This is a genomic window from Polaromonas sp. AER18D-145 (genome assembly GCF_002379095.1).
Classification (GTDB): Bacteria; Pseudomonadota; Gammaproteobacteria; order Burkholderiales; family Burkholderiaceae_C; genus Polaromonas.
Window position 1 is genome coordinate 1 of record NZ_NBZV01000037.1, and the last position, 46,670, is coordinate 46,670.

At 65.2% G+C, this 46,670-nt stretch carries 46 protein-coding genes and 1 pseudogene; 25 read left to right on the forward strand and 22 right to left on the reverse strand.

The window, feature by feature from the left end; genetic code table 11:
• Window positions 1-214: 214 nt before the first annotated feature.
• Window positions 215-1,999: an ABC transporter transmembrane domain-containing protein gene (locus tag B7G52_RS16820; RefSeq protein WP_096698700.1), complete on the reverse strand. Its 1,785-nt coding sequence runs from the start codon at window positions 1,997-1,999 to the stop codon at window positions 215-217.
• A gap of 194 nt (window positions 2,000-2,193) precedes the next feature.
• On the opposite strand from B7G52_RS16820, the gene B7G52_RS16825 reads away from it, so the two are divergent.
• Window positions 2,194-2,943 (forward strand): SDR family NAD(P)-dependent oxidoreductase, encoded by a 750-nt coding sequence (locus B7G52_RS16825; protein ID WP_096698701.1) that lies wholly within the window; start codon window positions 2,194-2,196, stop codon window positions 2,941-2,943.
• Between the two features lie 125 nt (window positions 2,944-3,068).
• Here the strand turns inward: B7G52_RS16825 and B7G52_RS16830 are convergent, their stop codons facing one another.
• Window positions 3,069-3,914, reverse strand: coding sequence for a YhjD/YihY/BrkB family envelope integrity protein (locus tag B7G52_RS16830; protein ID WP_240523501.1), 846 nt, complete (start codon window positions 3,912-3,914; stop codon window positions 3,069-3,071).
• A gap of 194 nt (window positions 3,915-4,108) precedes the next feature.
• On the opposite strand from B7G52_RS16830, the gene B7G52_RS16835 reads away from it, so the two are divergent.
• From B7G52_RS16835 to B7G52_RS16870, 8 genes are all read left to right on the forward strand, one after another.
• Window positions 4,109-4,768 carry a metalloregulator ArsR/SmtB family transcription factor gene (locus B7G52_RS16835; protein WP_096698703.1) on the forward strand — a complete coding sequence of 220 codons (660 nt, stop codon included), beginning with the start codon at window positions 4,109-4,111 and terminating at the stop codon, window positions 4,766-4,768.
• Between the two features lie 9 nt (window positions 4,769-4,777).
• The gene (locus B7G52_RS16840; RefSeq protein ID WP_096698704.1) at window positions 4,778-5,128 is read left to right on the forward strand and encodes a DsrE/DsrF/TusD sulfur relay family protein; all 351 of its coding nucleotides are present in this window, start codon (window positions 4,778-4,780) and stop codon (window positions 5,126-5,128) included.
• Window positions 5,129-5,142: 14 nt separating this feature from the next.
• Window positions 5,143-5,898, forward strand: coding sequence for an MBL fold metallo-hydrolase (locus B7G52_RS16845; protein WP_096698705.1), 756 nt, complete (start codon window positions 5,143-5,145; stop codon window positions 5,896-5,898).
• An 11-nt stretch (window positions 5,899-5,909) separates the two neighbouring features.
• Window positions 5,910-7,190: an MFS transporter gene (locus tag B7G52_RS16850; RefSeq protein ID WP_096698736.1), complete on the forward strand. Its 1,281-nt coding sequence runs from the start codon at window positions 5,910-5,912 to the stop codon at window positions 7,188-7,190.
• Window positions 7,191-7,240: 50 nt separating this feature from the next.
• Window positions 7,241-7,723, forward strand: coding sequence for a rhodanese-like domain-containing protein (locus tag B7G52_RS16855; protein ID WP_096698706.1), 483 nt, complete (start codon window positions 7,241-7,243; stop codon window positions 7,721-7,723).
• 481 nt (window positions 7,724-8,204) lie between these two features.
• Window positions 8,205-9,593, forward strand: coding sequence for an ethanolamine ammonia-lyase subunit EutB (locus tag B7G52_RS16860; RefSeq protein ID WP_096698707.1), 1,389 nt, complete (start codon window positions 8,205-8,207; stop codon window positions 9,591-9,593).
• On the forward strand, window positions 9,590-10,390 hold the full coding sequence (gene eutC, locus B7G52_RS16865; RefSeq protein WP_096698708.1) for an ethanolamine ammonia-lyase subunit EutC: 801 nt from the start codon (window positions 9,590-9,592) through the stop codon (window positions 10,388-10,390). The genes B7G52_RS16860 and eutC overlap by 4 nt, the downstream gene beginning before the upstream one ends.
• Before the next feature lie 67 nt (window positions 10,391-10,457).
• A complete protein-coding gene (locus tag B7G52_RS16870) occupies window positions 10,458-11,000 on the forward strand; it encodes a flavin reductase family protein (protein ID WP_096698709.1) in 543 nt (180 codons plus the stop codon).
• A 227-nt stretch (window positions 11,001-11,227) separates the two neighbouring features.
• Here the strand turns inward: B7G52_RS16870 and B7G52_RS16875 are convergent, their stop codons facing one another.
• Window positions 11,228-14,995, reverse strand: coding sequence for a hypothetical protein (locus B7G52_RS16875; protein ID WP_096698710.1), 3,768 nt, complete (start codon window positions 14,993-14,995; stop codon window positions 11,228-11,230).
• Between the two features lie 170 nt (window positions 14,996-15,165).
• The gene (locus B7G52_RS16880) at window positions 15,166-16,275 is read right to left on the reverse strand and encodes a lipocalin-like domain-containing protein (RefSeq protein WP_096698711.1); all 1,110 of its coding nucleotides are present in this window, start codon (window positions 16,273-16,275) and stop codon (window positions 15,166-15,168) included.
• A 139-nt stretch (window positions 16,276-16,414) separates the two neighbouring features.
• Here B7G52_RS16880 and B7G52_RS16885 point away from each other — a divergent pair, with 139 nt between their 5' ends.
• The gene (locus B7G52_RS16885) at window positions 16,415-16,852 is read left to right on the forward strand and encodes a universal stress protein (protein ID WP_096698712.1); all 438 of its coding nucleotides are present in this window, start codon (window positions 16,415-16,417) and stop codon (window positions 16,850-16,852) included.
• Between the two features lie 40 nt (window positions 16,853-16,892).
• Here B7G52_RS16885 and B7G52_RS16890 read toward each other — a convergent pair whose 3' ends face one another.
• Genes B7G52_RS16890 through merT form a run of 3 tightly spaced genes read right to left on the reverse strand, consistent with a single transcriptional unit; the run spans window position 16,893 to window position 17,774 of the window.
• Window positions 16,893-17,105: a GDCCVxC domain-containing (seleno)protein gene (locus tag B7G52_RS16890; protein ID WP_096698713.1), complete on the reverse strand. Its 213-nt coding sequence runs from the start codon at window positions 17,103-17,105 to the stop codon at window positions 16,893-16,895.
• On the reverse strand, window positions 17,102-17,398 hold the full coding sequence (gene merP, locus B7G52_RS16895; RefSeq protein ID WP_096698714.1) for a mercury resistance system periplasmic binding protein MerP: 297 nt from the start codon (window positions 17,396-17,398) through the stop codon (window positions 17,102-17,104). Before merP ends, B7G52_RS16890 begins: the two co-directional genes overlap by 4 nt.
• A 25-nt stretch (window positions 17,399-17,423) precedes the next feature.
• Window positions 17,424-17,774, reverse strand: a complete 351-nt coding sequence (gene merT / locus B7G52_RS16900; RefSeq protein WP_096698715.1) for a mercuric ion transporter MerT — start codon at window positions 17,772-17,774, stop codon at window positions 17,424-17,426.
• 45 nt (window positions 17,775-17,819) lie between these two features.
• Between merT and merR the strand changes: the two genes are divergently transcribed.
• Window positions 17,820-18,236, forward strand: coding sequence for an Hg(II)-responsive transcriptional regulator (gene merR, locus B7G52_RS16905; RefSeq protein ID WP_096698716.1), 417 nt, complete (start codon window positions 17,820-17,822; stop codon window positions 18,234-18,236).
• A gap of 212 nt (window positions 18,237-18,448) precedes the next feature.
• On the opposite strand, the gene B7G52_RS24345 is transcribed toward merR, so the two are convergent.
• Together B7G52_RS24345 and B7G52_RS16910 are read right to left on the reverse strand one after the other, a co-directional pair.
• Window positions 18,449-18,574 carry a hypothetical protein gene (locus B7G52_RS24345; protein WP_256387732.1) on the reverse strand — a complete coding sequence of 42 codons (126 nt, stop codon included), beginning with the start codon at window positions 18,572-18,574 and terminating at the stop codon, window positions 18,449-18,451.
• Between the two features lie 94 nt (window positions 18,575-18,668).
• Entirely contained in the window at window positions 18,669-18,893 is a 225-nt protein-coding gene (locus tag B7G52_RS16910; RefSeq protein WP_096698717.1) for a DUF1127 domain-containing protein, read from the reverse strand.
• A gap of 92 nt (window positions 18,894-18,985) precedes the next feature.
• On the opposite strand from B7G52_RS16910, the gene B7G52_RS16915 reads away from it, so the two are divergent.
• Complete coding sequence (locus tag B7G52_RS16915) at window positions 18,986-19,873, forward strand: LysR family transcriptional regulator (protein WP_096698718.1); 888 nt, start codon at window positions 18,986-18,988, stop codon at window positions 19,871-19,873.
• Window positions 19,874-19,879: 6 nt separating this feature from the next.
• Here the strand turns inward: B7G52_RS16915 and B7G52_RS16920 are convergent, their stop codons facing one another.
• Both B7G52_RS16920 and B7G52_RS16930 read right to left on the reverse strand, forming a co-directional pair.
• Entirely contained in the window at window positions 19,880-20,086 is a 207-nt protein-coding gene (locus tag B7G52_RS16920; protein ID WP_096698719.1) for a hypothetical protein, read from the reverse strand.
• Between the two features lie 331 nt (window positions 20,087-20,417).
• Window positions 20,418-23,129 (reverse strand): ABC transporter permease, encoded by a 2,712-nt coding sequence (locus tag B7G52_RS16930; RefSeq protein WP_240523503.1) that lies wholly within the window; start codon window positions 23,127-23,129, stop codon window positions 20,418-20,420.
• A 212-nt stretch (window positions 23,130-23,341) separates the two neighbouring features.
• Between B7G52_RS16930 and B7G52_RS16935 the strand changes: the two genes are divergently transcribed.
• Window positions 23,342-24,304, forward strand: coding sequence for a threo-3-hydroxy-L-aspartate ammonia-lyase (locus B7G52_RS16935; RefSeq protein ID WP_096698720.1), 963 nt, complete (start codon window positions 23,342-23,344; stop codon window positions 24,302-24,304).
• A gap of 48 nt (window positions 24,305-24,352) precedes the next feature.
• Here the strand turns inward: B7G52_RS16935 and B7G52_RS16940 are convergent, their stop codons facing one another.
• Together B7G52_RS16940 and B7G52_RS16945 are read right to left on the reverse strand one after the other, a co-directional pair.
• Entirely contained in the window at window positions 24,353-25,234 is an 882-nt protein-coding gene (locus B7G52_RS16940; protein WP_096698721.1) for a universal stress protein, read from the reverse strand.
• A 208-nt stretch (window positions 25,235-25,442) separates the two neighbouring features.
• Window positions 25,443-26,852 carry a sodium-dependent transporter gene (locus B7G52_RS16945; protein ID WP_256387733.1) on the reverse strand — a complete coding sequence of 470 codons (1,410 nt, stop codon included), beginning with the start codon at window positions 26,850-26,852 and terminating at the stop codon, window positions 25,443-25,445.
• Between the two features lie 212 nt (window positions 26,853-27,064).
• On the opposite strand from B7G52_RS16945, the gene B7G52_RS16950 reads away from it, so the two are divergent.
• The gene (locus B7G52_RS16950; protein ID WP_096698723.1) at window positions 27,065-27,610 is read left to right on the forward strand and encodes an HPF/RaiA family ribosome-associated protein; all 546 of its coding nucleotides are present in this window, start codon (window positions 27,065-27,067) and stop codon (window positions 27,608-27,610) included.
• 85 nt (window positions 27,611-27,695) lie between these two features.
• Window positions 27,696-28,157, forward strand: a complete 462-nt coding sequence (locus B7G52_RS16955) for a CBS domain-containing protein (RefSeq protein WP_096698724.1) — start codon at window positions 27,696-27,698, stop codon at window positions 28,155-28,157.
• 5 nt (window positions 28,158-28,162) lie between these two features.
• On the opposite strand, the gene B7G52_RS16960 is transcribed toward B7G52_RS16955, so the two are convergent.
• A complete protein-coding gene (locus B7G52_RS16960) occupies window positions 28,163-29,359 on the reverse strand; it encodes a CapA family protein (protein ID WP_240523504.1) in 1,197 nt (398 codons plus the stop codon).
• A 265-nt stretch (window positions 29,360-29,624) separates the two neighbouring features.
• On the opposite strand from B7G52_RS16960, the gene B7G52_RS16965 reads away from it, so the two are divergent.
• On the forward strand, window positions 29,625-30,584 hold the full coding sequence (locus tag B7G52_RS16965) for a ribose-phosphate pyrophosphokinase (RefSeq protein WP_096698738.1): 960 nt from the start codon (window positions 29,625-29,627) through the stop codon (window positions 30,582-30,584).
• Here the strand turns inward: B7G52_RS16965 and B7G52_RS16970 are convergent.
• The 6 genes and pseudogenes from B7G52_RS16970 to B7G52_RS16995 all read right to left on the reverse strand — a co-directional run bounded on the left by B7G52_RS16970 (window position 30,553) and on the right by B7G52_RS16995 (window position 36,504).
• Complete coding sequence (locus B7G52_RS16970) at window positions 30,553-31,635, reverse strand: hypothetical protein (RefSeq protein ID WP_205853077.1); 1,083 nt, start codon at window positions 31,633-31,635, stop codon at window positions 30,553-30,555. The two genes, B7G52_RS16965 and B7G52_RS16970, sit on opposite strands and share 32 nt — an antisense overlap.
• 314 nt (window positions 31,636-31,949) lie before the next feature.
• Window positions 31,950-32,567: pseudogene (gene ypfH, locus B7G52_RS16975) on the reverse strand (esterase).
• 80 nt (window positions 32,568-32,647) lie between these two features.
• A complete protein-coding gene (locus B7G52_RS16980) occupies window positions 32,648-33,295 on the reverse strand; it encodes an ABC transporter ATP-binding protein (RefSeq protein WP_096698725.1) in 648 nt (215 codons plus the stop codon).
• On the reverse strand, window positions 33,292-34,317 hold the full coding sequence (gene miaA / locus B7G52_RS16985) for a tRNA (adenosine(37)-N6)-dimethylallyltransferase MiaA (RefSeq protein ID WP_096698726.1): 1,026 nt from the start codon (window positions 34,315-34,317) through the stop codon (window positions 33,292-33,294). Before miaA ends, B7G52_RS16980 begins: the two co-directional genes overlap by 4 nt.
• Before the next feature lie 4 nt (window positions 34,318-34,321).
• Complete coding sequence (locus B7G52_RS16990) at window positions 34,322-35,590, reverse strand: multidrug effflux MFS transporter (protein ID WP_096698727.1); 1,269 nt, start codon at window positions 35,588-35,590, stop codon at window positions 34,322-34,324.
• 68 nt (window positions 35,591-35,658) lie between these two features.
• On the reverse strand, window positions 35,659-36,504 hold the full coding sequence (locus B7G52_RS16995; RefSeq protein WP_096698740.1) for an alpha/beta hydrolase: 846 nt from the start codon (window positions 36,502-36,504) through the stop codon (window positions 35,659-35,661).
• 198 nt (window positions 36,505-36,702) lie between these two features.
• Here B7G52_RS16995 and B7G52_RS17000 point away from each other — a divergent pair, with 198 nt between their 5' ends.
• Window positions 36,703-37,881 (forward strand): glycerophosphodiester phosphodiesterase, encoded by a 1,179-nt coding sequence (locus tag B7G52_RS17000; protein WP_096698728.1) that lies wholly within the window; start codon window positions 36,703-36,705, stop codon window positions 37,879-37,881.
• A gap of 34 nt (window positions 37,882-37,915) precedes the next feature.
• Here the strand turns inward: B7G52_RS17000 and B7G52_RS17005 are convergent, their stop codons facing one another.
• Entirely contained in the window at window positions 37,916-38,689 is a 774-nt protein-coding gene (locus B7G52_RS17005) for a Crp/Fnr family transcriptional regulator (RefSeq protein ID WP_141397482.1), read from the reverse strand.
• A 435-nt stretch (window positions 38,690-39,124) separates the two neighbouring features.
• On the opposite strand from B7G52_RS17005, the gene B7G52_RS17010 reads away from it, so the two are divergent.
• The 8 genes from B7G52_RS17010 to B7G52_RS17045 all read left to right on the forward strand — a co-directional run bounded on the left by B7G52_RS17010 (window position 39,125) and on the right by B7G52_RS17045 (window position 44,817).
• Window positions 39,125-39,760, forward strand: coding sequence for a hypothetical protein (locus B7G52_RS17010; protein WP_096698730.1), 636 nt, complete (start codon window positions 39,125-39,127; stop codon window positions 39,758-39,760).
• Between the two features lie 11 nt (window positions 39,761-39,771).
• Window positions 39,772-40,362 (forward strand): ATP/GTP-binding protein, encoded by a 591-nt coding sequence (locus tag B7G52_RS17015; protein ID WP_141397483.1) that lies wholly within the window; start codon window positions 39,772-39,774, stop codon window positions 40,360-40,362.
• Window positions 40,355-41,731, forward strand: coding sequence for an ATP-binding cassette domain-containing protein (locus tag B7G52_RS17020; RefSeq protein WP_170954794.1), 1,377 nt, complete (start codon window positions 40,355-40,357; stop codon window positions 41,729-41,731). The genes B7G52_RS17015 and B7G52_RS17020 overlap by 8 nt, the downstream gene beginning before the upstream one ends.
• Before the next feature lie 30 nt (window positions 41,732-41,761).
• Window positions 41,762-42,163, forward strand: a complete 402-nt coding sequence (locus B7G52_RS17025) for a hypothetical protein (RefSeq protein WP_096698732.1) — start codon at window positions 41,762-41,764, stop codon at window positions 42,161-42,163.
• Between the two features lie 75 nt (window positions 42,164-42,238).
• Window positions 42,239-42,652 carry a roadblock/LC7 domain-containing protein gene (locus B7G52_RS17030; RefSeq protein WP_240523505.1) on the forward strand — a complete coding sequence of 138 codons (414 nt, stop codon included), beginning with the start codon at window positions 42,239-42,241 and terminating at the stop codon, window positions 42,650-42,652.
• Window positions 42,649-43,845, forward strand: a complete 1,197-nt coding sequence (locus B7G52_RS17035) for a 2Fe-2S iron-sulfur cluster-binding protein (protein ID WP_096698733.1) — start codon at window positions 42,649-42,651, stop codon at window positions 43,843-43,845. Before B7G52_RS17030 ends, B7G52_RS17035 begins: the two co-directional genes overlap by 4 nt.
• Window positions 43,832-44,413 (forward strand): hypothetical protein, encoded by a 582-nt coding sequence (locus B7G52_RS17040; protein WP_096698734.1) that lies wholly within the window; start codon window positions 43,832-43,834, stop codon window positions 44,411-44,413. The genes B7G52_RS17035 and B7G52_RS17040 overlap by 14 nt, the downstream gene beginning before the upstream one ends.
• Window positions 44,413-44,817, forward strand: a complete 405-nt coding sequence (locus B7G52_RS17045) for a hypothetical protein (RefSeq protein WP_096698735.1) — start codon at window positions 44,413-44,415, stop codon at window positions 44,815-44,817. Before B7G52_RS17040 ends, B7G52_RS17045 begins: the two co-directional genes overlap by 1 nt.
• On the opposite strand, the gene mutL is transcribed toward B7G52_RS17045, so the two are convergent.
• The coding region (gene mutL / locus B7G52_RS17050; protein WP_371329032.1) for a DNA mismatch repair endonuclease MutL at window positions 44,780-46,670 on the reverse strand (1,891 nt) is incomplete at its 5' end. The two genes, B7G52_RS17045 and mutL, sit on opposite strands and share 38 nt — an antisense overlap.

A 46,670-nucleotide genomic window follows, 5' to 3' on the forward strand; every position in this document is an offset into this window, starting at 1 on the left:
ACAGTACGGGGGTGGCGGCGGGGCTGGAAGCTTGCGACATCAAAAACTCCTGGTGGAAGATGAATGCGCAGAGCTTAGGCTGGCCGTGTCCAACTGTCCAAGGCCGGGTTTATGGGTTGTTATGCATAAAACGCATAACCATGGTTTGAGGTTGAAAAGCCATGCTCCCGCAGCATGGTCCGCCGGCGCCATGCCCCGGGGAAGCGCATGGTTCTCAGGCGTTGAACTGCAGCGCGGCCAGCCGCGCATAAATGCCGCCGCGGCTCACCAGTTCGGCATGGGTGCCTTGCTCCACCAGGCGGCCGTGGTCCAGCACCAGGATGCGGTCGGCCTTCTGCACGGTGGCCAGGCGGTGCGCCACCACCAGCGTGGTGCGGCCCTGCATGGCCGACTCCAGCGCCGCCTGCACCATGCGTTCGCTTTCGGCATCAAGGGCACTGGTGGCTTCGTCCAGCAGCAGCAGCGGCGGGTTCTTGAGCATGGCGCGTGCAATCGCAATACGCTGGCGCTGCCCGCCCGACAGGCGCACGCCGCGTTCGCCCAGAAAGGTGTCATACGCTTCCGGCAGCGCCATGATGAACTCATGCGCAAAGGCCGCCTGCGCCGCCGCCCGGACTTCGTCGTCACTCGCGCCGGGCTTGCCGTAGCGGATGTTTTCCAGCGCGCTGGTCGAGAAAATCACCGCGTCCTGCGGCACGATGCCGATGCGCTGGCGCAGGTCGTGCAGCGCCATGTCGGCGGTGCGCACGCCGTCAAGTTCGATGCGTCCCGAGGCCGGGTCGTAAAAACGCAGCAGCAGCTGGAACACCGTGCTTTTGCCGGCGCCGCTGGGCCCCACGATGGCCACGGTTTCGCCGGGCGCCACGCTCAGGGAGAAGTCGCTCAGCGCGGCCTGCGCCGGACGCGACGGGTAGTGGAAGGTCACTGCTTCGAATTTGATAGCGCTTCCTGCCCGTACCACGGGGGGCGGGACCGGATTTGATGGTGAAGTCACGGGGGAGCGGGTTTCCAGCAGTTCCATCAGCCGTTCGGTGGCGCCGGCGGCGCGCAGCAGGTCGCCATACACCTCGCCCAGCACCGCGGTGGCGCTGGCCAGGATGATCACGTACACCACCGTCTGGCCCAGATGGCCCGCCGTGATGTCGCCGCGCATCACCGCCTGCGTGCCCTGGTACAGGCCCCACAGCAGCGCCGCCGAGGTGGCGATGATGATGAAGGCCACCAGCACCGAGCGCGCCCGGGTGCGGCGGATGGCGGTGTTGAAGGCATTGGTGGTCGATTCGTCAAAACGCGCGGCCTCGCGCGCTTCGGCAGTGTAACTTTGCACCACGGGAATGGCATTGAGCACCTCGGCCGCAATCGCGCTGGAGTCGGCCACGCGGTCCTGGCTGGCGCGCGAGAGCTTGCGCACGCGCCGGCCAAACCACGCCGAGGGCGCAACGATCAGCACCAGCCCGCCCAGCACCTGCACCATCAGGTAGGGGTTGGTCACCACCAGCATGCCCAGCGCGCCAACGCCCATCACGGCGTTGCGCAGGCCCATGCTGAGCGACGAGCCCACCACTGTCTGCACCAGGGTGGTGTCGCCGGTCAGGCGCGAGAGCACCTCGCCGGTCTGCGTGGTTTCAAAAAACTCGGGGCTTTGCCGCACCACGTGCGAATACACCGCATTGCGCAGGTCGGCCGTCACGCGCTCGCCGAGCCAGCTGACCATGTAAAAGCGGCCGGCTGAAAACAGGCCCAGCGCCGCCGCCACCGCAAACAGCTCGAAGAAGTGGGTGCGCAGCGCCATCAGCTGCGCCCCCTTGTCGCCCGCACCCAGGCCGCCGTCGATCAGGCCGCGCAGCGCCAGCGGAAACACCAGCGTGGCCACCGCCGCCATCACCAGAAAAAAGACGGCCAGTCCGATGCGGCCGCGGTAGGGGCGCAGGAAGGGTACGAGGCCGGAGAGGGAGCGCGGCGAGCCCTTGGGCGCGTCGGAAGGAGAAGAGGTAGCCATGACGGGAGTTTAGTCGGCACGGCCGGGCCAGCGCAGGCGAGAAAGCCGGATGGCTTTTCCGCGGCTTGTCATAGATCAAGCACGCTGCCGGCGGGCAGCCCACAATGGTGTTGCAGCTTCACCGGGCGCAGCGGCCGGGTTGCCAGGCTGCAGGGTGGCGGCACCGGGCCGCGCAACACATAAAGGATAAACACATGCTGAAAAACAAGGTAGCCCTGGTCACCGGCGCGTCGTCAGGCATTGGCCGCGCCATTGCGCTGGTCTGGGCGCGCGAGGGCGCCCAGGTGGTGGTGTCGGACATCAACGAACAGGCCGGCGAAGAAACCGCCGCACTGGTGCGGGCGCTGGGTGGCGACGCGATGTTTGTGGCGGCCGACGTCGGCAAGCCCCAGGACGGCGAGGCCCTGGTGGCGCGCACCCTGGCGCTGCACGGCCGGCTCGACATCGCCTGCAACAACGCCGGCATAGGCGGCCCGCAAGCCCCCACGGCCGACTACCCGCTGGACGGCTGGGCCCAGGTCATCAACATCAACCTGTCGGGCGTGTTCTATGGCATGAAGTACCAGATTGCCGCCATGCTCAAAAACGGCGGTGGCGCCATCATCAACGTCGCCTCCATCCTCGGCAACGTCGGTTTTGCAGGCGCCCCCGCCTATACCGCCGCCAAACACGGCGTGGTGGGGCTGACAAAAGCGGCCGCGCTTGAATACAGCGCACACGGCGTGCGGGTCAACGCCGTGGGTCCCGGCTTCATCCACACCCCCATGATCAGCGGGCTGGAAGAAGACCCCGCCATCAACGCCATGCTGATCGGCGCCCATCCGATAGGCCGCCTGGGCCGCGCGGAAGAAGTGGCCGAACTGGTGGCCTGGCTGTCCTCGGACAAGGCTTCGTTTGTGACCGGGTCCTATTACCCGGTTGACGGCGGCTACCTGGCACGCTGAAGCTGGCCGCTTGTTGCTATTTATTTGATAGCTGCTCGCGTATGCTTTTAAAGGGCTGGAGGCCTGAAAGGCTTGCAAGCCCGGTGTGGCACCGGGTTTGCCCTGCGGAAGGCAAGTGGGGCCGGCTACGCTCGTGACAGCCGCCTTGCCGGTTGCGCCCCGGCGCCCGGCAGGTTGGCGCTGACCAGTGCTGCGGCCAGCGTGACGAGCCAGGAGTAATACACCCACACCAGGAAAGCCAGCAAAGGCGCGAAGGCGCCGTAGATCGTGCGGTACGTGGGCACGTTGGCGAGGTAAATCGCGAAGCCGTGTTTGCCCACTTCAAACGCGATGCCGGCGAGCAGGCCGCCCGCGATCGCATCGCGCCACCGAACCACGGTGTGCGGCACGAAGCGGAACAGGCAGGCGAAACCGGCGACGCTCAGAACCACGGGCCCCAGGTTCAGGGCATGCGGCAGCCAGGCCGGTCGCGTGCCCACCAGTCCGCTGGAGGCCGCCAGAAGATAGGACGCGGCCCACAAGCTCGCGCCGATGATCACCGGACCGGTGAGCAGCATGGCAACGTACAGGGCCAGCCGGCGCAGCACCGTGCGCGGTTTCTTCACCCGCCAGATCCGGTTGAGCGTGTTCTCCACGCTCAGGAGCAGGCCCAAGGCCGACACCAGCAGGACCGCAAAGCCCACCTGCGTGAGCCCGCTGGCGTTGCCCGCGAACTGCGCCAGGTGCTTGAGCACCGTCCTGGCGATGTCGGCCGGCAGCAGGCCGCGCAGCAGGTGCTCGCGAATCGCTTCCCCGGCTGCGCGCAGGGCCGGGGTCTGCGCGAACAGGGCAAAACTCACCGCCAGCAGCGGCACCATGGACACCACCATCGTGAAGGTGAGGCCGCCCGCCGCCTGGGCGAGGCGTTCTTCCCGGCCGCGCCGGAAGATGCGGCTGATGAGGTTGCCTTGGTTTCGGCTTGCAGTGGTCATGGCAGCAATATAGCCACGTCCTTCCCGTTTGGACCCGGCGTGTGGGGAAATGTGGAAGTTGGCACGCTGAAACGCGGCATCCGCACGACAAAGTCCAGCCGGCGATGATGAATGCTCCGCCGGGCCCGCATCTCCCTCCCGCGATTCTGTCTCTGGAGGTTGACAAACAATCTAACAAACGTTAGATTGATAGCATGAGACAAATCAAGGACCATCTTTACGAGCAGGTCGCCCGCATCGGCAAGGCCGTCGCCAGCCCCAAGCGCCTGGAGCTGATCGAGTTGCTTTGCCAGGGCGAGAAGACCGTCGAAGTGCTCGCGGCACAGGCGGAAATCAGCGTCAAGCTAGCCAGCGCCCACCTGAAACAGTTGCGCATGGCGCGACTCGTCGATACGCGCAAGGAAGGCAAGTACGTCCTGTACCGCCTGGCCAGCACCAGCGTGGCCGACCTCTGGGTGAACCTGCGCGCCGAAGCCGAGGAACGGCTGGTCGAGTTGCAGGTCGCATTGGCCTCCATCGTCGAGCACGGCGATGAACTCGAGGGCATCGACCGGGCGGCCATCCTGAAGAAAGCCAAGGCCGGTGAGGTCCTGGTTCTGGACGTGCGGCCGGAAGAGGAATTCGCCAGCGCCCATTTGCCCCACGCCCGCTCGCTGCCCGTGGACGAGCTCAGGAAGCGGCTGAAAGAGCTTCCCAAGGATGTTCCCGTCGTCGCCTACTGCCGCGGCCCGTTTTGCCTGATGGCCAGAGACGCCGTCGAGTTGCTGCGCAGACAGGGTTACCGCGCCTTTCACCTGACCGACGGCGTGGCCGAATGGCGCGCCCGTGGCCTGCCCCTCGAACAGACAACGTAAGGCTTCGACATGAACACACTGCTCATCCTGAACGACGCTCCCTACGGCAGTGAGCGCACGTACAACGGGGCGCGCCTGGCCGGTGCGCTGGCCAGGCAGCCGGGCAACGAGGTCCGGGTTTTTCTGATTGGTGACGCCGCGGCCGCCGCGCACCGCCTCCAGAAGGTGCCAACCGGCTTTTACAACCTTGAAGTGATGCTCGGTTCGGTGGTGAGTCACGCGGGTGTTATCGGCGCCTGCGGCACCTGCATGGATGCACGCGGCATCAGCGTCGAAGACCTCATCCCGGGCGCGCACCGCAGTACCCTGGACGAGCTCACCCAGTGGACGGCCTGGGCCGACAAGGTCCTGGTGTTCTGATTCAGGAGACAAACATGTTCTTCAAACAACGACCGGCGGAGAACGCCACTCTGTCCTATTTTTTCGGCTGCGCGGGCCTGGCAAAAGCCGTGGCCGTTGACGTGGTCGCCGGCGACGAGGACTGGTTCCTGGCCGAGGCCCAGAAGGCGGGCGTGAGGATTGCCCACGTCATCGACACCCATGTGCATGCCGACCACTACTCGGGTGGCCCGGCACTCGCCAGGCGGGCCGGTGCGCCGTATTATCTGCACGAGAGCAACCAGGGACGGGTCTTGTTCGAATTCGCGCCCGTCACGGACGGCCAGCGGCTCGAGGCTGGCAACGTGGTGGTTGACGTGCTGCACACGCCCGGGCACACACCAGACAGCATCTGCCTGCTGGTGCGCGACCTGCGCCGGGGCGATGAGCCCTGGTTCGTCATCACCGGCGACACCCTGTTTGTTGGCGCGGTAGGGCGCCCCGACCTGGCGGGCCGCGAACGGGAGATGGCGGGCCAGCTGCACGATACCTTGCATGGCAAGCTGCTGAACCTGCCCGCCGGCCTCGAAATCTATCCCGGCCACCAGGCCGGCAGCGCCTGCGGTGCGGGCCTGTCCGGCAAACCCGCATCGACCCTCGGTTTCGAGAAACGTTTCAACCCCATGCTCGCCATGTCACGCGAGGACTTTGTCGATGCGCTCACGGCAGAAATTCCGCCACAGCCGCAGGACATGGCCCGCATCGTGGCGGCCAACCTGCGTGGAACGGCGCCGGAGCCGGCGCACGCCTGAGCTGTATGCAGATGGAATACGGCATCCGCGCCAATCTCCGCCAGGTCCTGCAGCAACTGCTGCAGGTGCTGCTCGTCGGCATGACCATCGGGATGATGCGCAACGTGGTTCCGGCGCTGGCCGAAACCGAGTTCGGCGTGCCGCGCGGCTCCTTCATGCTGCTGGCGGCCTTCGTCGTCGCCTTCGGTTTCGTCAAGGGCGCGATGAACTTCGCCGCCGGTCGCCTGGCTGAACGCATGGGCCGCCGGCGCGTGCTGTTGCTGGGCTGGCTGGTGGCGCTGCCGATTCCGCTGATCGTCTACTTCGCCACGTCGTGGAGCTGGATTGTCCTGGCAACCATCCTGCTGGGCATCAACCAGGGGCTGACCTGGTCGATGACACAGACGGCCAAGCTCGACATCACGCGGGCCGACCAGCGCGGACTGGTCATCGGACTCAACGAGTTTGCGGGTTATGTGGGTGTCGCCATCGCCGGTGTGGTGACGGGTTATGCCGCCTCGCTGCTGGGCCCGCGTGAAGGCTTGTTGTGGTTTGGTGCGGCCGTCATCGGTCTGGCCACACTGCTGGCCTGGCTGGGCGTGAAGGAGACGCTGCCCTGGGCGCATGCCGAGGTCAAGCGCCACGCTGCGGCCCCTGCGGCGCATGCCTTGCGACCGCGCTACCCGACGGGCATCAGCGAGCGGCCGACCACGCGGGAAATGTTTGCCCTCATGAGCTGGGGTGACCGCCGCATGGCCGCGCTGTGCCAGGCGGGCATGGTCGAGAAGTTCGTCGATGCGCTGGTCTGGGCCTTCTGGCCGGTGTATCTGCACCAGCAAGGCGTGAGCTTGCCCGGCATCGGCTGGATCGTGGGTGTTTACGGTTTCACCTGGGGTGGGGCGCAGTTCTTCACCGGGCGCTTGTCCGACCGCGTTGGCCGGCACCGCCTGAACGTCTGGGGCATGTGGCTGTGCGGCGCCGGTGTCGCGCTGTTGCCGATGGGCCATGGCTCGGCCTGGTGGAGCGCCTCGGCCGCCATCGCCGGTCTGGGCATGGCCATGCTGTACCCCAACCTCAGCGCGGCGGTGGCCGACATCGCCCACCCCAACTGGCGTGCGTCGGCCATCGGCATCTATCGCTTCTGGCGCGACCTGGGTTACGGCATTGGCGCCCTGGGCCTGGGTGCGGCCGCAGCCCTGGGCGGACGCATCGAGACCGCCTTCTGGTTCGTCGCCGTGGCGATGCTGCTGTCCGGTGCTGTGCTCCATCACTGGGGTGAAGAAACCCACCCCCGGCTCAGCCCCGCGCACTGACGCATTGGCGCATTGATTTCCCCCAGCTTTTGAAAAACCCGGAGACACCCATGACACTGAAGTTCCTCGCCCTCTGTGCGGGCCGCCTGGCCGCATCCGCTGCCCTGAGCGTGTTCGCAGTGCTGCCGTTCGTCGCGCATGCCCAGCTCGACAAGGCCGCCACCGAAGCGCTCGAGACCTACTTCGAATTTTCCGACTACAACAGCGGCACCATCGCCGCCGAACAGATTCCGGCCGAGGACTACAAGAAGTTCTACGTTCTGGACGTGCGCGACGCGGGGCAGTTCGCGAAAGAGCACATTCCGGGGGCAAGCAACATCGAATGGCGCAAGGTCTTTGCCGAGCGCGCCAAGCTGCCCAAGGACAAGACCATTCTGGCGTACTGCAACACCGGTTCGTTTTCAAGCCAGGTGGCGATGGCACTGCGAATGGCCGGCTACGAAAACGTGCGCATCCTGCATGGCGGTTATGGCGAGTGGAAAGCCCGCGGCGGGGTGGATGCCCATGCCCGCGCCAGCAAAGACCGCAAGTGAATCCGCCCACCTGGAGCGCTTCCAGCCAATTCCCGCGACCCTGAAGCCCAACGCCGCCACAGAGCCCGTCAGCCCAAGCTGCCGGCGCTTGACGGGGGTGCCAGAATGCTATGCATTTGATAGCTACTTGCGCAGGTACAACAAGGGCTGAAGGCATAAAACATGCATGAACTTTGCCCCGGCGTGATGGTGCGGTGAGGCGGGCCTGCAAAGCCGCGCGCGTTCTGCCGCACGGCACGGCCCGCTTCCCCTACGATAGGGGCTAGTGCAGTGCTGCACTCTTTCTGGCACTTAAAACCGCGTCTTTTCGCCCAGGGCGTTGTTGCAAATCCGCGCGATACCTGCGGGTATCGCTGTGGTTTGCGCCTAGCCCTGAGCAAAAATCCATCGGTTTTAAATATGCCATCAAGAATGCAACACTACACTAGCGGCAAGCGCACCGGCCGCACCGGTGCGGCCGCCGCAACCTGGGCCCACAGCAATGTACCGTATGCCGGTTGGTCAAGAAACCCATGTCTTCAGCGACCTCGCCACGCTGCTGGCGTGTGCCTCGCCGCTGCGCAGCGGCGACGTGCTGGCCGGGCTCGCGGCCACCTCGGCCGAGCAGCGGGTGGCGGCGCAGTTTGCGCTGGCCGACGTGCCGCTGAAAGACTTTCTCAGCCACGCCCTCGTGCCCTATGAAACCGACGAGGTCACCCGGCTCATCATCGACACGCATGATGCGGCAGCCTTTGCGCCGGTGGCGCACCTCACGGTGGGCAGCCTGCGCGACTGGCTGCTGGCCGACAGCACCGACACCGCCGCGCTGACGGCCCTGGCGCCCGGCCTCACGCCCGAGATGGTGGCCGCCGTCAGCAAACTCATGCGCCTGCAGGATTTGATGATCGTCGCCGCCAAATGCAGCGTGGTCACGCGTTTTCGCAACACCATCGGCCTGCCCGGGCGCTTTTCGGTGCGGCTGCAGCCGAACCACCCGACCGACGATTTGCGCGGCATCGCGGCCAGCATCCTCGACGGCCTGCTGCTGGGCGCCGGCGACGCGATGATAGGCATCAACCCCGCCACCGACAGCCCCGACAGCGCCCACGCGCTGCTGTGCCTGCTCGACGAAGTGCGCAGCAAGCTCGCCATTCCCACGCAAAGCTGTGTGCTGGCCCATGTCACCACCACGCTGGACCTGATCGCCCGCGGCACGCCGGTGGACCTGGTGTTCCAGTCCATCGCCGGGAGCGAGGGCGCCAACCGCGGCTTCGGCATCAACCTGGCGCTGCTGCAGGAGGCGCACGACGCCGCGCAGTCGCTGGCACGCGGCACCGTCGGCAGCAACCTCATGTATTTCGAAACCGGGCAGGGCAGCACCCTGTCGGCCGGGCAGCACCACGGCGTGGACCAGCAGACCATGGAGGCGCGCGCCTACGCCGTGGCGCGCCACTTCAAGCCCTTCCTCGTCAACACCGTGGTCGGCTTCATCGGCCCCGAATATCTGTACGACGGCAAACAGATCACCCGTGCCGCGCTGGAAGACCAGTTCTGCGGCAAGCTGCTCGGTCTGCCCATGGGCTGCGACGTTTGCTACACCAACCACGCCGAGGCCGACCAGGACGACATGGACGCGCTGCTGGCCTTGCTGGTGGCCTCGGGCGTCAACTTCGTCATGGGTGTGCCCGGCGCCGACGACATCATGCTGGGTTACCAGAGCACCTCTTTCCACGACGCGCTGGCCATGCGCGATTTGCTGGGCAAGCGCCCCGCGCCCGAGTTCGAGCAGTGGCTGGCAGCGCAGGGCCTGGTGGACGGCCAGGGCCGCGTGCGGCCGGGCTGCGTGCCGCTGCCTTTCCGGCAACTGCTGGGCAACAGCGCCAACCCATGAACGACAAGCAACCCCAGCTACCGGCCGAAGTTGATGCGCCTTCCGGCGTGGCCGAGCTGTGGGCGGCGCTGCGCCCGCTGACGGCCGCACGCATCGGCCTGCCGCGCACCGGCGCCTCGCTGACCACACCCGCACTGCTGGACTTTCGCCTGGCCCACGCCCGGGCGCGTGACGCGGTAGGCGCCGCGCTGGATGCCGATGCCTTGCAGGCCGGCCTCTCGCTTCTGCTGGGCCAGCCCGCGCTGGTCTGCCGCAGCGCCGCAGCCGACAGGCGTACTTTCCTCATGCGGCCCGACCTCGGGCGCCAGCTCGATGCCGACTCGCTGGCGCTGCTGCAAGCCAGCGGCTCGCGCGGCGGCCTGGCCGTGGTGCTGGCCGACGGCCTGTCCGCCCAGGCCACACAGCGCCATGCCCTGCCGGTGCTTGAAGCGCTGCTGCCGTTGTTGCAGGCGCAGGGCTGGCTCTTGGGCCCGGTGGTGGTGCTGCACCACGGCCGCGTCGCCGCCGGCGATGGGGTGGCGCGCGCCCTGCAGGCCGAGGCGGTGCTGGTGCTGATCGGCGAGCGGCCCGGCCTGTCATCGCCCGACAGCCTGGGCGCCTACATCACCTGGGCGCCCGGCGCAGCCACCAGCGACGCCGACCGCAACTGCGTCTCCAACATCCGGCCCGAGGGCCTGGCCCCGCAGGCCGCAGCGGCCAAGATTGCGTGGCTGCTGAACCAGATGCGTGTTCAACAACGCTCGGGCGTGGCGCTGAAAGATCAGATGAACCAGCTGGTGCAGGTGCCTGCGGGGTAGGGCGCGTCGTCAATGACGACAAGCGCGCGACCCGACCGCCGGTCAAACGAATATCAAGAGGTGCCTCATGCATGAACTGGAACTGGGCAAGGCCTTTACCCTGATGGAACCAGGGCCTGTTGTCCTGGTGACGACGCATGATGGGCAGAAGGACAACATCATGACCATCTCCTGGACCATGGTGATGGACTTCACGCCAGTGTTTGCCATCACCACGGGCGAATGGAATCACTCTTACGCGGCGTTGCGAAAAAACAGGGAGTGCGTCATTGCCATTCCCACGGTGGACATGCTGGACAAGGTGGTTGGCATCGGGACGTGCTCCGGGAAAGACACCGACAAGTTTGGCAAATTCAAGCTCACGCCGGTGCCGGGAAAAGTCGTCAGGCCGCCCTTGATCAAGGAGTGCCTCGCCAACATCGAGTGCAAGGTCATCGACATCGTCAAAAAGCACAACATCGTTGTCCTGGAGGCGGTGGCCGCCTGGATCGACACCACGCGCAAGGAAAAGCGCACGATTCATGCTGTGGGCGACGGAACCTTCATTGTTGACGGGCGCAAGATGGACCGCAGGAAGATGATGGCCTCCAAGCTTCCCTACGGCATTTAGCGTTTATTGGCCAGCGACGAGGAAATCCTGGGAGCCAAAATGAAACTGGCGGGGTAGGGCTAGCGGGGCTTTGGTTCGTGGTATGTGGGGTGTCGCTATTTATTTGATAGCTGCTTGCGCTCGTTAATAAAGGGTTGGGGGCCTAAAACGTTCAATATTCTGTTTGGTAGTCGCTATGGTGAGCTATCAACAATAGATGATGGGCAAGCGCCGATAGTTGACGATCTTCAGAAATCACGCTCCTCGTGAATGCGGGCTTCGTCGATGTACCGAGACAGCATGGGGATGAAGTCGCCGAGCCATTCGCGCACCTGCTGGGACGTGGTTGCGCTTAGCCAAGTTCGGGCAGCGTCTCGTCGCAGGGAATAGTAGGACGAATTCGGTCCCCGCCTCACCCCCGTGTCGAAATATCCCATCAAGCGACGCCCCTGGAGACTCTTAGGACCCACTAGCTCGATAAAGCCGCGCGTTAGCTCGCCCGCACGTCCAGGCTCAAGTGTTTTCGGCAACGACTGCATGATCAGGTCCGCCCTCAATGGTTTCTCGGCGATCCAATCGAGGACTTGGCGCGGTTCGAAGCAATCGATTGGTGCCGGAGCTTTGCCGCCCTCGGGAGTGTCCGAGTTGAGTCTCATGGTTTCGCCCAGCCAGTAGGAGATTGTCCAACTCACTTCGCTATTCTCCAAAGCGTTGGCCACGACGGGCCAACCCTCAGTAGGGTGCGATTTGCAAATCTCAACGATCACTTCAAACACGCCGGAGAAGGAATCTGGTCCTCCAGATTTGCAGTGGTTCTCGAAAACACCTTCGAGCAACTGGAGGTCGCGTTCCGGGAAGCGCTTTCGAAAGTTCTTGGCGAGCGTCTTCCAATAGTGCGAGGTCATGTTGTCGTGATGGCGCTCGAAAACCTTCGGATTCATCAGCAAAGACCATAGCAAGCTTTCGGGTCCTTCCCCTCCTTTACGCGCAAATCGATAGGAGGCGATTTGGACAGCCGAACGCGCTGCCTCGGCGTCCCCGCTCGCATTCAAACGCTCGCAGATGACCACGACCTCTGAGTCCGTCAATTGCTCGTCGCCCAAACGCCATCCGGCCGTGTGAAAGCGTGACGGGTGGATGACCTTCGCGTCGAACAGGTCCAACAGCCTGGCAACAACCGCCGCAGAATACCCAGAGAAAACCACAGAGTCGGTCTGCCAGCGCTCAGGAGCGGCATCCGCTAATAGGCTAAGCGCCCGGGCTTCCCAACGCGCTAAGTCTTGGCCGCGGACAGTCTCGAGGTACCCGCTCAAGAAGCCGATGTTCACGTTGGCACCCAATCCGGCCGCGCGTTCGAAAATCTCGGCGTCGAGATTGATCTCACCACACGAGAGCGCCGCCACGCGCCGACCAAATTCGCTCGCGCGATGGCCGGGGGACCGGATGACCTTTTCCAAATTGTCGCGACGGATCGCTCCGACATTGACGAACTCTAGTGCGAGGGCTTCAACTCGCTTTGTAGGCAGGTCTGAATCTACGACTTCTCCCGCCTCGTCGATGTCGTGATCCTCCTCGTAGATGTCGAAAGTAACAAAGCGGTCGAATCGTTTCGCAAAAGGGCCTGTTCCGGTCGCATCCAAGAGTTCGCGCAGTTCATCGGTGACGCGCTTTGCCATATCCTTGTACGGATGCTTAATCCTCCGAAGAAGCGCCTTGGTCAGGGCCTGGCCGTCGCCGCCTTCGAAGTCCAACTGTCCTCGAAAGATGCTTAACGCTAGGTCGGTCAACGCCTCATAGTGAAGCATGTCAGCGGCTGCATCGACCAGTGCTTTCGACAGTGCGCTTTGCCACTCAGCGTCCGTCGGATCAGACGCGTCCAGCAGCATTTGTGCTGCTCTGCGTCGAGGCTCGAAAAGGTCATTCCAAATTTTGGGTTGCCAGAACGAGATAGCTGGGCCCAATCCCTGATACTCGACTCCGATGATGCGAGACCCGAATCGGTCGCTAAGGACTTTCTTGCACAACTCCAAGCCTAGCGAACGATTGAAGCGGTCGGCATCGTTCAATAGAGTGGCCGCGAAATCCACGCGGTCTATAGCGGACGCCTGTGTTGGCCCCCCGCGAAGAGCGAACAACCCTTTCAGCGTGCCCCGGGCATTGTTGGAATGGGTCGCGTTCTCCCCAAAGCTGAGGCGGGCCAGCAAGTTGGCAGCCGAGCGGAAGTGCGCCTCCCAAACCGCGATCTTCTCCAATGCGAACACTAGCTTTTGTCGAGCCTCCGAGAGCTGTTCCAACTCTTCGCGGGGCCAGTCCTCAAGAACCCGCTCTAAAACGACCAACGTGGCAGCGGGGTCGGCCTCCGCCATGACGTTCAAAAAGTTCGACCCACTCTTCGATGCGACAAACTCCTTGGACGTGAATGGCCCGTCCTTGGCTCCCAACACCTCCTGTATCGCCGCCTGCGCCGAGGTAGACCCATTGGAATAAACCAGCATATCCAAAAACCAGCGACGCAAGGTCTCAGGCATTTCGTCCATGAGCGCCGAAAGATTCGCGTTGGCACCATGAATATCCCACCATTGCTTCCAGAGGTGTACATGCAGCGCCCTAGGGACCAAGCGAAGCGTGTGGCTGCCTTGCAAAATGCGACGCCCGACGAGCTGGGCTACTGCCTCGTCAAACCTACCGGGGGTGATACTCGGATCAACGCGCGCTGCCAGCGTCGCAACAAACCTGCCCTCTGCTTCGACGGGTTTTTTGGCTCCGAATTTTCGGAACAGAGCGATATGCCTGACGATGGTCATGAGTCGATCCGCAGGCTCGTCTTTGATCTTCTTGTAGCCGAGCACAAACCGGTCCCATATCGGAACGGTGGCGGGCGGCTTGAGAATATCCTGTGGATTCCGTTTGAGGTTGTCGCCGACCGCATGGGCAACGCGCGCAGACCCATCGCACCAAGACACCCAGTTGTGGGCGTGGATAGACTTTCCGATGTATTCGCGGAGTATCTCCTCGATCTGCGCGTCTTCCAACGCCGGGAACTTCACAACTTCCATCAATGCGTCGGTGGAGAGTTCGGGGCCGTGGTCGATGGTCACCAACTTGAGGCGCGAACGGCCTCGGAGCGCGTTGAAGATCGAAGCTCGGTCGTCGTCGTCGCACTCGTCAATCACCAGGACCGCTGAATATTCGCGGTCGTCCTTCAATAACTCGAAGAACAACCTGCTGTTCTGGAAATATTCAGCCTGCGGAATGTAGATCGCCTTCGCGGCGAGAACGGACAGTTGCTTGATGGCTTCGAGCGCCAATCGGGTCTTTCCGATGCCCGGCTCGCCGATGATTCGTGCGTGCTGAATTTCAGACCCTGTGAGAATTTCCTGAATCCGGCGAATGAACTCTATCTGCGACGCGCCCAACGAAACTCGCGGCGTCATGTCTCCGTTTTTGGCCCACGAGCCGACAGCTTGAAAGCGGGCGTCGCCCAGGCCACCAAGATCCAAGCACAGTGATGGATAGCGCTCCATCATGTTCGCGATCTGCCTCACGCCCCATACCTCAACCAGCGCAGTTTTGTAGCCACACGCCTTGAAAGCGGATTTCAGCAGTTCCACTGCCTGTGAGTGGTTCTCGGCGAGAAGGTCGTGGCCAAGCGAAACCATCACGTAGGTTCCGCCTATGTCAAGGCAACGACGCACAGCGGGACCGAGCTTTAATTTGGTCGGCTTGGCGTCCGAGGTGCCGAAGAGCTCTTTGACGACGGCTGCTGGCTGCCAGGGTTTGAACGCTGTTCCCGTCTTGATCTGATAGTGGAACGAGTGCCCGTCCTTGCCACCGACGCGATCCGCCTTTGCGTCGATGCCTCCGTCGCTGCTGTTGACGTCCCCCGAGACGACGATGTTTACGAGTCCAAGCCGCGCGGCCTCGCACCAAAGAAGCCTGCCAAAAACCTCGGTTGCCTCTTGAATACGCAACTTGCCGAGACGGTCCAAGTTGGGCGAAAAAATCGTTGTCTCCATGTCTGCTCCCTCTTGTTCGGATCGATTCTCCTCCACTTCGAATGTCTTACATCGGTTAGAGCTTTGCGGTGAAGGAACATGACCTTCTGCATTCACCGACTCAATCCGCTGTCCGAGTCACTGACTATCGATAAGTACATATTGCCGTCAGCCGGCGAATCACCCTACCATCACAGCCTCAACACCGCCGCATACCCCGTCATCTCCAGATACCCACGCCCGACGCGTTTGCCATTGCTGTCGATCAACTCACTCAGGCCTTCCCAGTAAATCGCACCGGTGGACTGGCGGCTGTCGAGCTCCTGGTTGTCGATGACGGCGCGCACGGTGTAGATGTCGGCCGGGGTGCGCACCAGCCACTCGACCGGGTAGCTGGCCTGGCTCAGCGGGCTTTTCCAGCGGCGCACGGGTTTGAAGATCACTTCGCCGCGGCTGAAGGGGTACACATCGCCTTTGGCGGAGCGGAACGAGCCGCCGTCCCACAAGGTGTTGCCGGCCTTGTCGCGCAGGCGGAAGGCGGTGAGGGCGCTGCCGTCGTCGAGGTTCATGCCTATCCAGTCCCAGCCGGTGGCCTCGGGGTGCAGTATCTCTTCACTCCACTCGTGGTCCAGCCAGGCCTTGCCGCTCACGTCAAAGTTTTGGCCCTTGATCTGCAGGCTGCCGCTGGTGGCCAGTTGCGGCAGGCTGTAGTAGTAGCTGGCCTGCTTTTCTTCCGGCCCCTTGCGCGACAGGCCCTGCTTGCCTTGCAGCAGCACGGGCTGGGTTTCGGTGAACTGCAGGTTCAGCGCAAAGTCGGTGGCGGGCAGGCGGGCGCCGTGGGTGCGACCCTGGCTTTGCAGCGACCAGTCGCGCAGCTTCAGGGCCATGCCCTGCGTGCTGGCGCTGGCAATGTCAAACCCTTCGCGTGCAATGCGCTGGTCATGCCAGAGCTTGTTGCCCGCCACGTCGGTGACGGCGGCATGCGCGAAGATCAGTTGCCTGGCGGCAAACTTCGACGCCATGCCTTGCGTGCCATCCACGCGCGAGCGAAAAAACGTGAGCTGGAAACCAAACTCGCGCGCGCTGCTGCCGGGCTCGCGGGTGCTGGCATGGCCGGTGATGTACCACCACTCGGTGCGGAAGTCGGGGTGTGCACCAAAGTCGCGCGGAAACTGCAGCACCCTGGCGGGCAGTGCAAAGGCCGGGCCGGCGCCGGCCGCCATGCCCGCAGCCAGGGCCTGCAACAGGCGGCGGCGCACCGGGCTGTGCAAAAGTGAGGCAGGTGTGGCTGGGGGGCGCATCAAATCATTCTCGCAGCAAGCACGGCCGGCGTGCAGGACAACTCCGGGTTGCGAGGCCGGGGTGTAAGGTCTATCCTTGAAGCGTTGATGAAACCCTTTCCTTTGACCTTCCCTTTGACTCTCTGCAGGAGATGCACCCATGTACAAGCAAATTTTGTTGGCGTATGACGGCTCCAAGGCGGGGCAGAAGGCGCTGCTGGACTGCCAGGAGATTGCGCAGTGGAGCCAGGCCTCGCTGACCCTGATTGCCGTGACGCCGCTCTACATGGACCTGATCGGTGTGGAAGGCGGCGTGTACGACAGAAGCCTGGTCGAACACGAGAAGGAAAAATACACCGCCATTCTGGACGAGGGCCTGCGTCAGCTGGCCGGGGCGGGCCACCAGGCCAAAGGGGAGGTGGTGGTGGGTGAAACCGTCGACGAAATCACCAAGTACGCGAAAAAGATCAACGCCGACCTGATCGTCGTGGGTCACAAACATCTGGATGGCTGGGCGGCGCGCTGGTGGCGCGGTTCGGTGTCGAAGTCGCTGATCGAACACGCGCCCTGCAGCGTGCTGGTGGTCATCACGCACTGAGAGGCTCAGCCTCTGAGCCCCGGGCTCGGGGCCGGCCCGGTCAGCCGCAGCAGCCGCGCTGCTCTTGTATCGGCGGGCATTTGACCGAGCCGTAAGAGCAAAACACGCAGCAATCGCCCGCCTTGGGCCGCAGCAAGGCCTTGCAGGCCACGCACTCATAAAAAAACTGGCACGCGTCGGTCGGCATGGTTTCCGTTGCCGCATGGCCGCACATCGGACAGGTCAGCAGTGACTCAAGAATGACGCCGCTCATGGCTGCGTTTTGACGGTGGACGGGTAGCCGGCATTCCCGGTCGCTTTGGCCAGCGCGGGCGCCGAGGTTTTCGTGTCATCAAAAGTGACCACGGCCTGGCGTTTTTCATAACTCACCTGGGTGCCGGTCACGCCCTTGACTTTGGACAGGGCTTGTTTGACGGTGAGGGGACAGGTAGAGCAGGTCATGCCGCGCACGTCCAGCGTCACGGTCTGGATGGCCGCTTGTGCCTGCGCTGCAAGCAGCGGCAGAGCCAGCAAGGTGGCGTGGAGGGCCAATTTTTTGGGCAGCATGGTCAAGCCTCGGTGGTTCGTGGGATCAATAAAAAAGCGGGGCGATGTAGGGATAGGAAAACGCGATAACGACCAGGCCGGCCACCGCCCAAAACACCGCCTTGTAGCCCGTTCTTGCGGCGGGCAGGGCGCAGATGTCCCCTGGCTTGCAGTCCGCCTCGGGCCGGTAAATGCGCCGGCCGGCCAAAAACAGGGCAAGCAGGGCGGCGCCGATGAAATAGGGCCGGTAGGGCTCCAGGCCGGCCAGGTTGCCGAGCCAGGCGCCGCCCAGGCCGACCGATACCAGCACCAGCGGACCCAGGCAACACGCCGAGGCCAGAATCGCCGCGAGGCCGCCCGCGGCAAGCGCGGTTTTTGTGTTTGTGTCCGTGGTCATAAAAATTGCATTTTTCAGATGAGGTCGAATGTAAACTCTGTACTTATGTACGGAGTCAAGCCCCCAGACCAAACATTGACAATCGGCCGCCTGGCCAGTGCGGCCGGCGTGAACCTGGAGACGGTCCGGTTTTACCAGCGCAGCGGCCTGATCCATGAACCGCAACGACCGCTGAGTGGCTACCGGACCTACGGCAGCGGGGATGTGCAGCGCATCCGTTTTATCAAGCGGGCCCAGACCCTGGGCTTCACGCTCGAAGAAATCGCCACGCTGCTGCAGCTCGACAAAGCGACGGCCTGCTCCGAAACCCGCCAGTTGGCGTCGCGCAAGCTGGGCATGGTGCAGGCCAAGCTGGAGGACCTGCTGAAGATGCAATCGGCTCTTGTCGAAATGATCCATCAATGTGACACGCCACAGGCCGATGGCCGTTGCCCGATCATCACGGCGCTGACCGGGAACTGACTGGGTTCTTCAGGCCGGCGCGGAACAGACCCGGGGCGCCGGGGTGACTTGCCGGCCGTCCTTGACGGTCAGCACGACGGCCCCTAACGTCCCCGCGTCTGGTGCGGCAGCACGGTTGCCGCTTGCTGCCATGCTGGCGCGTCGGCGCATGCACGGGGGGCTGCTTGCCGGCGCGCAGCCGCTGCACGGGTTTGGCCGGCGCAACGTCGGCATCAGGGGGCCGGCGCGCCAGGAAACAGGTTGCCGAGTTGCACACCCAGCGCGCGCCAGCTTGGCAGCAGCCAGATCACCAGCAGACAGACAAGGGCCAGAGCAATGGCCGCCAACACGATGTTCATGATGCAGCACCTCCCGAAAAAACGCTTGGAAATACACGCATCATGTTGCGCCGGTTGACGGCCTTGTGCACTGGAATTTTGTGCGCCCGGCGGTTCAGCGCCGGTCCCTGCGCCAAGCCACCGGGTTGTCGAGCAGGGCGGGAATGTCGCCGCGGCCTATGCCCAGGTCGTTCAGCTCCCGCGCGCTCATCTGTTCCAGCTCGGTCCGGCTGCGCCGCAGCCCCTTGTGCTGCGCCGGCCCACGCGGCATCCGCCGGGCCAGTCGTGCAAGTCCGCGCGCGATGGCAAGGAAGGGACGGGCGATGGTCTTGTGCGGCATGGCGGGACTCCTGGTGGGGAAGTACCCGATCGTGCGGCTTGTCGTGGTATTGTGGAAGTTGAGTTTTCTGATGAAAACTATCAGAATTACTGATGCGTGAACTGAACCTCGACCAACTCCGCACCCTGGTGGCCATTGCCGACCTCGGCACTTTTTCGGCGGCGGCGCGTGCGCTGCATCTGGCTCAGCCTACCGTGAGCCTGCATGTCAGCGAGCTGGAAAGCCGGCTGGGCGCGCCGCTGGTGGTGCGCGGCGGCAGAAGGGTGGAGCCCACGGCTGCCGGTGCCGTGCTGGTGCAGCGCGCCAGGCGGCTGTTGCGCGATGCGGACGATGCGGTGGACGCCGTGCAGCGCCATGTCGAGGGCCGCGTCGGCCGCGTGCGGCTGGGCAGCTCGACCGGCGTGCTGGTCTACCTGCTGCCCGAGGTGCTCAAGGCCATGGAGCGCGCCCACCCGGACATCGATGTCGAGGTCAGCATCCTGGGCTCGGCAGAGGCCATGGAGCGGCTGGGCCAGGGCACGCTGGACGTCGGGCTGGTGGCCCTGCCGCAGCCGGTCCGGCCCGGCATTGTCATGACGCACTGGCGCAGCGACCCGATGATGGCTTTTGTACCTCAGGCATGGACTGTGCCCAAACGCATCACGCCGCAATGGCTGGCCGCGCGGCCGCTGATCTTCAACGACTCGACCACGCACATGTACCACCTGACCATGGAATGGTTTGCCAACGCGGGCCTGACGCCGCGCACCCGCATCGAGCTCAACTACAACGAGGCCATGAAAAGCCTGGTGGCCGCGGGTTACGGTGCGGCGGTGCTGCCGCTGGAGCATGCCGGCGAGCAGTTGCACCAGAGGGTGCAGGTGGTTCCGCTCAAGCCCGCATTGACGCGCCACACGGCGGTGGTGCACAAGCCGCCGGAAGCATTGGACGGCGCCACGCGCAACCTGCTGCTGACGCTGGCGCAGTTCCGTCAGGTTTGACGAGGCTTAGTGCGTCGGTGCGGTCTGGAAAACAATTTCGCCGCTGGGGACGTGCACCACGCGGATCTCCTGGCAGGTCGGGTCGGCCAGGCTTTTGACGGCCACGGCCACGGCCAGCGAGCGGTCTGTATAGAGTTGCTTGAGGGCGGTGGGCGGGAGCAAACTGCCACGCAGCGTGTTCCTGCTTTCAATGCGGTATTGAGTGGGCGCCATGGTGAATGCCTTGTTGAAGTGAGGTGTTCATCGTAGGCAGGTCGTGCGGCGTTGTGATGACAATGCCGCCTTCAAAGCGTCATGTTGGTAAGCAAAAGAAAGCGCACATCGCCCGCTGCTGCTGGATGGTGGGGAGCAAACAGCCGGCCGCAAGGCCTATTGAGACTTCCATAGTCATGAAGAGCACTCACTACCGTTCGCCCTGAGCTTGGCCTGTCCTGAGCTTGACGAAGGGTCGAAGGGCCCTTCGACAAGCTCAGGACAGGCTTCGACGGGCTCAGCCCGAACGGGGGGCGCTGGATGTACCAGCCGGAAAGGCTGGCGGGCCGGTTTACCAGTCTTCCTTGACGGCCAGCACCGCGTCCTTGCCCGCCGCTGCACGCCCGGCCAGCCAGGCGGTGACGGTGCCGGCCAGGATGACCGCCGCACACAGCGCCAGCAGCCGCGCCCAGGGCAGGGCCAGGTCCATGGTCCAGTGAAAGCTTTGTGGGTTGACCACATGCACCAGCACCAGCGACACGGCCAGCCCCAGGCCCAGCCCGGCCAGCGCGCCGGCCAGCGTCCAGGCGGCGCCTTCGCCGGCGACCAGCGTGAGGATTTGCCGGCGTGTCAGCCCCAGGTGGGCCAGCAGGCCAAACTCTTTGCGCCGCGCCAGCACCTGCGCGCTGAAGCTGGCCGCCACGCCGAACAGGCCGATCGCAATGGCCACGGCCTGCAGCCAATAGGTCACGGCAAAGCTGCGGTCAAAAATGCGCAGCGAGGTGGCGCGGATCTGGCCGCTCGACGCAAACTCGATCAGCTCGCCCGAGCCCGTCTGCGCCTGCGCCAGCGCGCGCACGGCCTGCTGCAGCTGCGCGTCACCCGCGCCGGGCGCGCGCCACAAGGCCAGGTCGTTCACGCGCCGGTCGCCGGTGAGGGCTTCGAAGTCGCGCCTGTCCATGGCAATGGCGCCGAACTGGCGCGCATAGTCACGCCAGACACCGGCCACATAGAACTGTTCGCCCCCACGCTTGTCGCCCCGTGTTTCCGTTCGTCCTGAGCTTGGCCTGTCCTGAGCCTGTCGAAGGGTCGAAGGATGCCCCCCGAGGGGGCCGTCGCTTGCTCGGGGCGGCCCTTCGCTGCGCGGATCCTTCTTGGGTGTCGCCTCGTTTGCTCCTGAATTCATAGCTGCTTGCGCCCGCGCATCAAGGGCCAGAGCCTCAAAAGACCCTGAAATCCGGGTGAACACAGTACCGGGGCGGGCGCCGTACAGGTCGACCATGGGTTCACTCACATAAATCGCCACGTGACCGGCCGGCACCGGCAACGCGCTGCCCACCAGCGGCAGGCTGCCGGCCGGGTCCTGCAGGTCGCGCGCAATCAGCGCCACAGCGGGCTGGTTGGGGTCCAGCAGCAGGGTGGTCACGCGCAGCGTGCTCAGGCGCGCCACGCCGGGCAGCTGCGCGAGCGCCTGCACAAACGCCGGCGAGAAGAACACCGTGTCGCTGGCGGCGCTGGTGCTGGCGGTGCGCACATACAGGTCGGCCGGCAACACCACGTCCAGCCAGTGGGTGACCGAGTCGCGAAAACTCGCCACCATCACCGTCAGCGCCACGGCCAGGCTCAGCGAGGCGACCACGCCGCTAACGGCCACCGCCGCACTACCGCGCACACGGCGTGCCCGTTCCACCGCCAGCAGCGGCAGCAGGCGGCGGGACACATGCGGGGCGATGCGGTTGTACAGCAGGGCGATCAGCCAGGGCAACGCGCTGATGCCGCCGACCAGCAGCAGCCCGACCGACAGGTAGGCACCGAGCGCGATGCCAAAAACCGGCGGCGTCAAGGCCAGCAAGCCGGCTGCGGCCATCAGCAGCAGGCTGAGCCGGTAAGGTGTGCCGCCCGCCGGTGGTGCACCCAGGCCCTTGAGGGTTTGCGCCGGCGGCAGCTTTTGCGCGGCGCGCGCCGGCCACCAGCCGCCCACCAGCGCCGCGGCCACACCGAGCAGGCCGTACACCGCGGCCGCGCCTGCATTCCACTGCAGGGCCGGGGCCACGCCGGAAAAGTAGCCGCCGCCCAGGTCGCCGCCCAGCACCCGCAGCGCCAGCGCAGCCAGCGCCGTGCCCAGCGCGATGCCGGCGACGCTGCCGACCGTGCCCAGCAGGGCCGACTCCCAGAGCACCAGGCGCAGGCGTTCGCGGCCGGTCAGGCCCAGCACGCCGAGCAGGGCAAACTGCTGCGCGCGTTTGGCCACGCTCAGCGACAACACCGAAAACACCAGGAAGGCGCCGGTGAACAGCGCCACCAGCGCCAGCACCGTCAGGTTGACGCGGTAGGCGCGCGAGAGGTTGCTCACGCGCTGCGCGTCATCGCCCGGCTCGGTGGCCGTGATGCCGGCCGGCAGTTGCAGCGAGGTGATGAAGGCGGCACGGTCGGCGCCGGCCTGCAGGCGGATGTCGATGCGCGAGAGCTGGCCGAGCCGGCCAAACAGTTCCTGCGCGGCGCCGATGTCCATCACCGCCAGCGCGGCACCGCCGGCGCTGACGCTGCCGGCCACCCGGGCGTCCAGCAGTTGCAGGCCGCTTTGCAGCCGGAGCCGTTCGCCGGGCAGGCTTTGCCGCGCTGCCGCGTTGAGGAAGACCGCGCCGGGGGCGAGCAGTGCCATCCGTCCGGCCCCGGCCGAGGGCACGGGCATCAGTGCCGGCGCCAGCGAAGCGACCACCAGCGCATCGACACCGACCACGCGCAAGGCCACCCGCTGCCCATTCATGGCGACGGCGTAGGTGCTGAACTCCAGCACCGGGCTGGCCAGCGCCACCTGCGGGTGGTTGGCCACCCGCGCATAGACCGCTTCGTCAAACCCGCCGCGCACCGCGCGCAGCTCCAGGTCGGGCTGGCCGTTGACCGAACGCACGGCCTGGGAAAACTCGGCCAGCGCCGAGGCATTGATCAGCTGCACCGAAAACGCCAGCGCCACACCCAGCATGACAGCCACCACGGCCGCCGCATTGCGCCACTTGTGGTGCAGCAGCTCCTGCCAGGAAAAGGTGGAAAGAAGGGCGAGCATGCGGTGGATTGTGCCTTTCAGGGGCCGGCAGTGATGACGGTCAAGTTCTATGGATGTTTTCGTCATTCATGACACCCCACCGTTCGCCCTGAGCTTGTCGAAGGGCCCTTCGACAAGCTCAGGGCGAACGGTCGTAAGTGGCCTGTCATGATTGATGGAGGTCTAAATAGGCTATCGTTGTTCACCAACCCTCGAATGAAAGTCTCCTCGCCATGCAGCTCCCCACCTACGACGATGTTGTTGCCGCCGCCGCGCGGATAGCAGGCCACGCGCACCACACGCCGGTGCTGCGCTCGGCCACCGCCGATGCGCGCTGGGGCGCGCAGTTTTTCTTCAAGTGCGAGAACTTCCAGCGCATGGGCGCCTTCAAGTTCCGCGGGGCCTTCAATGCGCTGTCGCGGTTTGACGCCGCGCAACGCAAGGCCGGCGCCATCGCGTTTTCCTCGGGCAACCATGCGCAGGCGGTGGCGCTGTCGGCGCGGCTGCTGGGCATGCCGGCGCTGATCGTGATGCCGCAGGACGCCCCCGCCGCCAAGCTGGCGGCCACACGCGGCTACGGCGCCGAGGTGGTGCTGTACGACCGCTTCACCGAAGACCGCGAGGCGCTGACCCTGCGGCTGGCGGCGGAGCGCGGCATGACACTGATTCCGCCCTACGACCACCCCGATGTGATCGCCGGCCAGGGCACGGCCGCGAAGGAACTGATCGAAGAGACCGGCCCGCTGGACCGCCTGTACGTGTGCACCGGCGGCGGCGGGCTGACCAGCGGCTCGGCGCTGGCCGCCCGCGCGCTGGCGCCGCAGTGCAAGGTTTACGGCGTCGAGCCCGAAGCCGGCAACGACGCGCAGCAGTCGCTGCGTGCCGGTCGCATCGTGCACATTCCCGTGCCGCAGACCATCGCCGACGGCGCGCAGACCCAGCACCTGGGCGAGTACACCTTCGGCATCATCCGCCGCGATGTGGACGACATCCTCACCGTCAGTGATGCGCAGCTGGTGGAAGCGATGCGCTTTTTTGCAGAGCGCATGAAGATGGTGGTGGAGCCGACCGGCTGCCTGGCGTTTGCCGGCGCCTGCACGGACGCGCAGGCGATCCGGGGCGCCCGGGTCGGCGTGATTGTGAGCGGCGGCAATGTGGATCTGGCGCGGTACGCCGACCTGCTGGCCGGGCGCTGAGTTGCCCGCGACAGTGCCAGTGGCCCCTTGCAGGTCGTGAAGAGGTTCTTAGGGAACCACCAACACGTCGCGCAAGGTGTGGTGCAGCACGTGCTGGGCGGTGCTGCTCAGGAAGAGCGCCTCAAGCGCACCCTGGCCGTGGTGGCCCACCGCCACGCAGTCGGCGGGAAGCATTTGCGCCTGTTCGATGAGGGCCCGTGCCGGCAGGGCGTTGACCACTTCGGCCGCCACCGGATGCTGCGCAGCCCCGGTCAGTTCCCGTGCCAGCCGGTCCATTTGCTGCACCGTTTCGGTGTGCATGGACTCACGCAGCACCCGCGCCTGCTCCTTCGTCACGTCGCCCAGTCGCAGGGCGTGATCCAGCGCCGGGTCCATCGCCATGAGCAGGTGGTGCTGCGATTCCGGGAACAGGGCGACGGCGGTAAACGCAGCACGCATGGACACTTCACGCAAATCGACGGCCGTGAGTACCTTGCCGTAGGGGTGGGACGGGGTCAAACGCACGACGAGCACCGGACAGGCCGGCGAGCGGACGACTTTTGACGTGGTACTGCCCACGCCCGGCACGGCGGGGTCGGCACGTGACGCAATCACGACGAGCGAGGTCGCATGGGCCGCCACATAAGCCTTGATCGCGCTGTCCGGGTCGCCGATGTTGAAGCGGGCTTCCACCTGAAGCCCGGTCCGTTCGGCCAGCGCTGCCGCCAGGGCGGTCAGGCGCTGCTGCATGCGCACATCCGCAGGCGGGTCCATGGTCAGGCACTTGGCGTCGAAAACGCCCTTCAGGCTGTGCCAGGCGCTCACCTCGAACGCATGCAGCAAGCGCAGCGGTGCGCCGTGCGCCAGGGCGATTTGCACAGCGCGCTCGACGGCTGCATCCGAGCCGGGTGAAAAATCGGTGGCAGCCACAATGCTGTGAATCGTCGTCATGGTCAAAATTCTCCTGGAAGGTGAAGCGCTGCTGTCACCTCGTGAGACGACGTGTGGCGACGGTGCTTGTGCTGATGCTGAATCATTTCCAGGCAGCACGCTTGACCTGCATCAATCTGTACGAACCCCGGCGTTGATCGGGCGGCAGATTTCATCACCACAGAAGTACATGGAGCGGCAGGACCTGCCATGCCGCCTGCGCGAAATGTCACGCTCCCCACACACCACTGACAAGGACCAGGGTCACCAGCAAGGGCACGGCGTAGCGCAAACTGACGTGCCAGAGTTTGCCCGCGAGGCTGTTGTCCAGGTCGCTGGCCGCCATCGCATCGCGACGCGGCCAGATCCAGCCCAGGAACAGCGCGATCAACAGGCCGTTCAGGGGCCGCAGAATGTCGGCCGTGATGAAGTCCATCAAGTCGAGAATTCCCCGACCGCCCGTCGTTGTCAGGCCGGCCCAGGGGCCGTACCCCAGCGAAGCGGGGATACCCAGGGCGAAGATGAGGCTTCCGAATCCCAGGCTGGCAAGCGGGCGTGACCAGCCGAAGCGTTGCATGGCGAAGGCCACCGGCACTTCGAGCAGTGACACCGCCGAGGTCAGGGCCGCGATGGCCAGCAGGGCGAAGAAGGCGGCTCCGACCCACGCCCCCCCGGGCATCTGGGAAAAAACCTCAGGCAGCACCACAAAAGCGAGGGCGGGACCCTGGGCCGGGTTCAGTCCGAAGCTGAAGACGGCAGGAAAAATGATCAACCCGGCCGTGACGGCGAACAGCGTGTCGCCCAAGGCGATGGTGAGCACGGCGCCAGGCAACCGGCGCTTGGGGGGCAGGTAGCTGCCGTAGGTGATCATCACCCCCATGGCCAGTCCCATCGAGAAAAATGCCTGGCCGAGCGCAGCCAGATAGACCTTGGGTTGCGTCAGCGCCGTCCAGTCGGGGCTGAACAGAAAGGCCAGGCCGCGCTGGAAGCCGGGCAGGGTGGCGCTGTGGACGGCCAGTGCCAGCAGCAGCAAGCCCAGGGCCGGCATCAGGAGTTTGCTGACAGCCTCAATGCCACGCTCAATGCCACCGGCGACGACGGCAACCGTCAGCGCCATGACGGCAAGCTGCCAGACCAGCGGTTCGACCGGCTGCGCAATGAAGCTGCGAAACCCGCCGGCGAAACCTGCCACTGCGAATTCCCGCGCGCTGCCACCGAGGTACAGCGAGAAATATTTCAGGACCCAGCCGGCGATCACCGCGTAGTAGGCCAGGATCATGCTGGCGACAAACACGCCCAACAGCCCCACGCGCCTCCATCGCGAGTCGGGCGCCAGCATTTCCATGGCCGCCGCACCTTCGCGCTGGGTACTGCGGCCCAGGGCGAATTCCCCCAGCAGCAAGGGCACACCGACGAGAAGCACCATCACGACATAGACGAGAAGAAACGCACCGCCGCCGTTTTCTCCCGCTACGTAGGAGAAGCGCCAGACGTTGCCGATTCCCACGGACCCGAGCGTCGCCAGCAGGAAGCCCATGCCGGGGCCCCAGTGTTCACGATCCTTCTGTTGGCTGGTTTGTTTTGCATCGAGCTGGTCCCGGTTTCGCGCCGTGCAGGTTTGTGTGAATGAAGCCGCAATGTATCAGGACACTATACGTGCCAATGTCATGGAGCATCCTTCAGGGGGCTGGCTTCCCCGGAGCGCCAGAAACACCGCGTACGCCGGTCCGTCGGCCGTGAAGGGGCCGCGCTGGCGACTGGCCGGATTTGTGGGCCTGCATTGATAAATCGCAAATTTCTTTTTCAGCGGCTGCCCACAATGGAAACATCTGTTATTTACTGGGGACGGCAATGCAGGTTCCGGTTCATATCCAGTTTCGCGGCCTGGCGCCTTCCAACGCGCTGGAGACCCGTGCACGCGAGCATGCCCACCGACTGGAGACGTTTGCACCAGACATCATGAGCTGCCGGGTTGCCATCGAGCTGGCGCAAAAGCACCAGCACCAGGGGCGGCCTTACAGCGTGCACATCGACCTCACGCTGCCCGGCCATGAACTCGTGGCGAACCGGGTCCAGGATGAGGATGTGTATGTCGCCTTGCGGGACGCCTTCGACAACATGAAGCGCCAGATCGAAGACGTGGTGCGCCAGCGCAGGGGGCATGAAAAGCAGCATGCCGTGCCCTTGCATGGCGAGGTGGTGCGCCTGGACGGTGAGGGCGGCTTCGGCTTCATCCGCACCCCCGATGGCAACGAGTATTACTTCAGCCGCGACAACGTGGCCGGCACGCCTTTTGAACACATGCAGACCGGCAGCGCCGTGCAGTTTCTTCCAGAGGCCGGCAGCCAGGGCTTGCAGGCCAGGCGCGTGAGCCTGGGCAAACACGGCATGGGTTGAGCGGCCAATGTGCATTGACAGGCATTGACAGGCATTGACAGGCATTGACAGGATGTGACACGTCTGGGCAATCGGGAGAAAAAACATGGGTGAACGTCTGACGACAGGAGAAATCTGCACTCGCAGTGTGACCATCGCTTTCCGGACGACCTCCGTCGACGGGGCGGCACGCCTGATGCGGGACAACCATGTCGGCTGCCTCGTGGTGGTCGATGAGGTGGAAGGCCGGCGCATCGTGGTGGGTGTGCTCACCGACCGTGACATCGTGACCGCCGTGGTCGCGCCAGGACTCGATGCCGCGACCTTGACCGTTGACGGCGTGATGACCACCGATCTGGTCACCGCGCGCGAGGACGACTCGCTCATCGACCTGATGCGCGGCATGCGCCGCAAGGGGGTGCGCCGCGTTCCGGTCGTGGGCGGGCAGGACGAACTGATCGGTGTGGTGACACTCGACGATGTGCTCGGCGTCCTGTCCGAGGAGCTGAGCCTGCTGATGGGCACCGTCGACAGCGAAGGCAAACGCGAACGCAAGATGAGGCAATAGGCCCATCACCACCTGAGTTGCCAACTGCCGTCGGCCTGCAGTTCCACCCCTGTGCCTGATTCCCGGCCCCCGGATTCCAGCAGCGATTGCAGGTGATGCCGCGCCGCGGCGTCTGCATGCCTGAGCTGCAGGCGGCGCAACTGCATGGGCACGATGTCGAACCTCTGCAGCGCGCCACTCGCGCGTGAGAGCTGCGCAAAATACAGGCACACGGCACTGGCGTCAAAACCCTCCTCGAACGAGATGCCTTCATAGTCGTTGATGAGGTCGCCGCAGCCATACAGAATGAGTCGCCCGCGGTAAACCTCGACAGGCCGTGGATGGTGCGACGAGTGACCGTGGATCACATCGGCTGCGCCCAGGTCGATCAGGCGCCGCGCAAAGCGGCGGTGCAGCCGGGGCACCTCGGCGCCCCAATTCCCGCCCCAATGCAGCGAGACCACAACCAGGTCCCCGGCCCGGCGCTGCTGCGCCACCTGTGCGGCGACCCGCTGCGCGCTGGCCTCGTCCCACGCGGGCAGCAGGGCGACGCCGGCGCTGTCCGCGGCGCTGCCCGCGGCACTGCCAGGTTTGGCGGCCCAGTCCGACGGCACGCCGCTGTCTGGCGCCGCCCAGGCATACACCAGCAGGCGTGCGTGTTCACCAATAGGCCAGGCGGCGGGTGTGCAGGCGGCCTCCAGATGGCTGCCGGCGCCTGCTGTGTGGATGCCGGCCTGCTGCAGGGTGTGCAGGGTCTGGGCCAGTCCGGCCCGCCCCCAGTCCAGCACATGGTTGTTGGCCAGCACGCAGCCGTCGATGCGCGCGGCGGTGAGACAGCCGATGTTGGCCGGATGCATGCGGTAGTGAATGCCCTTGCCGGGCCAGGGCTTGCTGGCCGTGGTGATCGCCGTCTCCAGATTGACGATGCGCAGCGCGGGCTGGCGCCGTTCGATCTCGGCCAGGGCGTCGCCCCAGATATAGTCCGGCGCCACCGGGGCCGGTACCGGCCCGCTGACACCTTCGGCCAGCCGCACGTAGTCGCGTGCGTCGTGCACCCAGCTCTCGTACAGCACCGGCGCAACGGTGTGCGCCTGGATCTGGTCGATGCCGCGCCCGGTCATCACGTCGCCGGCGAGCCAGAGGGTGAGCAGGTCCTGGCTGGCACCCATGCCGCGCACGCCGATGTCGGCGCCGTGCTCGAAGTGTTCCCAATGGTTGTCCATGGTGTCGATGGCGGTGGCAGAGGAAGGCGGGGTGTGCTCTGGCCTTCATTTATGCGCCTGGGCGTCGAAGTCGGGTTTGACCATCCGCAAAAGGGGTGTGATCCGCAGCGCGCTGTTTGCCGCCCTGTCCGCAGTGCCAGGTAAAAAAACTGCCGGCTTGATCTTTGTCAACGCAGGCTGGGCGGCCTCTTCAACAATGGCTGGTTTGATCGGTACAACCTGCGGCCGCCTGTGGCGCGCCGGCACCCGGGGAGGGAACTGGGCTATGCTGCTTTTTTCGCTGGACTCCGATGCCACCTTTGCGCACGCATTGGCGGCCGCCCTGGCCGTGCCGCTGGCGCCTCACGAAGACCGGAGCTTCGAGGACGGCGAGCACAAGCTCAGGCCCCTGGTGGACCCGCGCGGCCGGGATGCCTATGTGATTCACAGCCTGCATGGCGGACCGGTGGACAGCCCGCATGACAAGCTCTGCCATCTGCTGCTGTTCATGGCCACCCTGCGCGAGCATGGCGCGGCGCGGGTAACGGCGGTGGTGCCCTACCTGGCCTATGCCCGCAAGGACCGGCAGACCAAGCCGTTTGACCCGGTCACCCTGCGTTATGTCGCCCAGTTGTTCGATGCGGTCGGCACGGCGCAGCTGATCGTGCTCGAGGCCCACAACGTGGCGGCCTTCCAGAACGCCTTTCGCTGTACCACCCTGCACCTGGAAGCACACCGGGTTTTTGACGACCTGGTGCCCCAACTGGTTGGTGAAGGGCCGCTGGCCGTGGCTTCACCGGACCCCGGCGGCGTGAAGCGGGCGCAGCTGTGGCGCGAGTCGCTGGAGCAAGCCTTGCAGCGGCCGGTCGGCTTTGCCATGGTGGACAAGCGCCGCAGCGCCGGCGTGGTCAGCAGCGACAACCTGGTGGCCGGTGATGTGAATGGCAGCACCGTGCTGCTGCTCGATGACCTGATTGCCAGTGGCGAGACCATGAACCGTGCGGCCGTGGCCTTGCGCCATGCGGGCGCGCGCGAGGTGCTGGCGTTTGCGGCGCACGGCCTCTTCACGGGCCAGGCGGGCGAGGTGCTGGGGGATGACAGCATCGCGAGCATCGTCGTGACCGACAGCGTGCCGGCCTTTCGCCTGTCGCCGGCGGCCGCGGTACGCAGCAAGCTGCATGTGGTGTCCACCGTGCCGCTGTTTGCACGGGCCATTAGCGCGACCCATGCGGCATGGCAGCGATGACGGGCGCGCGGCCTGCCGGCCCGGCGAGGGCGTCCAGGGCGGCCATGGCGCCGGCGATGTACCGGCCAGCGCGCGGCGGCCACTGGTCGGGCAGGCGCGGCACCGGGTCGAGCAGATGCGCCATGGCCAGACGGGCGCGCACCAGGGCGCGGTAGGCGGTGTACAAGTGCATCAGCGCCGGGGGTGGGGCGTCCCCCAGGGCGGCGGCGCAGCCTGATGCGAGGCGCTGCCCAATCCACGGCGCGCCCGCCACTTCGCATTCCATGCCGAGGTAGGCGAGTTCATCAAAGGGATCGGCCTGGCGCAGCTGCGGGTTGAACTCCAGGCAGTCGATGACCACCGGGGGCTGGAGCAGGCACACGTGCTCGGGGCGCAGGTCGCCGTGCCCGTCGAGCACGCGCTGGCCGCACGCGCGTTCGCGCAGCAGGCCGGCACCCTGCGCCAGGGCCAGATCCAGCCGGTCAATCGCCAGCGCGGCATCGGGCAGTTGGAACTGCGGGCGCAGCAGCACCTCGCGGTTGGCGGCCTGTTCGTATTGGAAGCGGGCCAGGTAGTCGTCCGGGCTCAGTGCCATGACCGGTGCGCTGCGGTAGAACGTGGCCAGCACGGCGACCAGCGCGTCGATATCCTCAGGCGCGACACGCCCTTGCGTGATCAGCTGGTCCAGCATTCGGTCCCCGGGCAGGCGCCGCATGCAGACCAGCCAGTCGACGGTGTCACCAGGGCTGTTGGCAGGTGTCTGCAGGCGCGCTTCCGTTTCCGGCAGCAGTTCGAAGACGCCGTCGTGCCATTGCAGTGCCATCAGTCCCAGGTAGACGCCAGGGGCCAGGCGCCGATTCAGCCTGACTTCTTCGCGGCAATAAAACTCGCGAGCCTTCAGTGTGGTGAAGTCGAGGAAGGGAAAACGCACCGGTTTTTTGAGTTTGTAGACCCGGTCGCCGACCAGGAACACCCAGGACATATGGGTCTCGATGCATTGTGGACGCTGCGCGGCATCGCCGTAGGCCTCGGACCGTTGCAGGAATGTCAGCTTGTCCGCAAAGTCAGGCATCAATACAACCCCTGAAACTGACCCGCCAGCCTTTTCAGGGGCTGGCGGCTGTGGTGAGGACCCCGGGTCAGTGTGTCGGGCTGACTCGTCTGGGGACGTCCTCATCCGTCCCGGTGTAGCACACCGGAACTCGGATCGATCGCTCGACCCCCCCAGCTCCGTACCCCACCGGCTTCGCTGAGCAAAACCCGCAAGATACGTTTTCAATATAGTGTCCGGCGCGCCACCTGTCTTTGAGAAATGTCAAATCGACTTTAAAAAAAGGGCTTCGCAGGGGACAGGCAGCGGCGTTCACCGGCCCCGGTCAGCCCCGGTCATGCCGAGCGCCAGAAACGCAGCGGCACACAGGTCTGCAGCCGGTGCACGGCCTGCTCCATCAGTGCCCAGCGCCATCAGCTCGGCATAGGCCTGCTGGGCCAGCCGCGCCGGCACCACGGTGTCGAGCTGGCCATGCAGCAGGTGGATGGTGGTGAGGCCGGGTGCCTTGTCGGGCCAGGCCGCGTAAGGTCCCGAAAAGGCCAGCACCCGGCCGACCAGCCCGTCGTGCTGGTCGCTGAGCGCCAGCGCCATGGTGGCGCCCTGCGAAAAGCCGGCCAGCGCCGTGTCGGACTGCAGGATGCCGAAGCGCTCCTGCTGCTCGCGGATGAAGCGGGCCAGCGCCGGCACGGCCTGGGCCACACGTTCGGCCCGGTTCGCATCGGTCAGCTCGAAGGTCGGAAACCAGTGGCGCTCGGTCTTGCCGAGGTGGATGGCCTCGACACCTTCCGGCATCACGATGGCGGCCTCGGCAAAAGACTCACCGAGCAGGGTGGCCAGGTCCAGCATGTCCACGGCCGAACCGCCGGCGCCATGCAGCAGCACAAACAGCTGGCGCGGCGGGGTGGCGGGGTGGCAGGCAAGAGTTCCAGGGTTTCGAGGGGCGCGGCGTTCAGCGGGCGGGCATCTGGTTGTTCATGCGCAGGTGGGGCCGGGTGCGGGATTGACAAACTGCCGTCTGCAGGGCCGCGCCCTCTCAGCCGGTGATGCCTTCGCTGCTCAGGTGCAGCACGCGGTCGGCGCGCGCGGCCGCGGTTTCCGAGTGGGTGACCAGCACCAGCGCGGCGCCGTGTTCACGGGTTTGCGCCACCAGCGCGTCCATCACCCGGGCGGCGGTGGTGGGGTCGAGGTTGCCGGTCGGCTCGTCGGCCAGCAGCAGGCGGGGGCGGTGGATCAGGGCGCGCGCGATTGCCACGCGCTGCAGCTGTCCGCCCGAGAGCTGCTGCGGCAGGCGCTCGCCCAGGCCTGCGAGGCCGACGGCGGCCAGCATGGCCTGCACCCGCGCAGCGTCGTGCTGGCCGAGCAGCAACAGGGGCAGGGCGACGTTTTGCGCCACGTCCAGGTGCGGCAACACATGAAAGGCCTGGAAGACGAAGCCGACTTTTTCACGGCGCAGCAGGGCGCGCTGGTCGTCGCCGAGCGTGCCCAGGTCCACGCCATCGAGCGACACCGAACCCGCATCCCAGCTGTCCAGCCCGGCCATGCAGTTGAGCAGCGTCGATTTGCCGACACCCGACTCGCCGACGATGGCGACAAACTCGCCGGGTGCGACCTGCAGCGAGACGTTGTTGAACACCACGACGTCGCCGTAGTGTTTGCTGAGCTTGTCGACGATGAGGCTCATAAGGCTTGGCTCACCAGATGCTGCACCTGCTGCACCGCGTCTGCTGCGTCACAGGCGACCACCTGCCGCTGGGGCATGGAGCGCAGCCAGGTGATCTGGCGCTTGGCGAGCTGGCGCGTGGCGGCAATGCCCCGCTCGCGCAGTTCGCCCATGGGAAAGGCGCCGTCCATGGCCTCCCAGGCCTGGCGGTAACCGACGCAGCGCATGGACGGCAGGTCGGGGTGCAGGTCGCCGCGCGCCCGCAGGGCCCGCACCTCGTCCAGGAAACCGGCCGCGAGCATGGTTTCAAAGCGCTGGGCGATACGTTCGTGCAGCCAGGCGCGGTCTTGCGGTTCAAGGGAAATAAGGGTTCCAGCCCTTATAGAGCTTGCGCCGACAGCTACTTTTTCGATAGCAATCTTTTTATGGAAAGACGACAGCGGCAGCCCCGTCAGGCGGAACACCTCGAGCGCGCGGGAGATGCGCTGCGAGTCGTTGGGTGCCAGCCGCGCGGCTGTCACGGCATCCACCGCGGCCAGCTCCGCGTGCAGCGCGGGCCAGCCTTTTTCGCCAGCCTCGGCCAGCAGGGCGGCGCGAATCGCCGGATCGGCCTTGGGCATGTCGTCGAGCCCGTCGAACAAGGCCTTGAAATACAGCATGGTGCCGCCCACCAGCAGCGGCAGCTTGCCACGCGCCGTGATGTCGTCGATCAGGCGCGTGGCATCGGCGACGAACTCGGCCGCGCTGTAGGCCTGCAACGGGTCGCGGATGTTGATCAGGTGGTGCGGCACGGCGGCGAGTTCGGCCGGCGTCGGCTTGGCCGTGCCGATGTCCATGCCGCGGTAGACCAGCGCCGAATCGACGCTGATGATTTCCACCGGGTGGCGCTCGGCAATGGCGAAGGCCGCAGCGGTTTTCCCCGACGCCGTGGGCCCCGCCAGTCCAACATAGCGTGCCCCCACGCTTTTCACTGCGTGTAATGCGCTGCCCCCCGAGGGGGCGGAACTTGCTTGGGGCGGCCCGGCGCGGCGTTCGTCCGTCATGGGGTCAAGGTTTTGCAGGGGCCACATGGGCCGGCTCGCCATGGCGCTGTACCAGCGTCCAGGAAATCAGTGCGATGCAGACGCTCCAGAACAACACGCCGTAGGCCAGCGGATACACCGTGCCGTCCAGGTGGCTGCCGAGCCAGCCGCCCATGGCAAAGGCCGCCAGCATCATCAGAAAGCCGTTGAGCGCCGAGGCCGCGCCCGCCGCGCCCGGAAACGGCCCGACGGCGCCGCTCTGGCTGCAGGGCTGGTGTACGCCGTGCGCAAAGATGAAGAGGTAGTAAGGCAGCAGCAGGGCCCAGACGTTGTGGACACCGGCCCAGGCCAGCGCGCTGATCAGCAGGCCGCCGCTGAGGGTGAGCCCGCCGGCCATGGCCACCGAACGGCGCACGCCGAAGCGCGGCAGCAGCCGGCGGCACCAGAAGGTGCCCAGCACATAAACGAAGGACATCGAAAACATCACCAGGCCGTACTGTGTTTTGGACAGGCCCAGCACCTTGATGAAAACAAAGGACGAGGCCGCGAGAAAGGTGAACAGCCCGCCGTAGGAAGCCGTGGACAGCGCCGAGAAGGCAACAAAGGTCGGGTTGCGCACAATCGCCCACCAGGTGCGCACCAGCGTGGCCGGCTCCAGTGCGCGCGGGTTCTTGCGGACGATGCTTTCCTCGAAACGCAGGGCAATCATGGCGAGCGCCGCCGCGCCGAACACGGCCAGTGCCAGCAGCGCCACGCGCCAGTTGAAAACGTCGGACAGCAGGCCGCCCAGCGGCGCGCTCAGGCAGGCGATCACGCCGAGTCCGCTCAGGCCCCGGGACATGGCGCGTGCACCGGCCAGCGGCATGTAGAGGTCGCGCACGATGGCGCGCGCGCACATGACGGCCGCACCCATGGCCGCGCCCTGCACGATGCGCCAGGTGATCAGCAGCGCCATCGACGGCGCGAGCGCGGCGCCTATGGCCGCCAGCACGTAAGCGCCCAGGCCCCACAGCAGGATGGGCCGGCGCCCGAACCGGTCCGACAGCGGACCCCAGAAAAGCTGCGACACGCCGAACGCCAGCAGCAGCCCGGTGAGCGTGAGCTGGGCCTGCGCCATGGGTGCGGCAAAACCCTCGGTCAGCGCCGGCAGCGCCGGCAAATAAAGGTCGGTGGTGATGGGCTGGATGCCCAGCAGCAGGGACAGCACCAGCACAATCAGCGCGGGCGACATGGCTGGCGATTCGGCGGCCACCGCAGGGGCAACGGAGGCAGGAGCAGGGGGTGTAGCGGACATTGATCTGAGCGTATCAGATAGCCGCACGCCGGGTGGCCGCGTGGGGTGGGGAGCGTGCCGGCGCCGGCCTATTTCAGGCTGAACAGCTGCGCCAGCGCCTGGCGGTACTGCGCCTGGCCGACGGAGTTGGTGTTGTGGTGCGAGCCGCCCTCGACCAGCATGAACAGCTTGGGTTGCGCGGCGGCCTCGAACAGCTTGCGCCCGAGGTCGGGGGCGATCAGCCGGTCTTCACCGCCGTGCACCACCAGCAGCGGCGAGCCGATCTTGCCGACCTTGCGGGCGGCCTCGAAGCGCTGGGTGATCAGCAGCGACACCGGCATCCACCCCCATTTGGTGGTGCTGACCACGTCGGCAATCGAGGTGAAGGTGCCTTCGACAATCGTGCCGCTTTCGTCGTTGACCTCGGTGGCGAGGTGGATGGCGATCGGGCCGCCCAGCGAGTGGCCAAAGACATAACGGGGCCGGTCCGGGTATGTTCTGGCGAGCCAGTCCCAGGCGGCGCGGGCATCCTCGTAGGCGGATTCTTCCGAGGGCAGGGCCGCGCTGCTTTTGCCGAAGCCGCGGTAGTCCACGCCCAGCACCGAAAAGCCCAGTTCCTGCATGCGGCGCATGCGCGGGGCCGACCCGGTCACGTTGTAACGCGCGCCGTGCAGGTACAGAAGAATGGGGCCGCCAGGCTGGCCGGAAGGCAGCCACAGCCCGTGCAGGGTGGCCCGCTCGTCACCGGTGGCTTTGGCCTTGAAGCCGATCCAGACGTCGTCCATGCCTTCGGCCGCGGCCAGGCCACCGCTCCAGCTGCGGTCGCTGGGCTGGAAGATCCAGGCCCGCTGCCGCTCGTCGAGCGTGCTGCAACCGGCGAGAACGGCAATGCCAAGGGACAGGGCGGTGGCGGCGAGCAGGGTCCAGCGTTTCATAAGCATGACTGAGTGGCCAGAGAGGCAAAAAGTTCGCGTTGTCAGGAATTTTCCCCGGCAAGCAGGTTTCCTGCCATGTCTGTGGTGTGAAGCTGCGGCAAAGCCGCCAGCAACTGCGGGGTAAGCCCCTGCAACAGCGCTTCATCAAACCGTCACTTGCATGCACCATAGTGGGACCTTCATTCACGGAGACCACCCATGTATTCATTGCGCATCCTGGCGGCCGGTCTGGCCGCTGTCGGCCTCCTGGGCCTGGCCGCCTGTGCCGGCGGTACGACCGCTGCACCGGGCCGTTATCCGACCCTGGACGGCAAGGCGCCGCTGGTCATCGGCCACCGCGGCGCCAGCGGCTATCTGCCGGAACACACGCTGGAATCGTACAAGCGCGCCATCGAGTTGGGCGCCGACTTCATCGAGCCCGATGTGGTGGCGACCAAGGACGGCGAACTCGTGGTGCGGCACGAGCCCAACATCACGGCCACCACCGACGTGTCGACGCGGCCCGAGTTTGCCGGTCGCAAGACCACCCGGCAGGTCGATGGGGTGGCGGAAACCGGCTGGTTCACCACCGACCTGACGCTGGCCGAGATCAAGACCCTGCGCGCCAGACAGCCCATGGCGGAGCGCGATCAATCGCACAACGGGAAGTACACGATCCCGACCCTGCGCGAGGTGCTGGCGCTGGCGCGCAGCGAGGGCGCACGCGCCGGCCGCACGGTCGGCGTCTACCCCGAGACCAAACACCCGACTTACCACGTGAACGCCGGGTTGGCGCTGGAAGACCGCTTGCTCGCGCTGCTGGCCGAGTACGGCTACACCGCCAAGGACTCGCCGGTCATCGTGCAGTCGTTTGAAGTGGCCAACCTCAAGTACCTGCGCAGCAAGACCGCGCTGCGCCTGGTGCAGCTGATCGACGGCGATGGTGTGGATGCCCAGGGCCAGGTCACGCTCAAGCCGCCGTTCGACAAGCCTTACGACTTTGCCCTTGCCCGGGACAGCCGGACCTTTGCCGACCTGCTGACGCCCGCAGGGCTGAGGGACATCCGCAGCTACGCCGACGGCATCGGCCCCTGGAAGGCCTACCTGTTGCCGGCGCGGCAGGTGGACGCCAATGGCGACGGCAAGCCCGACGACCTCAATGGCGACGGCGTGATCGACGAGCGCGACCGCGTGCTGCTGCCGCCCACGCCGGTGGTCCGGGACGCACATGCTGCCGGCCTGTTCGTGCACCCGTTCACCTTCCGCAGCGAGGCCAAACGCCTGGTGTCCGACTACCGCGGCGATGCGGCCGCGGAGTACCGGAAGTTTTTCGAGATGGGCGTGGACGGCGTGTTCAGCGACTTTCCGGACACGGCCGTAGCCGCACGTCGCCGCTGAGGCTGCTTTGTGTCAGGTGCGGCCGTTTGCCCAGCTACCTGGCTTTAAGCGACTTGATTTCATTTATCTCGCGGTTGGGCGGTTGCACAAGCAAGGCGCTGTCCAGCCATTGCAGCAGGCGGTCGCCATACACGTGGCACTTCTTTCGTTCCAGCTTGGCTATGCAGCGCTCGCCCTCCAGCACAATCAATCCGCGCACGATGGATTCGCGCGTCGTGCCCAGGAGTTCGGCCAAGGCGGTGTGCGTGGGTAACTGGACGACGGGATTGCCCTGAACGTCGCTCAGGAGAAGCAGGGTGTAGGCGAGCTGCTTGACCAGCGTGCGCAGGCGCATGGCGGCCGACCAATCGGCTGCCAGCCCGAAGGAGCGTATGCAGTCGTTGATCAAATGCTCGCGAAACGCGTCAGCCCACTGGGTTTTCTCTTCCAGATGCCGAATGGAAAGTTCACAGTAGCGGCCCGCCGATACCGCCACCCCGGATACCTGGTTGTGCCGTCCAAAGCAGCCGTACATTCCAAATGCCGTTCCGCGGCCAGCGATGCCGATAGGGCGACGGCGGCCATCCTTGCCGATACGGTAACCAAACACGGTACCCACCTTGATGATTTTCACACTGGAGGCCATTTCTCCTTCCGGGGAAATTTCATCTCCACTGCGGAATGTGCTCTCGCTAACCAGGGATGAAGCAATGGCAAGGTTTTCGGGCACCAGTATTCCCACGATGCAGTTCGATCGGGTCGCGCAGGCCATGCAGTTGGTGCGGTCGGGCTGTCTGGTCGGGCTTTTTTTGGGGGGGGAGCTACTCATGGGGCCTTTTTCCGCAATCTAAATAGCTAAGTAGCCGACCCCGATGGCGTGTATTTGTAATTATTTTTACATCAATTTACCTTCGTGTTTGGATGATGCTGTTTCAAATGTGACCAATCCGACAGTTTGAAAGTTTTTTTGCCGCACGCGCGCTGACGTTGACGCTGATCGCGTTGCGTGCCGGATACAACGCGGGTCAGTGATCAGCTTGATGCTTCGCAGGAAACGCTTGATTGCTCACAGTGGCGTTCTTTTCTCCACCGGGCCACAGTCGATGAGCTCCGAAAAGTAAAGCTTTAGGTGTCAAATTACCATGTGCTTGAAAACCAATTAGCTATGAATTGAGATAAATCAAAAAGCTTTTTTTGAATCAGTGCAGAGGAATCTGTATCTCGTTGCGGACGCAGGTGCTTCGTAGAAATTGGAAACATGGTTATGACAACACGATCGCCTTTAAGCAATGCGCTTCACCAGGCAGCGAATCACGCCGTCCCCAGCCTGTTTCAGATTGATGGCTGCGGCAGCGTTTCGGTCTATCCGGAGCAGCGCTGCTATGTGACGGACATCCAGAACTGGGATGCGGCCTACCAGTCCCATCCCGAACAGATCACGATCAAGTCGGTAGCCTGGGGCCAGCCGCCAAGCGGCGCCTTGCCGCTGATGGAATTGCAGTGGCGTGCGGCCTACCACTGCGCGTTACAGAATCAACAGTCCGAGGTGGAAGTCAATGACCTGATCCGGCTTCGGTCCTGGCCCAACCTCACCAGGCTGCCGCTTGAGCTGGTGGCGCCAGTGACGCAGATTTGCGCGCTGTTGTGGCGCAAGCCTGCGGTTGGATTCCTGATCCCGCGGGTGCTCGATGCCGATGCAATACAGGTTCGCGCCTTGCTGGAAGTTCTGCAAGGCTTTGGTCATATCAAGGTGTCCAGGACGGCGCTGGGTCTACAGCCTGTGGCATCTCCAGACGCCGGAGAAGACTCGCTGTACACCGGGGATTCGCAGGGTGGGTACATGGCCCAGCCTGCCGGCACGCTGGTCGGCAAGTTATGGCGCCGGCTGGTCGGCCATTGAAAGGCATTGGCATGGAATGGGCAATCCTTTTTGTGGGGCCGGTAGGCGCGGGCAAGACGCAGGCCATACGGACCATCAGCGACATCGACGTCGTCGATACCGAGGCTGATGCGACTGACGAGACCGCGCTGCTCAAGCAAAACACCACAGTGGCCATGGACATGGGTGTGATGCTGCTGGGCGCGCATGACAAGGTGCGGCTTTATGGGGCACCCGGGCAGGACCGCTTCGACTTCATGTGGGACATTCTTCTGGAGCAGTCCAGGGGAGTGGTTTTGTTCATCGATCACAGCCGCCCGAATCCCGTGGGCGATCTCGCGCATTACATGGAGCAACTGACCCGGCGCATGGAGGGCCGGGTTCTTCCTGTGGTCATCGGCGTGACCCACACAGACATGGGCGGACCAGCCAATCTCGATGTCTATCGCGATTTTCTGGGGGAGCCTGCTTCGATCACTCGCCGACAAGCCGTCCCCGTGCTGGAGACCGATGCCCGCAACCTGCACGACGTGAAAACGCTGCTCTTGGCACTGACCTCCATGCTGGACATGAATGAGCGCTTCCCCGCGCGGTCATCGGCTGGCAGGGGGCTGCATGCTTGATCCCGGCATTCTCGAACTGGTGGACTATGGTGTGGCGTTTGGTGACCGCGTGGTTCTGCGCTCTGTCAGTTTTTCGATGCCGGTGCGGGGCTGCACGGTGTTGCTCGGGCCTTCGGGAACCGGGAAGTCCACACTGCTGCGCACCCTGGCGGCCTGCAACCACCCCAACCCCGCGCTGCGTACCTGGGGCACGGCGCACTACAAGGCGCGGCCCTGCACGGCGGACCATCACCCGGCCCTGATGATGCAGCGTTCCAGGCTGCTGGTGTCGAATGTTCTCGAAAACCTCGTGTGTGAACTTCCCGGCCGTTCATCACTGACCCGCTCGATGCAGGTGGAGATGGTGGCAGAGATGCTCACCCGCTATGGCCAGAACCGCTTGCTCGACGCCTTGTCCCAGAAGGTGATAGAGCGCAGTCCCGGCGAGCAGCGCGTGGTTTCCCTGCTGCGCATGCTGATGGCCGATCCCGCGCTTTTGATGGTCGATGAACCGACCACCGAACTCGATGCGGATGCCGCCGAGTCGGTGCTCGGGCTGCTCGAGCAGCTGTCCACCGAACGCGCCGTTCTTGTCGTGCTGCACCACCTGCAGCAAGCCAAGCGGCTGGCCGGGCAAGTCGTGCTGCTGGCCAACGGCGTGGTCGAAGAGGCTGCGCCAGGTGAGGGCTTCTTCTCTGCACCGCGCAGCGAGTGCGCCAAGGCGTTTTTGCGCACAGGATCCTGCCCCGAGTTTGATGGCGCGGCGCTGATGGCTCAGGCCGAGCCTGCTCCGGTCGAGCCGGCCTTCACCGAAGTGCCGCCAGCGCTACACCCCCGCAGCGCGGCCTATGGCCCGCGTGGCTTTCTCTGGCTCCTGCCTGGCCATCTCGCGGGGACGCCCTGGCCCGGTGTGGTGCAGGACGTTCGTTATGACCTCGAGGCCTTGCGCTCTGTGGGCGTCACGCGCCTCATCACGCTCACCGAGACGCCCTTCGACGCCGCGCTTGCGGGCGGGTATGGCATCGCCTGCACTTTCAGTCCGATGCCGGACATGGCGCCACCTACGCTGTCACAAGGCCTTGACCTGTGCCGGCAGATCGACGCCTGCATCACGCGGGGCGAGGTGGTCGCCGTGCACTGCCGTGCCGGACTGGGGCGCACCGGGACCGTGCTCGCCGCCTACTGGTTGTGGCGCGCCGCCGGACGCATTGATGCACCGAAGGCGCTGGAGGATGTGCGCCGCATTCACGCGGGCTGGGTTCAGTCCAGCGCGCAGGTTGAATTTCTGGAGAAGTTTGCACTGGTCGTTGCAAACGCGGATTCCGAGCTGGATTCCGTCGGCGACCCGAGCCCGGCGCGAGACGTCGCCGGGCTCGCCATCAACTGTTAAACGTCAAACCACTCACAAGGAAAATTTGTAATGAGCTTAGATAATGCGCTTCAGAAGGCCGTGACGACCGTGCCCGAATGTGTGGCCGCCGGGTATATTGATCTTTCGTCCGGCATGCTGTTGGGCATCAAGTCGGTCGACTCCCATCCCAGCCAGGTCATCGAACTGCTCGCAGCCGCGACCGCCGACCTGTTTCAGGGGCCGAACGTGCAGGCGATTGAGAAACTGTTCAGGTCTGCCCGTGGCGTGCCGGAGAACGGCCAGCACTACTTTCAGGAAATCATTGTCAACAGCGACAACCTGATCCACGTCTTCCTGCGCGGCAAGAAGCAGGAACAAGTGGCGACTTTCGTCTGCCGCAAGGGTGCCAACCTGGGCATGGTGCTCACCAAGGCCCGCTCCATCATGGTTGAACTCGAAGCTTCCTTTTAATTCGGGCCGCAGCCTGCGGACCTGACCGAGACACCCGCGCCGCAAAACTGCGGCGCAGTTCGAGGACCCCAAGTCATGACGATGGATGCCAATAAATCCCCCGCGGAACAGTTCGCGCACAAGGCCCGTGGGCAGTTGCGGACCCTGCGCGCAGCTTCCGACTGTGTCAGTTCCTGCGCACTGGTGAGTTACGACGGACTGGTGGTTGCGGCCGTGCTTGCCGATGGTGTTGACGTCGATCGTTTCGGCGCCATGTGCGCGTCGCTGCTGGCGCTGTCCACCCGCGCCGCCAAGGAGGTGGAGCGCGGCGTGTTGCGCCAGATCATTCTGGATGGGGAGCACGGGCCCGTGCTGCTCACGCGGGCCGGGGCCAGTGGGGTGCTCGCGGTCGCGGCCGATCCCACCAGGAGCCTTGGAAAACTGATTCTGGACACCCGGACGACGGCCAGTGCGCTGGCCAGCCTGCAACTGGGCGGAATGGCGGCATGACTGAAGCTGTTCCTGTCCATATCGACGGCGTCGAGTTGACGCTGCGCGTGAACGAAAATCTTCTCGATGCCTGTCAGCGCAGCGCGATCGAGCTGCCGTTTTCCTGCCGTGCCGGCAGCTGTCACACCTGTCTGCTGCGCTGCACCGAGGGTGTGGTGCCCGAGCAGGCGCAGCGCGGGCTCAGCCCCTCACTGCGCAGCCTGGGCTATCTGCTGGCATGTCAGTGCCAGCCAACGAGTCCCATGACACTGACACGTCCCAGTCAGTCCGACATGGTGACCTCGTGCCAACTGCTGACATCTGCGGGGACCGACGCATCCTTCCGATTCATGCAATTCGAAACCACCCGGCTGCTGACCTGCCAGCCGGGTCAGCGCCTGCTGCTGGTGACCGACGCGGAGCCCGCCCCTTTGATCGAGGTCACGGCGACCTGTCCCGAGACGCACACGGTCGATGCGCTCATGCATTGCCCGCCGGGCGGCACCTTCCCGTCCTGGCTGGATGCAGCCGACGCCTTTGGCCAGGAGTTCGAAGTGCGCGGCCCGGTCGGCGGCGCGGGCGATGGTCTCGCGGGAAAGGCCGATGTGCCGGTGGAATCGCCAGCGCCAGCGCCTGACCCGGCGCTCTGGACAGAGCTCGAGGGCGGTGCCACCGTCAGGGCCGTGCTCGAGGATTTTTACGACCAGGTTTACGAGGATCCGCTGCTGGTCCCGTTTTTTCACAAGGCGACCAAGGACCGCTCCATAGACAAACAATATTCCTTTCTCAAGCAGCTGATGACAGGTGAGCGAGTCTATTTCGGCGACCGGCCGCGCAACTCCCACCACTGGATGGTGATTTCGAATGAGCTTTTCGACTACCGGCAGGCGCTCATGGTCCGCACCCTGGAAAAGCATGGCCTGACTGCGCTGCAGATCGCGCGCTGGACACGCCTGGAGCTGCATTACCGGCGCGATATCGTCAAGTCCGCGGCGTGGCCGCGCCATGTGAATGGGGTGGACCTGCCGCTTGACGGCTACGCCCATGAAACACTTTCGGCCGGCACCTTGTGCGACCACTGCGGGGCCGCGATCGACGCCGGCACCCTGGTGAAATACCATGTGCGTCTGGGCCATATCAGTTGCCCAGACTGCGTTTCAGGCGAACCGCAGGTGCTTGTCAGCAGCGACGGCGCATGTGATGCAGCCGCCTGAAACGCTTCGCTTCATCAAGGTCACAGCGACAGGTGTGCTGCATTGGCTGGCGCAGCCTGACGCAGGGCCGGAGCGCGCGGTGATCGAATGCCTGCTGTCCATGGATGGCCGGCGTCCGGTCAATTTGCGCGCCATGAGCGCCAGCCTGTCCTGGCCCATGGCACAACTGGCCAGGGTGCTTTTTGCCCTGAATCGCTCACAGGGGATTCAGGTTGGCCTGGATGCCCCTCAGCGAGATGAATCTGGTGGCTACGCGCTGGCCGGCCTGGACGACGATCTGCAGACGCTGGCCGGCAACGGCCAGCGCGCATTGCTGGCCAGCAACGACGGACTTTGCCTGGCGGCCATTGGATGGTCTGATGAAGAAGCTGAGCAGATGGCCGGCAGGCTTGCTCCTGAGAGCGGGCAGGCAAACACCGCATCAGTGCTGACCTGGTTTTTTGCGCGCGAGCGCGTGGTGCTCTGCGCCGACGCAGGTGTCGATCAGCGTGATCCCGCCTGGGTCGGCGTGGCGCGCCGGCTGTTGCGGGCCTGTGGCCCCCTGGGGCTTGAACCCGGGCTCGCCTGATGGCGTCGGATGAATTCCTCGCGGCATGGGCTCGCCTGAATGAGGACTGCCCGCAGGTTCAGGGGGCCGTTCTGGCCACCCGCGAGGGGCTGCTGCTGGCTGCGAGCGGATGCCTTCAAGACGAAGCGTCGGCGGCCAGCGCTGCCGATCTGGCCGAGCGTGTGGACCAGAATCTGTCTCTCATGGTTTCGACGCAGTGTTCCGAGCTTCTGATCTGGGCCGCGCCCTCGGTCTGGTACCTGACACGGCTGGCAGTGCCGTGCGTGCTGATGGTCTGCGCGGCGCCGGCATGTCGCACGGGCGCGCTGCGGCTGGCCGGACAAAACGTCGCCCGCCAACTGTCGCAGCTGCTCGTTCAGGCCGAGCTCAGCGCCCGCGAAGAAAGAGACTGTCCAGCTCCCTGATCGTGAGCTGGCGCCAGGTCGGGCGGCCGTGGTTGCACTGGTCGGAACGGTCGGTCGCTTCCATCTGGCGCAGCAGGCCGTTCATTTCGTCGATGGTGAGTTTGCGGTTGGCGCGCACCGCGCCGTGGCAGGCCATGGTCGAGAGCAACTCGTTTTGTGCGCGCTGGATCACCGTGCTGGCGTCGTGCTGCGCCAGCTCGGCCAGCACGCTGCGCGCCAGCTCCACCGCATCGCCCTGGGCCAGGCTGGTTGGCACCGCACGTACCGCCAGGGTGCGCGGCGAAAAGGGCGTGATTTCCAGGCCCAGGGCTTTCAGGGTGTCGGTATGCGCCTCGGCGGCGGCGACTTCCTGCGGCGTGGCGGCAAAAGTGGCCGGAATCAGCAAGGGCTGGCTGGCAATGCTGGCGCTGTCGAGCTGGCTTTTCAGCCGCTCATAGACGATGCGCTCGTGGGCGGCGTGCATGTCCACAATCACCAGGCCCTGGATGTTTTCAGCCAGGATGTAGATGCCCTGCAGCTGGGCGACGGCGCGGCCCAGCGGCCAGTCGCCGGGCGGCAGGTCGGTGTTTTCCGTTTGCCCTGAGCCTGTCGAAGGGCTGTCCGGTGACGCAGCGTGCGCCTCCGTGGCCATGCCACCCGGCGTGTCTTGCGGCCTGACGGGCCACATCGCCTCAAAGTCGGAGACACGCGGATCCTGCCGGTAAGTCTGGTTCGCTCCAAAATTGATAGCTGGCTGCGCCCAGGGGGAAAGGGCTGGAGGCTGATTTGATTCAAAGTTTGGTGCGGGCGTGCCGCTGGCCGCGGCCAAGGCCGCCGCAGCCGCCCGCGGCGCCGCCAGGGCGTTCTCGACCGCGTGCCGCACCGCCTGGTGCACTTCGCGGCTGTCACGAAAACGCACCTCGATCTTGGTCGGGTGCACATTGACGTCCACCCGCGTCGGGTCCATGGTGACGTAGAGTGCGTAGACCGGCTGGCGGTGGCCGTGCAGCACGTCCTCGTAGGCGCTGCGTGCGGCGTGGGTCATCACCTTGTCTCGCACATAACGGCCGTTGACGTAGGCAAACTGCTGGTCGGCCCGCGAACGTGCCGCGTCCGGAATGCCGGCGCGGCCGGTCACGCGCAGTGCGCCCGCGCTGTAGTCCACCGCCACGCTCTGGTCCAGCAGTTCGCTGCCCAGCACATCGGCCAGGCGCTGGTCGTGGGCGGTCTCGCCGCTGCAGGCGCGCCACTGTTCGACGAGTTTGCCCTCGTGCCAGATCGCAAAGCCCACATCGGGCCGCACCAGCGCGTGGCGGCGCACGGCTTCAATGCAGTGCGCCAACTCGGTGGCGTCGGTTTTCAGGAACTTGCGGCGCGCCGGCGTGGCATAAAACAGCTCGCGCACCTCCACCGTCGTGCCGCGCGCGCGCGCGGCCGGTGTCAGTTCGCCGGAGCGGCCGTCGAGCTGCCAGGCGTGCGCCGCGTCGCCGCTGGCCGAGGCCTCGGAACTGCGCGACAGCAGGCTCATGTCGGCAATCGAATTGATGGCGGCCAGCGCCTCGCCGCGAAAACCCATGGTGCCCACGGATTCGAGGTCCTGCAGCGAGGCGATCTTGCTGGTGGCGTGGCGGCGCAGCGCAATCGCCAGCTCCTCGCGCGGGATGCCCAGGCCGTCGTCCTCGACCGAAATCAGCCGCACGCCGCCGGCCAGCAGCCGCACCGTGACCTGCCGCGCGCCGGCGTCCAGCGCGTTGTCGACCAGTTCGCGCACCACCGACGCCGGGCGTTCCACCACCTCGCCGGCCGCAATCTGGCTGACGAGTTCGTCGGGCAGTTCGCGGATGGGGCGGCGTGGCGGCGGGAAGGAGGAGAGG

Coding starts and splice junctions, on each gene's coding strand:
- B7G52_RS16820 (WP_096698700.1), bottom strand. CDS start 1,999: ATGGCTACCTCTTCTCCTTCCGACGCGCCCAAGGGCTCGCCGCGCTCC.
- B7G52_RS16825 (WP_096698701.1), top strand. CDS start 2,194: ATGCTGAAAAACAAGGTAGCCCTGGTCACCGGCGCGTCGTCAGGCATT.
- B7G52_RS16830 (WP_240523501.1), bottom strand. CDS start 3,914: ATGACCACTGCAAGCCGAAACCAAGGCAACCTCATCAGCCGCATCTTC.
- B7G52_RS16835 (WP_096698703.1), top strand. CDS start 4,109: ATGAGACAAATCAAGGACCATCTTTACGAGCAGGTCGCCCGCATCGGC.
- B7G52_RS16840 (WP_096698704.1), top strand. CDS start 4,778: ATGAACACACTGCTCATCCTGAACGACGCTCCCTACGGCAGTGAGCGC.
- B7G52_RS16845 (WP_096698705.1), top strand. CDS start 5,143: ATGTTCTTCAAACAACGACCGGCGGAGAACGCCACTCTGTCCTATTTT.
- B7G52_RS16850 (WP_096698736.1), top strand. CDS start 5,910: ATGGAATACGGCATCCGCGCCAATCTCCGCCAGGTCCTGCAGCAACTG.
- B7G52_RS16855 (WP_096698706.1), top strand. CDS start 7,241: ATGACACTGAAGTTCCTCGCCCTCTGTGCGGGCCGCCTGGCCGCATCC.
- B7G52_RS16860 (WP_096698707.1), top strand. CDS start 8,205: ATGTACCGTATGCCGGTTGGTCAAGAAACCCATGTCTTCAGCGACCTC.
- eutC (WP_096698708.1), top strand. CDS start 9,590: ATGAACGACAAGCAACCCCAGCTACCGGCCGAAGTTGATGCGCCTTCC.
- B7G52_RS16870 (WP_096698709.1), top strand. CDS start 10,458: ATGCATGAACTGGAACTGGGCAAGGCCTTTACCCTGATGGAACCAGGG.
- B7G52_RS16875 (WP_096698710.1), bottom strand. CDS start 14,995: ATGGAGACAACGATTTTTTCGCCCAACTTGGACCGTCTCGGCAAGTTG.
- B7G52_RS16880 (WP_096698711.1), bottom strand. CDS start 16,275: ATGCGCCCCCCAGCCACACCTGCCTCACTTTTGCACAGCCCGGTGCGC.
- B7G52_RS16885 (WP_096698712.1), top strand. CDS start 16,415: ATGTACAAGCAAATTTTGTTGGCGTATGACGGCTCCAAGGCGGGGCAG.
- B7G52_RS16890 (WP_096698713.1), bottom strand. CDS start 17,105: ATGAGCGGCGTCATTCTTGAGTCACTGCTGACCTGTCCGATGTGCGGC.
- merP (WP_096698714.1), bottom strand. CDS start 17,398: ATGCTGCCCAAAAAATTGGCCCTCCACGCCACCTTGCTGGCTCTGCCG.
- merT (WP_096698715.1), bottom strand. CDS start 17,774: ATGACCACGGACACAAACACAAAAACCGCGCTTGCCGCGGGCGGCCTC.
- merR (WP_096698716.1), top strand. CDS start 17,820: ATGTACGGAGTCAAGCCCCCAGACCAAACATTGACAATCGGCCGCCTG.
- B7G52_RS24345 (WP_256387732.1), bottom strand. CDS start 18,574: ATGAACATCGTGTTGGCGGCCATTGCTCTGGCCCTTGTCTGTCTGCTG.
- B7G52_RS16910 (WP_096698717.1), bottom strand. CDS start 18,893: ATGCCGCACAAGACCATCGCCCGTCCCTTCCTTGCCATCGCGCGCGGA.
- B7G52_RS16915 (WP_096698718.1), top strand. CDS start 18,986: ATGCGTGAACTGAACCTCGACCAACTCCGCACCCTGGTGGCCATTGCC.
- B7G52_RS16920 (WP_096698719.1), bottom strand. CDS start 20,086: ATGGCGCCCACTCAATACCGCATTGAAAGCAGGAACACGCTGCGTGGC.
- B7G52_RS16930 (WP_240523503.1), bottom strand. CDS start 23,129: ATGCTCGCCCTTCTTTCCACCTTTTCCTGGCAGGAGCTGCTGCACCAC.
- B7G52_RS16935 (WP_096698720.1), top strand. CDS start 23,342: ATGCAGCTCCCCACCTACGACGATGTTGTTGCCGCCGCCGCGCGGATA.
- B7G52_RS16940 (WP_096698721.1), bottom strand. CDS start 25,234: ATGACGACGATTCACAGCATTGTGGCTGCCACCGATTTTTCACCCGGC.
- B7G52_RS16950 (WP_096698723.1), top strand. CDS start 27,065: ATGCAGGTTCCGGTTCATATCCAGTTTCGCGGCCTGGCGCCTTCCAAC.
- B7G52_RS16955 (WP_096698724.1), top strand. CDS start 27,696: ATGGGTGAACGTCTGACGACAGGAGAAATCTGCACTCGCAGTGTGACC.
- B7G52_RS16960 (WP_240523504.1), bottom strand. CDS start 29,359: ATGGACAACCATTGGGAACACTTCGAGCACGGCGCCGACATCGGCGTG.
- B7G52_RS16965 (WP_096698738.1), top strand. CDS start 29,625: ATGCTGCTTTTTTCGCTGGACTCCGATGCCACCTTTGCGCACGCATTG.
- B7G52_RS16970 (WP_205853077.1), bottom strand. CDS start 31,635: ATGCCTGACTTTGCGGACAAGCTGACATTCCTGCAACGGTCCGAGGCC.
- B7G52_RS16980 (WP_096698725.1), bottom strand. CDS start 33,295: ATGAGCCTCATCGTCGACAAGCTCAGCAAACACTACGGCGACGTCGTG.
- miaA (WP_096698726.1), bottom strand. CDS start 34,317: ATGACGGACGAACGCCGCGCCGGGCCGCCCCAAGCAAGTTCCGCCCCC.
- B7G52_RS16990 (WP_096698727.1), bottom strand. CDS start 35,590: ATGTCCGCTACACCCCCTGCTCCTGCCTCCGTTGCCCCTGCGGTGGCC.
- B7G52_RS16995 (WP_096698740.1), bottom strand. CDS start 36,504: ATGAAACGCTGGACCCTGCTCGCCGCCACCGCCCTGTCCCTTGGCATT.
- B7G52_RS17000 (WP_096698728.1), top strand. CDS start 36,703: ATGTATTCATTGCGCATCCTGGCGGCCGGTCTGGCCGCTGTCGGCCTC.
- B7G52_RS17005 (WP_141397482.1), bottom strand. CDS start 38,689: ATGAGTAGCTCCCCCCCCAAAAAAAGCCCGACCAGACAGCCCGACCGC.
- B7G52_RS17010 (WP_096698730.1), top strand. CDS start 39,125: ATGACAACACGATCGCCTTTAAGCAATGCGCTTCACCAGGCAGCGAAT.
- B7G52_RS17015 (WP_141397483.1), top strand. CDS start 39,772: ATGGAATGGGCAATCCTTTTTGTGGGGCCGGTAGGCGCGGGCAAGACG.
- B7G52_RS17020 (WP_170954794.1), top strand. CDS start 40,355: ATGCTTGATCCCGGCATTCTCGAACTGGTGGACTATGGTGTGGCGTTT.
- B7G52_RS17025 (WP_096698732.1), top strand. CDS start 41,762: ATGAGCTTAGATAATGCGCTTCAGAAGGCCGTGACGACCGTGCCCGAA.
- B7G52_RS17030 (WP_240523505.1), top strand. CDS start 42,239: ATGACGATGGATGCCAATAAATCCCCCGCGGAACAGTTCGCGCACAAG.
- B7G52_RS17035 (WP_096698733.1), top strand. CDS start 42,649: ATGACTGAAGCTGTTCCTGTCCATATCGACGGCGTCGAGTTGACGCTG.
- B7G52_RS17040 (WP_096698734.1), top strand. CDS start 43,832: ATGCAGCCGCCTGAAACGCTTCGCTTCATCAAGGTCACAGCGACAGGT.
- B7G52_RS17045 (WP_096698735.1), top strand. CDS start 44,413: ATGGCGTCGGATGAATTCCTCGCGGCATGGGCTCGCCTGAATGAGGAC.